This window comes from Massilia frigida (assembly GCF_011682175.1).
GTDB lineage: Bacteria > Pseudomonadota > Gammaproteobacteria > Burkholderiales > Burkholderiaceae_D > Telluria_A > Telluria_A frigida.
This window is the reverse complement of sequence record NZ_WHJG01000005.1, coordinates 229,790-286,834: the sequence shown is the minus strand read 5'-3', so window position 1 is coordinate 286,834 and position 57,045 is coordinate 229,790. Positions and strand designations below refer to the sequence as shown.

Below are 57,045 nucleotides of genomic sequence, written 5' to 3'. Positions count from 1 at the left end.
CAGCGTGCCACTGTGCTCGCTGAGCAGCCGGCCAAGCGCCTGACGGGTCGCGTCGTTCATCATCAGTTCCCGGGTTGGACTGTCATCGCGCCCGCTCTGGCGGCGTCGATCAGGCAGGTCTCATCCTTATCCTTCCCGAACAACACCGTCATGCAGCCGCCGGTGACGATGCCATGGCAACTGACCCTGCCGCTCATGCACGCCGCCGGCTTGCCGTTAATAAGGACCGTTTTCTCGCCCTCGACAATCGTATCCCTCGCGCCGTTGTGCTGGACCTTGTCGCCAATGCGCGCCGCAGGCAGATTCCCCACAATGACATTGGCGCTGCCCTCCAGAATTGCGCCGCTTCCGCGCGGATGCGCGACATCATCCGTTTGCCTGGCCGATGGTTTTCCCATTGCTGACGCCTCCTTGAATCGAAAACGATTAACTACCGCCGCTACCCTTGCCGCTGCCATTGATCACAGCCGCCGCGCCGCTGGCCACCGATCCCACCACGCCCACGATGGCGCCAAGGTCGCCGTTCTTGACCGCTTTCGCTGTCTGGGCGAGATTCTTGAGTTCCTTGAATACGGCCAGCGGGCTCATTTCCCCGTTCATCAATTTTTCCAGACCGGTGTCGATGCCGGCCATGCCAGGGCCACCGCAATCGACCAGCGAGGATCCCGTCGCCGCCGCCGCGTCAGGAAGCGCGTCCTTCTTTGCCTCCGGCGCAGCTGGCGGCGCTTTGGCGGCGCCGCAATTGAGCTGCACCAGGCCGCCATCGGCATTGATCTGCGCGCTGCCCTGCAAATGAATCTGGGTGCCTTGCAAAAAAATGCTGCCATCGCTGCGCAAGACGATCTTGGCCGCTCCGCACGCCAGTTCCAGATGCTCGCCGACCGAGGTAATGTGACTCTGGCCGATGGTCCTGGTTTCCGTTTTGCCGATGCTGACCTCCTGCGTGTCGCCCACCGTCACCTTGCGCGATTTGCCCACCGTCAGCAGGTCGGCCACGCCCACAGCGGTACTGCGCACCATCCCCACGATCAGCGAGGATGCAATGCCGATATTGGTCATGCGCGCCAGGCCGATATTCTCCAGATTGGCCATGCCGATATGTTCCTTCTTCAGGCGCGCCACCTTGATCGACCAGTTCTTGCCGATCTTGTCGGACCGGTTATTGAGCACTTCCTTGTCGCGGTTCTTCCCGATCGTGATGCGCTCGTTCTGCCCGACCGTCTCGGTGCGGTTCTGGCCAATGTGGATCGTTTCATTCTTGCCCACGTCCTCGTCGCGATGGTCGCCGATGCTGATCGTTTCGTTATGGTCGACCCGCTCGCTGCGGTTGTTATGCACGGTGATCGTTTCGTCATGGTCAACCGTTTCGCTACGGTCGTGATGGACCATGATGGTCTCATCGCGGTCGACAGTCTCGGTGCGGTCGCGCCCGATATGACTGGTCTCGTCGCGATCGATGGTCTTGCGCGGGTCATGGCCGACCCATTTATCTTCATCGTGCTCGACTTCCGTCAGCTGGTCCTTTTCGGCGTGCAGCCAGAGCTGCTCCGCGCCTTTCTTGTCCTCGAAACGCAGCGCATTCGCATTGTCATACCTCCCACCCGGCGTGGAACGCGTCAGGATGCCGGACTGGGTTTTGTTATCGGGCAGTGTCCAGGGCGGCATGGTATTCACGTTCGGAACCATGCCGGTGATGATCGGCCGATCCGGATTGCCATCCATGAACTGCACCAGCACTTCGGTTCCGACACGGGGAATGGTGGACATGCCGAAATTGGCGCCGGCCCAAGGCGTTGCAACGCGCAGCCATGTCGAGCTGTTCTCATCGTTGATTCCGGCGCGGTCCCAATGGAATTGCACGCGTACCCGCCCATATTCGTCGGTGTGAATTTCCTCACCGGCGGGACCGACCACCGTGGCGGTCTGGATACCGTGAATCCGGGTATCGGTGCTGTTATGCCCGCGCGGCGGCCGCCAGGGAATGATCTTGCGGATCGCCTTGAGCCGGTTGTCGTAATGCGACGGCGTGGCGGCCTGGCGATGGTAGTTATTGCTCGCGCTGTGACGCACTTCGGTGATCAGGAATTCGCGCGCCTGCGCATCGTCGCCGGATGCCGTGGCATCAAAGTGTCCGGATAGCCGGAACCAGCGGCCGGGCATGGCGTGGCGGTTATTGCCGCTGCCGTCGAACTGCTTTCCACCCGCTTCAAGGGCTTCGATCTGGCGCTGCGCCACCTCGCGCGCATTGCCGCTGTCCTTGAAGCCGTAAGCGCCCGCATATTCATAGGACTCGATATCGAGCACCTCCCCCTGCTGCTGCACCGTTGGCAGCGATGTCGTCGCCGGACGGCCGGTCTTGAAATCATAGGACGCCAGCGCCACGGTTCCCTGCGTGATCTGACGGCCCGGCGACCATTCGCCGATGCCATCTTCCTCGGCCGAGCCGCCATGCCGCTGAAATGCCACCTCGGGATCGCCATCGATCGCCGGGGCGCCGGTCGAATCATCCGAGAGCACCAGTTTGTGGCCATGTTCCGTATGCTCGAACCAGTAAAGGATGCCCGCCGATGCCCAGCGCCGCTCCAGGTAATTGCTGTCGCTTTCGCCGAACTGGCAGGCGTCGGTCATGACCGTATCCGCGCCGCTCACTTGCCAGTCCCAGTCGGCCACGTTGCTGTAATCGCTGAAAATGCTGGCGGTCTGCTGGTAAAGCGTGGTGTTGTGAAACAGGTAGTTATCCTTGCGCAGGTCCAGATAGTTGTACCAGGGCCCCAGCCGCGCCTCGTAATACGACACGCCACCGTCGACCGTCTTGAGGCTGAAGCCGAAAACCCGGCCGGTGAAGTAGCGCATGCTGCCATCCTTGCGCACCAGCTGCACGCACAGCATCTTTCCCTGCAAGCTTTTGAGCGGGATATTCGGCTCGTCCGACAGCAGCTCGACGATGTATTCAAACGGCCGGGACAGCGCTTCGGATGCGTCGAGCGAATTGACCAGCAACTGTGCGGCCGGACTATCGTCGTTGGGAAACGACAGCCGCAGGAGGCGGTCGTGCTGGCGATCGCTGATCAGGTCGCGCAAGCTGTGCGGCGCTTCGCTCATACCGGCATCCTCCCAGGGAGTCGATCACGGAACAGGCTGCGGCAGGTCACAAGAAAGACGGCTGGCATATCGGTCCCGGAAAATTGAACGATTGGCGAAAGCGGATGTCTGACTTTAAGCGTCGCCTCTGATCGCTCAGATGACGGTGCGCAACATTTTCGGGAGGAATATGGATGACGGCGGCCGTACGTTCGGGCAATCGTCAAAGAGGAGAGATTCGTCAGATAAATACGACAGAGGATGGGACGCGTGCAGAAATTGGAAGCGTGCGGGTCATGGCGAGGCTGATGTGCTCAGCCTCGCCATCCCGCACCAGCGCGCGCTGCGCCGGTGCGGTCGATGCCCTTAGTGTTTGCCGGCGTTCTGCCCGTTCGCATCGGCTACGACGGGCGGCTTGACACCTGCGGCCGGGCCGGTGTTTTGGCGCCTGCCATCGCGGTGGTGCGGGCAGCGCCGTGCGTGGCGCTGCCTTGCGAGCTGTGATCGTTCGCTTCGCCCGTTACCGGGGGCTGCTGCCTTTGGCGCCGCCCTTGGCAGTGGCCATGCCGGCGGCCGAATGCAGGTGCTGTTCGACCGTCGGCAGCATCTTGGCGGCCAGGGCTTTGACGTCTGGGTCCTTGGCCTTGGCTTCGAATTTTTTCAGGGCCGCGTGCACCGCCTTGTGGTCGCCCACGCCTGCCTGCGCCATGTACGCCTTGTCGAAGGCATCGCCGTTGAGCTTGCCCAGCTTGGCGGCCAGCGCCTTGTGTTTGCTGTCGACCTCGGTCGGAAGCGTTACACCCTTGGTCTGGGCCAGTTGCGTCACGTCGCCCAGCGCCTTGGTGTGGTCGTCGATCATTCGCTGCGCGAACGTTTTGACTTCCGCGTTCTGGCTGTTGGCCAGCGCCAGCTTGCCGGCCTCGATTTCAGCCATGTTCGCGCGTGCCATGTCGGCCACGATTTTCTGGTCGCCCTTGCTCAGGGCACTCGCCGCGGGCGTGTTCATGGTCGCCGCGCCCGCCTGGGCGTAGCTGCTGACCGGCATGGCGAAAGCGGTGGCAACAGCGGCCCCCAGTACACATTTGATCAAAGTCGATTTCAGCATGTGGATCTCCTCGTGTTTGAAATAATGCCATTAAACCAATAGCACTGTGGAGCCAGTCTAGCTGCGTAGGCATTTTCCGAGCGCCCTGTAGCCTTTACGCAAGCTTATTTTCTGGCTGGCGAGGAATCGCAGCGAGGGCGATATACGCGACGCTACCAAGGCGGCTCAACGAGGCGAGAGATCGACAACGGGAATGCAAGGAAGGTGCCGGCGCGGGCTACCGGCGGGCGCATACCAGCGCGGGCATACCGGCGCGGGCATACCGGCGCGGGCGTACCGGCCCCGGTACGCCGCCGCCCCAGGCGATGGCGTCAGATCCCAACCACGCTCTGAATGCAGGAATACAGCGTTTCCCATTTGAAGGGTTTGAAGATGTAGGCGTCGGCGCCACACTTTAAGCCTTTCATCACCTGGTCGTCGGACACTTCCGAGGTCACCATCACGACCGGCGCCTTGGACCAGCCTGCGTTGCGGCGGATGGCGGCCAGCAGATCGAAGCCATCCTTGCCGGGCAGGCCGGGCAGGACGATGTCGAGCAGCACCAGGTCGGGCGCCATGGATGTCTGCACCACCGCCAGCGCATCGTTCATGTCGCCGGTCGCGTGCACGGTAAAACCCTTTTCGCTCAACAGCACCACCAGCAATTCCGACAGTTCCTCGTCGTCTTCGACCACCAGGGCTGTCAGGGCATGTTTGCTCTCACCCAACTGCGCCTTGTTCCCGTAAGAATAAAAGCCCATGCTTTTCAGTTCGGTCGCACCGCGCCGGGCATGGGCCCAGGCTTCCACGCTTTCTTGCGGGGTCAGCTCGGTCACTTCGAGGGTCGGCAGGGATTCCGAAAACTCGATTCCGTCATCGTGCACCGCGACCTGCCGCTGCGCTACCGGCAGGCTTTGCTGCGCGCCGCCAAATACGCGCACCAGACCCAGTTTGGTCAGCGCGTCGAGTTCATTGACGAGCTTATCGATCGACATGCCGCCCAGCGCGAGATAATCGCGCACGCTGGAGCGCCCGTTAATCATCGATAACACGCGGGCCGGATCGCGGGCCAGATTCCTGCACCCGTTTTTCAGCTCCGCCATGCCCTTTGAAGTTTTGCTGTAGATCGTCGATGTATTCATGATTTCCTGTTCCTGCCTGAAGGGCTGTGTCTTTACGGTGCAGGCACCGGCAACGCCATGTGCCGCAGGGCGGCCACGTCGGCTCCGATGTCATCCAGATTCTCGATTGTCCAGTCGTTTTCGGCAAGCTGCGTTTTGATTTTTTCTTCGATGCGGCGCGCCGCCAGCCCCAGTTCGGCCGCTCCGAACGTGCCGGCCGCGCCGCCCAGCGAATGCAATAGCCGGTACAGTTCCTGCCCGTGCGCACGGTCGGCCATATCGCTTCGGCACAGCGCATACGCCGCATTGATTTGCTCGAAACGGGCCGGCAGGCGCGTACGAAATCCCTGTGCCAGCAGTGCCACCCTGGCTTGCAGATCGGTGGGCATGTTCATGCCATGGCCTCGTCCCACAACTGGCGCACCTGCAGCGCCAACTGCATCGGATCGAAGGGTTTGGCGATCACGCCCAGCGCGCCGAGCGAGCGGTAATACGCCACTTCGCTGGCCTGCACCTTGGCCGTCATGAAAATGACCGGCGTGCTGGCGGTATTGGGCAGCTTGCGCAATTCGGACAGCGTCATCGGGCCATCCATGCCGGGCATCATGACGTCAAGCAGGAGCAGGTCCGGCTTGCATTCGGCCGCTGCCAGCAGCGCTTCGCGGCCCGAACCGCAGGTGCGCAAAGTGAGTCCGCCGACCATGTCGAGCGCCATCTGCGCGACCGTCTGGATATCGGGATCGTCTTCCACGTACAGGATCAGGGAAAGTGCAGTCATAAATTAGGACGTCCTGAAAAAACACGGTTAGGCCGCGAGCGGCAGTTCAAAGAAGAATTCGGTGCGCACGCCGCATTCGCTGAGAAAATCGATGCGGCCGCGGTGCCTTTCAATGATCGCTTTCGAGATATTCAGGCCAAGGCCGGTGCCGCCTTTCGGGCGGCTGTCCGAGGCATCGGCCTGGGCGAATTTCTGGAAGATGCGGTCGCGGAACTGCTCGGGAATGCCGGCGCCGTGATCGGTCACCGACAGCCGCGCATATCCCGGCTGGCGCAGCAGGCGCACGTCGACCACGCCGCCGGGCGGCGCGAATTTGGCCGCATTCGAGAGCAGGTTGACGATCACCTGGATCAGCCGGTCGGAATCGGCGGCCACCATCAGGTCGCCATTGTCGGAGCGCAGGTCGAAGCTGACCTTGTACGGCGAGGCAAACGCGTGGGTGGCGGCGATGGCCTGTTCCACCAGCGGCAGCAAGGGCTGGACCACAGGCTCGAACCGCATATTGCCGGACTCGATTTTTTCGACATCGAGAATATCGTTAATCAGGCGCACCAGGCGGTCGCAATTCTTGCTGGCGATATCGAGCAGCACCTTGGCGCGCAGGGGAATCTCGCCGGCCGCACCGCCCGCCAGCAGCCCGAGCGAGCCTTTGATGGACGTCATCGGGGTTCTCAGTTCATGCGAGACCGTGGAAATGAAGTCATTCTTCATGCTCTCCATTTTCTTGCGTTCGCTGATATCCTGCGCGATGCCGACAAAGCCCGCCAGCGCGTTTTCATCATCCCAGATGGCGGAAATCGACAGCAGCACCGGCAGCCGGCTGCCATCCTTGCGGATATAGGTCCATTCGGATTCGTCGGGCAGACGCTCGCGCGCCTTGGCGATGAACAGGTCGGCGCCGGGCCGGATCGGGCGCCCCAGTTCGGCGCTGAGCGCGCGCACCCGCGCTTCCAGCTCCACCGGATCATGCAGCACCAGCAGCGCGGACTGGGTGCGCATTTCGGCTTCCGAATACCCGAGCATGCGCTGGGCGCCATCGTTGAACATGATCACCTGGCCGTGCACATTGACGTAAATGATGGCGTAGTTATTGCTGTTCAAAATCGCATGCTGGAGGCTGAGCGTTTCCGCCAGACGCCGGTTCAGGCGTTTCATTTCATCGGCATTGCGGCGCCGCGCCGAAATATCGCGTACCAGGCCGGTAAAGGCGCGGCGCCCGTTGATGTGCATTTCGCTCACCACCAGGTTGGCCGGAAAACGGGTGCCGTCGCCGCGCTGCCCGATCAGCTGGCGGTTGAGGCGCACCCCATCGCCGATGCCGTCGCGCACCAGCTCCTCCATATACGCGGTGACGCTGGCGCGGTAATGGCGTGCCACCAGAACGCTGAAGGGCGCGCCGATGATCTGGTCCGGCTGGTAAGCGAACAGGCGCTGCGCCTCGGGATTGAAGGTTTCGACCAGGCCGTCATCGTCGATGGTGATGATGGCGTCGCCCGCGTGTTCGACAATCGCCCGCAGGCGCGCTTCCTTGTCGCGGCTGACCCGGGTAGCCTGCTTGATCGTGTACACATTCAGTTCGAGTTCGGCCCATTGCGCCAGGTCGCACAAGGCGCCAATCTCGTCGTCGGAAAAGCTGCGCGGCACGCGGTCGATCAGGCACAGGGTGGCGATCAGGGCGCCGTTATCGGCGCGCAGGGGAATGCCGGCATAAAAGCGGATATGCGGAGGCCCCAGCACCAGCGGATTATCGGCAAAGCGCGGGTCGGCCGCCGCATCGGGAATGACGAACGGGAAATTGCGCAGGATCGCGTGCCCGCAAAAGGAGATATTGCGCGGCGTTTCAGGCGCGTCCAGGCCCAGGCGCGATTTGAACCACTGGCGTTCGCTGTCGACCAGGGTCACCAGCGCGATCGGACAGCCGAACAGGCGCTGGGCGGTGCGCGTGATACGGTCGAAGCGCTCTTCGGGCAGGGTATCGAGGATATTCAGGCCGCATAGTGCGGCCATGCGCGCGCTTTCGTCGGCGGGTACTGGGGCTTCAAGCACGGTAATGGCTTTCCAGGTTTGGCGCCGGCCGCCGGCCAATCAAGCCATAGCCGTTCATTTCACATCTGGCGCGGTCCCGCCGCTATCGTTGCACTCCGCGCAAATAGCTATCGGTAATGATCAAATATACCCGATTCTCCCCGTCCGTGGTGTCGCTTGAACGCTGCCGGGCGAGCCCCGCCACCCGCCCTGTTGTGTTTCCTTCAGGAAGTTATTTATAAGGGAATACTGATGGATTTACTATAATATCGGCATTGCTTGCCCCCGCCGGGCGATTCAAAAACGACTAACCAAGGAACGACCCATGAACATCACCTCCAAAGCATTGCTTCTTGCTTCGTGCCTGTTTGGTGCGGTATTGCTGCAAGGCTGCGGCGGCACCAGGATCAAGGCGTCGGCGACCAGCAATCCGCCGCCGTCCGAAGCGTTTTCGGCCTTTGGCCGGATCGAGGTGCGGCCGGTGGTGTTCGGGTCCGACGTCAAGGTCGATCGCGATGGCCTGGACAAGATCGAAGCGAACCTCCAGAAGGATTTGTCGGCATCGCTGCTGGAATGGAACACGCGCCCGGCCAATGGCCGCAGCCTGGTCATCCAGCCCGTCATCGAGCAGATGAACTTCAAGCGCGGCGCCACGCGCGTGCTGCTGGGGCCACTGGCCGGCAGTTCCGGCGTGCTGCTGCGCCTGAAAATCACCGACGGCAAGGGCCGCAGGGTGGCCAATCCCGAGTTCTTCCAGCGCGCCAACGCCATGTCGGCCGGCTTTACCCTAGGCGTGCACGATAACCTGATGCTGACCCACGTGGCCAGCCTGGCCAGCCGCTATATCATCAACAATTACAGCCGTGCCGAAGGTGGCGCGACCGGTGCCGACCTCAAGTCCGTCCACCCGTAGCAGCGCGTTCCCAGGCAGTACGGGCGGCCCCGCGCGGGCCGCTTTTCTTTGGGCGGCGCGCAAACAGTTTATTTGATCCAGTCGGCATGGGATGGCGCGGCGCGGGTGGACACTACTCCCATGGCGGAGTAGCAAAATGGCAATGCACCAGCCTGCAACGCTGGGTAAGCCGGTTCGATTCCGGCATCCGCCTCATGATTTCCAGCACGATCCGGCGAAAAGGAAACTGTTGATGAACCCATCCAGGCCCCACCATCCCCTCCCGCTGGCGGCATTGCTTGCCGGCCTTGGGCTCTCCGTCCCGGCGCACGCCGCCCCGGCGCCCGCCACCTACCACTACTACGTTGCGAGCAACGGTTCGGATGCCAATCCGGGCACCGCCACCGAGCCCTTCGAAACCATCCAGCGCGCCTCGCGGGTGGCCCTGCCCGGCACCATCGTGCACGTGGCGCCGGGCACCTACGCGGGCGGCTTTCGCACCATGATGAGCGGCACGCCCGAGCGCCGCATTGCCTACGTCTCGACCGTGCGCGGCGGCGCGCGCCTGGTGCCGCCGCGCGGCTCGACCACCAAGATGGCGTGGGAAAACCGTGGCGACTTCGTCGATATCGTCGGCTTCCAGGTGGACGGGCGCAACGGCCATGGCGGCGTGCGCTGGACCTACGGCATCTACAACGCCGGCTCTGGCGCGCTGATCCGCCACAACCACGTGCACCACGTGGGCCAGGACGTGCCGTGCACCAGCGCCAGCGCGGCCGGCATCAGCATCGACAGCTACTACAAGGGCCGGCTCGGCACGGTGAGCGGCAATACCGTGCACGACATCGGCCCGACCGATTGCCGCTTCGTCCAGGGCATCAACATGAGCACCAGCGGCAGCGTCACCAACAATGTGCTGTTTGCCATCGGCGGCGCGGCGATCCAGATGTGGCACGACGCCACCAATGTGGTGGTGAGCCACAACACGATCGCCCGCTCGATGACGGGGATCCTGGTCGGCGGCGGCGACCCCTACTACATCAAGGGGCCGAACGATTTCACCAACGTGCATAACAACATCGTCTACGACAACAAATACGGCATTTCGGAACAGGGAGCGACCGGCCTGCACAACAGCTATCGCAACAACCTGGTGTACCTGAATGCTGTCGCCGACTGGCAATTGAACAATGGCTTGCTGCATAGCGGCACGGTGGCGCAAGCGCCTCAGTTCCTGCGCTACGGCAAGGGCGGCCTGCCCGATTTCCGCCTGCGCCCCAGTTCGCCCGGGATCGGCAAGGGCAGCGCCGCATCCTCGGCGCCGGACGACATCGCCGGCAAGGCGCGCGCCACGGCCAGCGGCATCGATATCGGGGCTTACCAGCGTTAGACATCCCGCAGCAAACGAGCGTGGGGCTTGGGGATGGGCCGGAGGATGATTCCTCCGGCTTTTTTGTTTTCTGGGGCAGCAATGGCGATGTAGAGATACTACATCGACTGGTACCGCGACGAGGAAGATCGCACGCTGCTAAGCAAAATTGATACATTCGCCATGTCTCAGTTTACATTTTATGTAGTTGTGCTACATTTCCACTCCGGAGACACATAAGGGCCCAGCCCGCCGCCTCCGTCCGGCGCCCACCTGGCGCCGCACCACCGTCCTCGTTTCAACCGGCCGCACCCCATGCATGGAGACAGATGGGACCAGCGTGCTTCTGCCCACCCTGTTGTGCATTCCACTAGCAAAAACCATAAGGAAGCAACATGACATCACTTCGCAAATCGCCCCTACTGCGCTCGCTGATCGCCGCCGGCATCCTGTGCGGCGCCGCTGCCGGCCAGGCTGGCGCGGCCGGCTTCAATGCCCCGGATACCTCGGTCCAGATGTTCCGCTGGAAATGGAACGACATCGCCCGGGAATGCACCAACTGGCTCGGCCCGCAGGGCTACGGCGCGGTCCAGGTATCGCCGCCGCAGGCATCGGCCAGCCTGGGCACCTGGTGGGACATCTACCAGCCGGTCAACCTCACTTCGCTGGGCAGCAACATGGGGAGCGAAGCCGAATTCCAGTCGATGATCAACACTTGCCACGCCGCCAAAGTGCGGGTGTACGCGGATGTGGTGGTCAACCACATGGCGGCCGGCGCCGGCAGCGCCACCAATGGTTCGGCCTGGAACTCGGCCACGCTCAGCTACCCCAACTTCAGCGGCCAGGATTTTCATCCCGCCTGCGACATCCAGGGCGGCGACTACGGCTCGCCGGGCAACCGCAACAGCGTGACCAACTGCCGCCTGAGCGGCCTGCCCGACCTCAAGTCCGAGAGCAGCTACGTGCAGGGCCAGGTGCGCACCTTCTTCAACAAGCTGGTGGCGATGGGCGTGGACGGCTTGCGCATCGACGCGGCCAAGCACATGGCGCCGGGCGACATCGGCGCGATTCTGGCGGGCACCAACCGCAGCACCACCTCGGGCGAAGCGCTGTGGCTCACCCAGGAGGTGATCCCGGACAGCAACGTGGTGCGTTCGGGCTACTTCGGCAATGGCACCCTGAACGAATTCCAGTACGCGTACGCGCTCAAAGCCGTGTTCCGCAATGAAAACGGCGCCAATCTGGCGCAAATCCGCAGCATCATGGGCACGCCCGGCAACTGGGGCGGGACCTGGGGCTTCGTGCCGGGCGACAAGGCGACCGTGTTCGTCAACAACTGGGACACCGAACGCAACGGCACTTCGCTGGTGGCCAGCAACTACGTGGCGGGGCAGGTCAACGATACCCAGGGCAGCAAGCGCTACGACCTGGCCAATATCTTCATGCTGGCGTGGCCGTACGGACACGCGCAAGTGCATTCCGGCTTTCGCTTCAACAGCTACGACCAGGGTCCGCCGGCGGCCAGCCCCTTCGATGCGAATGGCAATCCGCTGATCAATCAAGCCTGGGATTTCATCCACCGCTGGGCGGACATTGCGAATATGGTGGCCTTCCGCGCAGCCACGGCCGGCCAGGGTATCGATCACTTCGTCAACGGCACGCCGAACCAGATTGCATTTGCGCGCGGCAGCAAGGGCTTTGTCGCCATCAACAATGACGGGGCGGCGTGGAATGCATCCCTGCAAACGCTGCTGCCGGCCGGGACCTACTGCAATGTGGTGACGGGCAAGCTCAATGCCGCACAAACAGGGTGCAGTGGCGACAGCGCGACGGTGGGCAGCAATGGCATGGTCAGCGTGAACATTCCGGGCAATGGCGGCGCCAGCGTGCCGGCGCTGGCCTTGCACGTGAATCAGAAAGTCAGCGGCGGCGGTGGCGGGAGCACGCCGCCAGCCTGCGCTACCGTGGCGGTGACCTTCCGCGTGGCCAATGCGAATACGGTGCCGGGACAGAACGTGCATGTGACGGGCAACCGCAACGAGCTCGGCAACTGGAGCGCGACCAATGGCAACCAGCTGGCGATCGAGGGCAGCGGGGCCAACGCGGCGTGGTCGCGCACGGTGCAGTTACCGCCATCGAGCGCGATCGAGTACAAGTTCCTCAAGCACGGCGCGGTGGCGGATGTGTGGGAACGCAACCAGGCGAGCGCCAGCGGCAATCGCCAGGCCACCAGTCCGGCGTGCGGGGCGGCGGCACTGGTGCTCGATGCGGGCAATTTCGCGTTTTAATTGCTGGCGAAATGGGTGGAAGGCGAACACCTCGTCGCCCCCGCCGAGTGCCGCCTTGGCGCGGGGGCGACGATAGGGACAGAGCATCAATCCGTACGGCAACAGCGCGTAGGGAAACAGTTGTCTTCTGTAGAATCGCCTCACTCCCCTACCCGCCGATGCGCTCCATGACGACTACCCACTGGTTTATCCTGATCGGCTGCCTGATGCTGGCACGGGGCCTGATGGCGACCAGTATTTCGCGCTTGCCGTTCACCTCGGCCATCGTCTACCTGGGCGTCGGCCTCGGCCTTGGCCCCATGGTGCTGGGCATCTTTTCCTTCAGTCCGGTCGAGCAATCGCACCTGCTCGAAACCCTCACCGAAATCGCCGTGCTCGTGTCCCTGTTTTCGGCCGGCGTGAAGATGCCGGTGCCGATCTCGCGCCAGCGCTGGATGCCGGCCATCCGCCTGGCCTGGGTCTCGATGAGCCTGAGCGTGGGCTTGATCGCCGCCTTCTGCTACTTCGCGCTGGGCTTGCCGCTGGGCGCGGGCGTGCTGCTCGGCGCCATCCTCGCCCCCACCGACCCGGTGCTGGCCACCGACGTCCAGGTGCGCCATCCCGACGACCGCGACCAGCTGCGCTTCACCCTCACCTGCGAAGCGGGCATGAACGATGGCTCGGCCTTTCCCTTCGTGATGCTGGGCCTCGGCTTGCTCGGCGCCCACGAACTGGGCGACCTGGGCTGGCGCTGGGTGCTGGTCGACGTGCTCTGGGCCACCTTGGCCGCGATCGCCATCGGCACCCTGGGCGGCGCGGCGCTGGGCCGGCTCGGGTGGATGCTTCGCGGCAAAGATCCCAAGCACGAGGTGCTCGACGACCTCGTCGGCCTGGGCTTGATCGCGGTCGTCTACGGCTTGAGCGTGATATTCGTGGCCTGGGGCTTCCTGGCCGTGTTTTTCGCCGGCGTGGCCCTGCGCCAGACCGAACTGGTGTTGTCCGGCGCCCACAAGGACCGCCAGGGCTTGCTGGTGCCCGAGCACAGCAAGGACGAGGCGGGCGCCACCGCACCGCCAGCCGATATGCCGCTCACCGTCAGCGCCGAATCGCTGGTGTTCAAGGAGCATCTGGAAAGGCTGTCGGAACTGACCCTGGTCTTGCTGCTCGGCGGCATGGTGTCGATGCATGACTGGAACTGGCGCAGCGTCGGCACAGCCCTGTTCCTGTTCGTGGTGGCAAGGCCGCTGAGCGTGATGATCGGCCTGCTCGGCTCGGACAGTTCGATGCGCATCCGCGGCATCACCGCCTGGTTCGGGGTGCGCGGCATCGGCTCGCTGTACTACCTGATGTACGCCCTCAACCACGGCTTGCCGGTCTCGCTGTCGCACCAGCTGATCCAGATTACGGTGGTGGTCATCATGCTCTCCATCGTGGTGCACGGCACCAGCGTCAAGCCCCTGCTCGAACGCTTCTGGCGCAGAAAACAGACATAAACAGCCGCGCTGCGGAGCGCATGAGCCAAGCCAAACCGGGCCTGCGGGCCAGGCCTAGAATCGATCTCCTCCCCAGTGTTTTTCCACGAGGCGGTGACGGCCATGGCTACCTTTTCCAGTGCATCGCGCGCGGCGCTGACAGCCGCGCTGACCCTTTCCTGCGGCGCCGCGCTGGCGCAGCCGCGCTTGCCGGCGGACGACCTGGCACGCTTCGGCGTGGCCGACAGCAGCTGGCTGTCGGAACCGCCGCGCTACTACGCGGGCGCGGCCACGCGCATCCCCGCTCCCGGCTTCGCCAGCGCCATGGGCCTGAGCACCAGCGCCTGGTGGGGCATGGCTAACAGCAACACCACCAATTACTCGGTGGGCGGCATCGTGCTCATGTTCGGGCAGGATGCGCCGCCCGCCGCGCCGGTGGAGATCGCGCGCCTGCTGGCGCAGCGCGCACTGGCCGCCACGCCGGCGGCCACCTCGAGCTGCATGGTGCCCTGGCTGCAGTGCGCCGCCTTCGGCAGCCTGGAAACGCGCATACGGGCGCAAAACGCCTTCCTGAACGGCGGGCGCGCCAGCGACGACGCCATGGAGGGCCGGCGCACCTTCGTCCATGCGCTCAGCGCCGGCCTGCGCTTCGACTTCCCCTACACGCGCACGGCCGAACACGGACCCTGGTTCCTGCAACTGCGGGCCACGCGCCGCTCGTCCGCGTTCAAAAGCTCGCTGCCCAGGCCGCGGCGCGGGGGCGTCTCCCTGACCATCGGCACCGAGTTCTGATCTATACTTGCTGGCATTACTCCACAGGAAAGCGATCATGCGCAGGTTCTGGATTTTACTGACGCCGCTGCTCCTGGCCGGCTGCATCAAGAGCTCGGCCAGCTACTACATCGATGACGGCAGCAACGACCACGTCATTAGCGTGCGCGCGGAGCAGGAGTACTTCTGGAAAAAAGAAATCACCCTGACCCTGGTCGCCGCGCACATGCCGGAATGCCAACGTGTGTTTCCCATGTCCAGCGTGCCGCTCCACGACGTGTCGGTCGAGCTGTTCTCGAACGGCGACGATGTGTACACGCTGCGCTCCGGCACGGAAGTGATGCAGGTCGACACGCTCAGCTGCGCCTTGCTGGCCGAACCGGCCCCCAAGGCATTGGGACAGCCGGTCGGCACCTTTTTCCTCGATGAAAAAAACATGACGTTTGAAAAGGCTGCGGCCCCGCACGCGCCAGCGCCAGGCACCGCAGGTGCCGGCGGTGGCGCATGAGGCGCTGACGCCCGACCGGGCGCCCTCAGTGCCGGCCCAGCACCTTGTGCAGGGTGGCAATGGTGGCGGGCCGGCCGACGCGCTCCAGGGCCGCTTCCAGCAGCATGGGTTCGCCCGGCCGCAGCGCCGTCCACTGCGTGAAATATTCGTGCACCGTGCGCCAGGGCGGAAACCCCTGCGGCACGCCGCGCCAGGCGCTGCCACTTTCCAGAAAATATAACACCGCGCAAAACACATCGTACAGATCGTGCTTGCGCGGACGTGTCCTGCGGCGCGCGGCTTCCAGCATGCCGCGCACCGCCTCAAACTCCTCGCGCGAAACGTCGCTTGCGAACTCGGGTCGTGCCATCGTCGTTAACCTCAAATCTTGTTTGAGGGTCTGATCTGGAACAGGTTCCCTAAATTTATTCCTTGACTTCGATCAGTAAGCCCCGCTTAAGCTTTTCGACTTGCTCGTTGGAACCATTCACGGAGGCCAGCTTGCCCAGCATGCGCGCGAGCTGGGTGCCGTTGCGGCGGCAATGGGCGTCGGCCATGCCGTCCACCAGGGACCGCAGCGCGCTGGCGAGTCGGCCGATGCGCTGCGCGTCATCCGGCGTGGCATCGACCAGCGCCAGCAGGAAGGTGGCGCCCCATTGCAGGCGCGTGGCGGGGCCGGCGGCCTGTTCCCAGGCTTGCTGGTACCAGTCGAGCATGGCGGGCAGGTCGCCACGTTGTTTGGCGATGGCGGCCAGGTTATGCATGAAGTAAAACGGTGCGTGCGAGCCGGGCAGCGCGGCGCGCAGGACCGCGTCGGCGTCGTCAAGCAGGCCGGCGTCGGAGAACGCGCCGGCCGCGCTATTGATCACATGGTGGCGCAGCGCCGGTTCTTGCGCGGCCGCCAGCGCACTGGCAACCCGTTCGCGCAGTAGTGCGTCCAGGCCGGCAACAGGGCTGCCGAGGCGCGCCATGCGCACCCGCACGCGCAGGGCCGCCAACTGGTCGGCCGGGTCCAGCGCGTCGGACGACTCCAGCCGCCGCAGCGCATCGGACCATGCCGTGCTCAAGACCATGCGCTGTTCCGACTGCGGCGCCGTCAGTGCGCGCACCAAGTCGACCGCGTAGTTCGTCACCAGATCGGGCTGCGCCAGCACCGCACGCGGGTCGGCCAGCGTGCGCAGCAGCATGTCCAGCCCATCTTGCGGCACCGGCGACGCGCCGGCATGCAGCGCGTGCCAGGCCAGGCGCAATGCCGCTTCGGGTTCGTCGCAGGCATCGCACAAGGCGGCCAGCGTGGCGGCCGGGTCGCGCCCGGCCAGCAGCTGGCCTTCATCGGTATCCCAGGAATAGAAAGCGAGCAGCTGCCATTCGTCGGCGGACAGGGCGCGCTGGCCCGACAAGGCATCACGCAGCGCTTGCGCCGCCGTGAACGGCGCCGTCAGCGCCAGCTGCAACAGTTGAAGAAAGCGCGGCCCCGCCAGTTCGCACGGCAGGCGCGTGATCTCGGCGCCATCCGGGCGGTACAGCACCAGGGTCGGATAGCTGCGCAGGTGCAGGCGCTCGGCGGCACGCTGGGCGCCGGCGGCGTCGCCATCGATGTGCAGCACCACGAACGCGGGCGCCAGCGCGGCAAAGCCGGGCTGCGACAGCACTGCCGCCTTGAGCCGGTTGCAGGGCGGACACCACACGGCGCCCCAGTACAGGAACAGCGGCTGGCCGGCGGTGCGGGCCTGGGCAAACGCGGCGTCCGGATCATGATGCCAGCCGATGCCGGTGGTTGTCTGCGCGTTGGCATCGTTGGCCATATTCCTGTCCCGAGAATGTTGAAAGTGGCCAAAGTATATCCAAAACAGGGGCATGCCGGCGGGCCTGCCCGGTGCTACACTCGACGCCTTTCCCGCCTCCGAGTTTCGCCATGCAAGCACGCATCAGGATCGCCGTCATCGCGCTGGGCGCCACCGTGCTGGCGCTGGGCAGCGCCGTGGGCATCCTGGCGGCGCGCTTCGACCCGAACGCCTACAAGAGCGCCATCGTCGAGCGGGTACGCGAGAAAACGCACCGCACCCTGGCCATCGGCGGCGACATCCGGCTGGCCGTGTATCCGCGCCTCGGCGTGCATCTTGGCAAGGCCAGCTTGTCGGAACTGGGCGGCAAGGGCGAATTCGCCGCGCTCGACAGCGTGCGCCTGTCGTTCGCGCTGGTGCCGCTGCTGCTGCGCCAGGAAGTGGTGATCGACCGCATCGAACTGCGCGGCATGCGCGCCACCCTGGTGCGCCAGGCCGACGGCAGCATGAACATCGACGACCTGACCGCCGCGCGCGTCAAGACCGGCGCCGACGAGCGTGCCGGCGCGGCCGGGAACGCCGGCGCCGGACCGGCCCGCATCCGCTTCGCGGTCGACAGCATTCGCGTCGACAACGCCCATCTGCGCTTCGACGACCGCAAGGCCGGCCGCGTCTTCGACATTGCCCGCCTGAACATCGATTCCGGTCCGATCGCGCACGGCGTGCCGAGCCGGGTCGCGCTGTCGGCCAATATCGGCGTCGACAAGCCCGCGCTCAACACCGTGCTGATTTTCGAGAGCGGCTTTTCGCTCGACCGCGACGCGCGCCGGGTGGCGATGACGGAACTCGACGCCAATCTCGACCTGTCGAGCCGGGCCGGCATCGATTCGCGCGCAAAATTGAAAGGCAGCATACAGATCGACTTCGGCAAGGAAATGATCGAAGCCGCGCTCAAAGGCAAGATCGACGACAGCGCGGTCAGCGGCAAGGGTGCATTGCGCGACGGCATGCTGCAACTCGACATCGATATCGACCGCCTCGACGTGGCGCGCTATCTTCCGCGCGCGCTGCCCGCCGTGCCCGCCGCACCGGTGGACGCCGGCCCGGCGCCGGACCAGCCCATCGACCTGTCGGCCCTGGCCCGGCTGCGCGCCAGCGGCACCTTGCAGGTGGGCGAACTGACGGCGGGCGGCCTGCGCGCCGCAAATGTGCACGCGGTGCTGCTGGCCGATGCCGGCAAGACCAGCATCAAGCCGCTCTCCGCCACGCTATACGGCGGCAACGGCAACGGCGCGCTGAGCCTCGATTTCACGGGCGACGCCAGCAATCCGCGCATGACGCTGGTGCAAGACCTGCGCGGCATCTCGCTCGGCCCCCTGCTGTTTGACGCCACCGGCAAGACGCCGCTCACCGGACGCGGCGACGTCCAGCTCGACCTGGCAACGCGCGGCGCCAGCAGCATGACCCTGCGCGAGGCACTGGGCGGCACGGCGGCGCTGCGGCTGCGCGACGGCGTCATCGGTGGCATCGACCTGGGCCGGCTGGTGCGCGAAGCAAAGGCCGCCGCGGGCGTGGGCAGCGGCGCCGACTCGACCGGTTTCAGCGAACTGAACGCGACCTTCCGCATCGATGGCGGCCTTGCCCACAATAAGGATTTGTCGGCAAGCACGCCGCTGTTGCGCATCGGCGGCGAAGGCCAGGTCGACCTCGCGCACGAGACCATCGACTACCGCTTGCGTTGCACCGTGGTGCCAAGCCTCGCCGGCCAGGATGGCCCCGCTGTCGGCACCTTGAACGGGCTGACGATACCGGTGGCGCTGGGCGGCCCGCTGGCGCAAATGACCTGGCAAGTCGACGTGGCGGCACTGGGCACCGAAGCGGCGCAAAAGATGCGCGCTACCTTGCCGGCTGGCGGCAAGGAAAAACTGAAAGACCGCGTCAAGGACGTGCTCGGTGGACTGTTTCCGCGCTAACAGGCTATTCGTGGCAAGCGCACGACAGTGCCGCATTTTGTTGAGCAAACCGGCACCATGGGGCTGGGCTTTGGGCTAGCGTCAAACATAGCAAGCCCTGGCATACTCATCGGGAGGATCTATGTTCAACAGCACAGTCCTTGAAGTGGCGGTTGGCCTGACTTTTTGCTACGCGACGGTAGCATTGATTGTCAGCACAGTACAGGAAGCACTGGCGTCGGCGCTGAAACTGCGCGCACGCGGGCTGCTCGAAGGCATCAAGAGCATGCTCAACGATCCGGATTTCACCGCCCTGGCGCGCACCCTGTACGCCCATGCGCTGGTCAATCCGCACGGCAACCCGGCGCTTCCCGGGCAGGAGGACATCGGGACCAAGCCCTCGTACATCAAGCCCGAGCATTTCGCGATCGCCCTGATCGATGCCATCCAGTCGATTCCGGGCGACTACGACCAGCTCGGGCGCGACATCGACGCCCTGACCGATCCGCAGATCAAGCGTGCGCTGCAAGGCATTTACCAGCGCGCCGGGGGCGACATGGCGCGCTTCCAGGCAGCGGTGGAAGGCTGGTTCGACAGTGCGATGGACAGGGTGTCCGGCCTCTACAAGCGGCGCTCGATGGTGGTCAGCGTGCTGCTGTCGCTGCTGCTGGCGGCGCTGTTCAACATCGACAGCATCCACCTGTTCCGGACCCTGTGGGAGCACCCCTCGCTGGCGGCCCACATCGGCGCGGCGCCGGCCACCCTGAACCCGCAAGTGATGCAGATGCTGTGGACCTTGCCGGTTGGCTGGGAACAGTTTCCTCCGGCCTGGAACAGCGCGTTCGCGCTCAGTGTCGCGGGCTGGGTGTTGACCGCCTCCACCGCGCTGTTCGGCGCCCCGTTCTGGTTCGACCTGATGAAGCGCACGGTCCAGGTGCGCGGCACGGGCCCCAAGCCCTGAGGCCTGCGCCCGCCGTCAGCGAGCGCGGTCGGGACGGTGGGCTTCGACCAGGACGGTCGAGATGGAAACATGCGGAATGCGTTCGGGCCATACGTCGTTCGGCCCGAACCAGCGCGCTTCGACGATTTCGCTCGGGTCCACCCGGATCTCGCCATCGAGATAATCGGCGGTGAAGGCAATCATCAGGGAGTGAGGAAACGGCCACGACTGGCTGGAAAAATATTGCAGGTTGTGGACCCGCAAGCCGACTTCCTCGAACACTTCGCGGTGCACCGCTTCTTCCACCGATTCGCCCGCTTCCAGGAAGCCCGCCAGCGGCGTGAAGCGCTTGCTGGGCGAGGCGGCGTGCAGCGCCAGCAAGACATGGTCGCCCTTGCGGATCAACACCATCATCGCCGGCGAAATGCGCGGATACGCCATCATGCCGCAGGCGCTGCACACATAGCAGCGCTCGCCCGCTTTCAGCTGCATCGGCTGGGCGCAGGCGCCGCAGAAGCGGTGCGTGCGTGCCCACTCGGCAATCTGGCTGGCGCGCCCGGCCACGCTGAGCAAGTCCTCGTCGAAACCGCCAAACAGGGAACGCAGGCTGCGCCAGGTGTAACCGGGCAGGGCCAGCTCCTCGCTGGCGTGCCACAGGGTCTGGCAATAGCGCCCGCCCAGGATGCCGACCGGATGCGGCGTGCCCGCGATATCCAGGCGGGCAAGCTCGTCCGCGGAGGGCATGCCCAGGTCGGCTTCGCGCAGCAGCAGGCGGCCGCCGTGGAAGACAAACGTCACCGGATCGGAGTGGGATTGCGCCGTGATCAGCGGCGTAAACGTTGAGGGCATCTGAAGCATGCGGCCAGCCTTTTGTGTTGTGGACTGCAGGCAGCATACCGCATTTTTCAAGCATGGATTGCCCGGCCAGGACGCTGCAAGCGGCACCCGATGCGATCTGGATCAAACTGGCGCGAACCGCATCGAACGCAGGCGACGCCGCCCGGTCATACCCACAGTGCCCGCGCGGGCATGGCCGGACTGCGCAGGCGGCGGCAACGACGCTCACCTCAATGACATGATCCCATGACGACATCCTCCTGGTTAGCCCGGCACGACAAGGCCAAGGTGGTCATTTTCCGCGCGCTTCAGCTCGGGGACATGCTGTGCGCGGTGCCGGCCCTGCGCGCCTTGCGCGCGGCCATGCCGGGCTCGCGCATCAGCCTGGTCGGCCTGCCCTGGGCGGACCAGTTCGCCCGCCGCTTCAGCGCCTATATCGACGAGTTCATTCCCTTCCCCGGCCACCATGCGTTTCCCGAACAGGCCGCCAGGCTCGACCAGCTGCATGACTTCTATGCCGGCATGCGCGCGCGCCGCTTCGACCTGGCGCTGCAAATGCACGGCAACGGCCAGTACAGCAATGCGGTGGTGCGGGCATTCGGCGCGCGCGCGCTGGGCGGGTTCGGAGCCGCGCCGGGCGGCGGCGATGAATGCCTGATTCCGTTTCCCGACACCGGGGCGGAACCGCTGCGGCTGCTGGAACTGGCGACGGGCCTTGGCGCGCCGGCGCGTGGTCCCCAGCTGGAGTTTCCCATCACCGCTGCGGACGAGCACGAGCTGGAAGCGAGCGGCGTGGCGCGCGGACTGGCGCCGGGCAGCTATGTGTGCATTCATCCGGGCGCGCGCTGCGCCGACAAGTGCTGGCCGGCGGCGCAGTTTGCGGCAGTGGCGGACCAGCTGGCGATCCGGCCGAGGCTGAAAACGGTACTAACCGGCTCGCCCGCCGAGGTGCCGCTGACGGCCACCGTGGCGCGCCTGATGCGGCGTGCACCGGTCGATGCGGCCGGGCCCTTGTCGATCGGCGCGATGGCGGCGCTGATGAGCCGCGCGCGCCTGCTGATCTGCAACGATACGGGCGTGTCGCACATCGCGGCCGGGCTCAGGCTGCGCAGCGTGGTTATTTTCAGCAAGGCGGATATCCGGCGCTGGGCGCCGCTCGACCAGCAGTTGCATCGCTGTCTGTGGGACCCCTTCGGGGAGCAGGCGAAGACCGTGCTTGATCAGGCAAGGGCATTGGCGATGCGGCGGTGAGCATCGTTCCGGACACTATCGACGTCATTGCGGCTACGCCGCTTGTACCGCCCCTGCCTGCTCGTTCCCACTACTTCCTCGTTCCCACTACTTCCTCGTTCCCCCTGCCTCCTCGTTCCCCCTGCCTCGTCGTTCCCCCTGCCTCGTCGTTCCCCCTGCCTCGTCGTTCCCCCTGCCTCGTCGGGCAGCCCCTGCCTCGTAGCTCCTGCTGGCTCGCCGTTCGCTAGCTCGTCGTTCCCGCGCAGGCGGGAACGCATGCGTTCCCCCCAATTTCGTACCGTAACTGGCGGCTCGACAAACTTGGGTTGCCGTGGGGGCGCCTAGCCCTGCGCGGGAAGTCGTTTCTGCCAGTGGCAGGAACGACGGGGGGGGGGAGGGGTGGGGTGAAGGCGGAGGTAGCGAACAGCGGCGTTAGTTGCGGATATGCGAATCTTGAATCCGGCGGCCAACGCTGCTTGAGTCCACGCCACGCGCACCCGCGCCGCATCCCTCTCGCAGCAGCCCCAGCGCCAACGCATTGACTTCATCCTGCCTTACGTCATCGACAAAACTCGCATCATGCGCGCAGCGCGTCCGGATGTTTTCCTCGCCGCAAACCGGACAGTGCACGCGCAGCGATACCGCCGCGCGATGGCCATGCTGCCGCAGCGGCCCGGATTCGATCAGGTTGGTCAGCCAGTAAATCCCCACGGCAGGCGTGCCGATCGCCAGCGCTAGGTGCAGCGGGCCGGTATCGTTCGATACCACCAGCGCGCTGCCCGCCAGAATCCCGCACAGGGCTCCCAGCGATGCCTTGCCACTCAGATCGATCGCCGGGTGGCGCATCGCCCCGATAAGCTCCCTCACCAGCGGCGCTTCCTCCGCCGTCCCGTTGACCGCCACCCGCGCTCCTGCCCGCACCAGCACATCGGCCAGCGCCGCGAAACGCCGGGCCGGCCAGCGCCGGCGCGCATCGCTCGCCCCCGGTTGCAGCAACACCAGCGGGCGGTCGCGCGCGGGCGGCAGCAGGCGCGCCGCCTGGGCCAGGTCGTCCCCGGTGACATCGAGCTCGCGCCGCATCGGCCACGCCGCCGCACCGGCCAGCGCCGCCACTTCCAGCAATTGCAGGCGCCGGTTGACCAAGCCTTCATGGCGCACATTGCGGTCGAGCGGCTCGGCGTCGCTGGCGCACATGCCCACCGCCAGGCGCGCACCGAGGCGCCGGATGAACGGGTTGGCGTGGCGTCCGCCGCCAAACAGCTGGATGGCAAGATCGATCCCGCTCAGGCGCAGGTTTTCCACAAACGCTTCGACAGCGAACGGATCGGCATCGTCCGGCCCGCCCACGCCCATGCCGGGATACGGCGGCATGATCGCGACGGCATCGACCGGCCCCGGCCGCCCTTGCAGAAACGCCGCATGCCACGCCAGGCCGATGTACAACAACTGCGCGTCCGGATAACTGTGCCTGAGCGCGTGCAAGGCCGGCAGGCAGAACAGAAAATCGCCCAGCGCGTTCGGACGCAGCACGACGATGTTGCGCACCCGGGCCAGCCGCGCGTGCTGCCCGCCCTTCACAGCAACACCCTGGGCGCATCGACCCGGCGCGAGAGCACGGTGGTCGGCAATTCCATATGGTAGGCGCCGGACGGCACGATGCCGCAGCCGCCCGAGCGTGCCATCACGCGCAATTGTGCCAGCACATCCTCGCCGCAATGCTCCGGCGGCAGCTCGGTCCAGAAATCGAAGCCGCCGGCGGCGCGCAGTTTGGCCGTATCGAACAGCACGCAGCCGCCGATCCAGGCAACCCGGTACGGCCGCGTTGCCTCGCGCCCGATGCCCAGTTGCGCCTGCACGTGGAACAGATTGGCCGCGCTGTGCAAGTGGTGCCTTTCCCAGGCGCGGCTGCCGGGCGCGACCAGTTCCGGTTCGACCTGCCCATCCCAGAACTCGATGGCTTGCTGGTGCGGCCGGCAGTCATGCCGGTGACTGAGGCCGTGCAGGGCGCTGCCGACAAAGCCGCAGCGCTGCTGGCGCAGGGTGTGCGCCAGGCGCTCGATCAGGTCGCTTTCGATGATGACGTCATCGTCGAGAAACAGGCACCACGGCGCCGCGGCCTGCGCCAGCAAAAAGGCGCGCTGTTCGGCCATGCCGCGCCTTGGCAGATGGCGCCGCAGGTCCACCGGCAGACCGCGTGCGGCCAGGTAGCGCAGCACGGCGCGCACCTCGGCGCTGGCGGCGGCGCCATCGCCATCGGACTGGTCGGACACCACGATGCGCAGATTGCGCGCCGTTTGCGATGCCAGCGCCGTCAGCGTCACGGCCAGCGCCGCCGCCCGATTGCAGGTCGGTATCAGCACATCGATGCGCTCGTCGCTCATGGCGCGGCCCCGCCGCAGTCGCGGCCCGGCGCTGCCCCGTACAGCCAGGGATTGAGCGCGGGGTCGTTGTACATCTTGAACTGGCGGTAGACCTTGAAGTAGGCTTGCCCGCTGGCGACTTCGGCCAGCAGGCGGTCGAGGCAGCAGGCCAGGTCGTGCCGCTGCTGCACCAGGCGCTGCAGCCTGGCCAGGCAGGTGTTCACGTGCTCCGCGCCGGCCTCGGTGCGCCCGGCCTGCACGCGCATGTGGAACACCTTGAGCGCGAGGATGGACAGGCGGTCGACCATGGCGCCCGCCGTCTCGCTGCTCAGGCGCGCGCCGGGCCGGGGCGGCGCGCCGGCCAGCTGCGCGAGCAGGGCTTCGTCGAGCGCTTCGACGGCATCGTTGCGCAACTGGTTGTGGCGGTCGATCAGGCGCTTGCTGGCGGCAATGGCGGCGCTGCCGGCATCGGTGCGGCGGGCGCGGTCTTCTTCATCCCACAGCAGGCGGTTGTGACGGTGATTGGCCTCGACCCAGCGCCAGACCACGTGGTCGGCCGGGGCCGGCAAGCGGGCATCGTCCAGCTGCGCGTCGTGCCACCGCAACAACGATACGGCATTGAACTCCTTGAGCATGGCCACTCTCCTCGGGGGTACATCCGGATGCCAGCGCAACCGGGTACAGCTTGGAGCGCGAAAGCGGGCGCGAAGTTCCCGTGGCCGTTCAATCGTCGTCGGGTCCCTTGAATGCCTGGCTGAGCTCGGCCGGGGTCTGGAACTCCGCGTCGGGCAGCGCGTCGAGCGAGGCGCACACCTTCTCGTCGGCACCGGGCTTTTTGGCGTTGGCGATCAGGGCGGCCTTGTTGGCCGGATAGTCCACGCCCTTGAGGAATGTTTGAATCTGGATCGGGTTTGCATGCGCCATGCTCGTCTCCTGTGTCAATCAGGGTTGGACAGCATGGCGCGGCGCAGGTTCACGCCGGATCGCGGTATCAGCCGGCCGCCTGCGCGATCGCATGGCGCGACAGCGAGCGTTCCAGTTCGGCCATGCCGGCCGGCAGGTCGAGGCTGGCGCCGCCGGCCTGCATGCTGGAACCGAAGGCGTGCAGCGTGCGGAACAGGTTGTGCGCGCGGCTCTGCTCGCCCATCTGGCCGATGCGCAGGATGTTCAGGCCGAACGCGCCCGAAATTTCCACCTTGTGCACGCGCGACATGTGCGCCCGCACCACGTCGGACGAAACATGATCGGGCGTGACGATGCCGATCACCGAATTGAGCCGGTGCTGCTTGGGCACCAGCAATTCCAGCCCCAGCGCTTCGATGCCGGCCTGCAGCGCTTCCGAGCATTGCTGGTGGCGCGCGAAGCGGCGCGGCAGGGTTTCGGCGCAGACCAGGCGCAGCGCTTCGTGCAGGGCCAAAATGCCCGATACCGGCGCCGTGTAGTGATACGACTTCTGGTTCCAGAACTGGTCGGCCAGCTGGGCATCCAGGCACCAGTGATAGGGCTGGTGGCTGCGCGTGGCAATCTTCCTGGCCCAGGCATGTTCCGAGAATGCCAGCAGCGACACGCCCGGAATCGAGGACAAGCCTTTCTGCCCGCCCGTGATCACCGCGTCGACCTGCCAGGCATCCATGTCGAGCGCCATCGTGCTCAGGGTGCAGACGGCGTCGACGATCACCAGGCAGCCGTGCGCGTGCGCCATGCGGGCGATGCCGGCCAGGCTGTGGTTGCACACCGTGTTCGAGGTTTCGCCCTGCACCAGGGTAATGGCGGCATAGTTGCCCTTGGCTAGTTCGCGCTGCACCAGCTCGACGCTCGCGCTTTCATTGTTGTCGATGTGCAGCAGGGTCGGCTCGCCGCGCACGCGGCTGACCATCTCGGCCATGCGCTTGCTGAAATAGCCGTTGCAGATGCATAAAACCCGGTCGCCCGGATGGACCAGGTTGGCGATCGCCATTTCCATCGCCGCCGAACCAGGCCCGCCGACCCCCATCACGTGCGAGGAACTGGTCTGGAACACGTAGCGCCCCATCTCCTTCACCTGCGCGATCACCTGGTTCATGGTATCGCCGAGGTGGTTGATGACGATCGAATTGGCGGCCGCCACGGCGGGCGGAATCGGCACCGGGCCCGCGCCCATCATCAACAAGGGTTCGTCCGGCAGGATGTGTTCTAGCGGAACTATCTCGGGAACGCGGATTGCCTCAACCATTCAATGACTCCTCAAATTATGTGTACCGGATGTCAATCATAGCCTGCAATTGATTAACTAGTTTCCAAATGGCCATTTCCAGCCGATGTGCTCCGGCAGCGGGAGGCGGACTGGCATTTTTCTATCTGCGATCTGATCCAAATCAATAAGTCGTCGAATATGCGTAAATACAACCTTTTGCCTTGCCATTTGGCATAGCGCGCCCCCGGCCGCCATTCCCATGCCGCATATTCAGGCGCACTCAGCTTAATAAACAGGCACATGATTATGACGATGCCATGACAAATATGGTCTTTTTGCCATAACAATTAATGTTCAATTAATCATCAGGGGGTTTTCTCGTCAATGCAACGACGCCGGCGCGGCGGCCCCGGTGCGCGCGTAAATAGTGATCGAATTTTCAACATCTCAATTGGTGCAACAACAACACCCCAGAAATAGAAGAAAAAACCAAACCCGTTTAAATTCAATCACTTAAGACATTTTCTTATGCGCCGTACATTGCTATTAGTAATGCCTGCTCAATATTGATTGACACTCCGATGCCAAATCGTTTTTAATCGCCCCGACGAAATAACAATATTTCGCAGAAGTGCCCATCCGGCATTAACTACGCGTTCCCGGCAGGCGCACAAAAGCCTGCCGTTTCATTTATCCGTCCTGCGAGTGGTGAAGACGATGTCCCTAATTCGATTTGTTGATGTGGTGTCCCGATCCTGGCAATTGGCGTTACCGGTCCCTTGCACGGCATCGGGCAGCGCCGGGCGCGCGGAGCTGTGCCGGTGAGCGCCGCCCTGCCGACCTTCGCCGACCTGGCCGCGCGTGTCGCCGGCGGCGCGCTGAACCGGCCGCGCATCGCCATCATCGGCGCCGGCAGCAGTGGCCTGGCCTGCGCCGCCGAGATGCTGCAGCGCGGCCTGGACCCGGTTTTGTTCGAGGCGCGCTCGCAGCCGGGCGGACTGTGGGGCAAGGACCCGCTGTCGGCGATTTACCCGGACCTGGTCCAGAACGCGGCCGCGCAACTGCCGCTGTCGCGCCCCGAGACGGGCAGCTGGGCCGCCTACACCGAACAATGCCTCGACACGGTCAAGCGCCAGGGCCTGGCCTCGCGCATCTTCACCTCGACCAAGGTGCTGTGCGTGACGCCATCGCTCTATGCGGGCGGGGCCGACCTGTTGATCGCCAGCGCCGACCAGGCCGCCGCGCCCCTGCTGCGCCACTTCGAGCAAGTGGTGTACGCGGGCGGGCTGTATCACACGCCGCAATTGCCCGAGATCGCCGGGGCGGCCGACTTTGCGGGCCGCATCATCCACTCGTCCGACGTGCGCGACATCAGCCGCTTCGCCGGCCAGCGCGTACTGATCGTCGGTTTGGGCAATACCGCCATGGAGTGCGCGGCCAGGCTGTTTCCGGTGGCGCAGCAACTGGTGCTGTCGGGCCGCAGTCCGACCTGGCTGGTGCCGCGCATGATTCACGGCAACCCGATCGATGTGGCCACGCGCGCGCTCAAGGATGCGTACCGCCACAGCTACCAGGCCAGGCTGTGGGAAGCTTGCCGCTCGCACGGGGCGGTCGGCCATGCGGTCGACCCGTCCAGCCACGAAATCGATGTGGGGCGCCAGCGCATCACCGTCAGCGACGCCATGCTCGGTCCGGTACGCAGCGGCATGGTCCCGCTGCGCCCGGCGCTGGCGCAGGTAACCGAGCGCAATGTCCATTTCGTCGATGGCAGCAGTTGCGAGGCCGACATCATCGTCTGCTGCACCGGCTACCAGAGCCAGGCTATCCTGGCCGAAGGCAGCGAAGTGCCGCAGCAGCTGGTCGGCAACGTGCTGCATACGCGCTACCCCGGCCTGTGGTTCACCGGCGCGCCGGCGCTGTGGGGCAGCCCGGCCCCGATCGCCAAGAAGCAGGGCCGCCTGATCGCCCACGCGATCGCCACCGGCTGGAACCGCGACGACCTGTGCCAGGCGGTGCGTCCGCACGCCAATTACGACAAGGCCGCCACGCGCCTGCCGTTCGGCTTCGAGGTAGCCGACTTCAGCGGTTACGCGCACATGGTCGACCAGGCCAGCGCCAGCCCGGCCCCGGGCGACGCGCACGCGCCGCTGGCCGGCAACCCGGTCAACTACGCCGGGTAGGACAGCGCCCCGCCGGACAGCGCCGCGCCGGACAGCACCGCGCCGGAGAGTGCTGCGCCGGAGAGCGCCCCGCCGGAGAGCGCTGCGCCGCACAGCGCTGCGCATCCTCCGCAGATGCGCGGCGCGGCGCGGCGCCGCCGGGCCAGGATACTTCCTCCGCCGGCAGCGTGCGCCAATGTGAAATCGGCCCATGTTTTTGCGTCGGTGAAGTTACAATTCCGCCTTGTCAAATGATCGCCCGCACGGTCATGCAAGCTGGCTTCCCCGCGCGCTCACCCCGGGTAGCCATATTCCCGGAAGAATCCTATGCCTGCACAGTATGTCAACACGCTTCGATACTGGTTCGATGTCGAAGCGCTCATGTATCCGGATATTCCCAAACCGGGCAAGCGGCCCGCCTTCTTCAGGCGCTACGACGAGAAGTTACCGTGGCTGCCCGCGCCCCGGGGCACGCTGGCGGACGACGCGCCGCATGGCCAGCACAAGTATTTCGTCTGGTTCGGCCTGGTCGAGAAAGGCGTGCTGGAGGCCGAACTGGTGGAGATGTTCCCGCTCGACGCGGCCGAAGAAAAATTCAGCGGCAACCACCTCCATCCGGCCAGGGGCAACACCTTCCTGTGCGCCATCGAAATTGCCTCGGATGGCCGGCCCAGCGTCGACACGCTGCAACTGGCCGCGTTCGCCGTTGCCTTCGCGGAAAAGAAAAACCGGACCCGGATCGGCTATGGCGCGACCCTGTTCGGCCTGAAGAACAAGCTGCACGAACTGGCCATGGGCAACCACGGCATTGCCGACGCCGACTGGTTCGACCAGGTCACCGACTTCCTCATTAGCGAGCTGGACTGGAAACCGCGCACCCTGCTCGCGCGCGCCCAACTGTGCGCGCACGAGGTGGCGCTGGTCGACCGCCGCGGCAAGAAGTTTCCGCGCGAGCCGGAGCTGGACCCGGTCAACTCCTTCTACCTCGACGACCTCGAGCGCATGTTGCAGGACGCCGAACACGGCCCCGGCTCGGCCCAGATCCAGGCTTACCTCGACGGTCACGAACGTGGCGATACCCAACGCGACGGCGCCCGACGTAGCGACGCCCGACGCGACATCACCCGTCCCGGCGCGGTCAAGGCCGCACTCGATCCGCGCCGTTTCCCGGTGGGACGCTGGCCGACCGAGTTCCCGCTGTTCCTGATGCAGCAGGTGGCCGTCAACATCGGCCTGGAAACCTTGGCCGACGGCGGCATCTTCTCGGTCAACGGCCCGCCCGGCACCGGCAAGACCACCCTGCTGATGGACATCATCGCCGCCCGCGTGGTCGAGCGCGCCAGGATCCTGGTGCAATTCGCCAATCCCGAAACCGCGTTCGCGCGCGCGCCGCACCAGGTCGAGTATCCGGCCAACAGCAGCGGTGTCGCCTACAAGGGCGCCTGCTTCCACCTCGATGAACGCCTGCTCGACACCGGCATCGTGGTCGCCAGCGAGAACAACAAGGCGGTCGAGAACATCACGCTCGACCTGCCCAGCATCAAGAAAGTGGCGCCGCAAGCGCTGCTGGTGGACGGCCAGCCATTCGACTATTTCGCCGCCAGCGCCGAAGCGATCCTCAATGAAGAAAAGAAAAAAGCGCCGGGCGAGGGGGAAGAAGGCGAGGCCAATGCGCCCGGGGACGATGCCGGCGACGAGCATGGCAAGATCCGCTGCTGGGGCTTGATTTCGGTCCCGCTCGGCAAAAAGGCGAACCGCAGCCTGGTGGCCAACCGCCTTGGCGCCTTCAAGGACTCTGGCCTGGCGAAACAGCTTGCCGGCGCCGGCGCCTCGCTCAACTGGGAAGCGGCGCGCACCCGCTTCAACGCGGCCGTGGCCGAGGTGGAAGCGATCCAGGCTGCGATCCTGGACTACGACGGCACGCTGCCGCAATGGAAGGCGGCGCGCGAGCTGTGTGCGGCTGCCGACGCCGCCGCAGCAGCGGCGCGCCGGCACAACGAGGAGGCCAAGGCGGCACTGGCCGCGCTCGATGCAGGCGGCGTCGGCAATGCGTCGGCCATCGCCACCAATCTGCGCGAACGCGAACTGCACGCTACCGAATGGCCCGCCTGGCGCCAGTTACTGGCACGCTTTTTCCGCAAGGCGGCATTCGCCGCATGCCAGGCGCGCCAGCAAGCATTGTCGGACGAGTACGACAGCCTGCGCGGCGAGCGCGCGCGCCTGACAGTGGCGCGCCTGGAAGCGCAAACCAGGGCCGGCACCTGCACCGGAAACTGGCAGGCGGCACAGGCCGATGCCGCCACGCGCGCCGCCGCGCTGCGCGGCGTGCGCCAGCGTCTCGACGCGCTCGACGCCACGCTGGGCGAGGCCGCCTTCGACCCGGCCGCGTTTGCCGCGCTCCCGGTCGAGCAGCAGCAGAAGTCTCTGCCGCGCAGCAACGCCAGGTATCACGCGGCGCGCGCCACCGTGTTCGTCGCCGCCATGCAACTGCACAAGGCTTTCCTCAAGCATGCCGGCAAGCCATTCGAAACCAACTTCCGCCTGGCGCTGGCCATGCTGGCGCAGGAAGGCTACATCCAGCCGCACTTGCCGGCCATGGCGCGCCACTTGTGGGCCACCTTTTTCCTCGCCGTGCCGGTGGTGTCGAGCACATTCGCATCGGTATCGCGCTGCTTCGCCGACCTGGGCGAAGGAGACATCGGACTGCTGCTGGTGGACGAAGCTGGCCAGGCGGTGCCCTCGCACGCGCTGGGCGCCATCTGGCGCTCGAAGCGCGCCCTGATCGTGGGCGACCCGCTGCAGGTCGAGCCGGTGATCACGATGGACAAGAAGCTCGACTACGGCATCCTGAGCTACCACCAGGCGCCGGCCGAGCACCAGCTGACCGCCTACTCGGCCCAGCACCTGGCCGACCGCGGCAACCGCTTCGGCGCGAATGTGGTGCAGTACGACGGCAGCGACCTGTGGGTCGGCGCACCGCTGCGGGTGCACCGGCGCTGCGCCGATCCGATGTTTTCGCTGTCGAACCAGATTGCCTACAACGCCAAGATGGTCTACGGCCCGGCGCGTGCCGAGGAAGAACAGGCGAGCGTGCTGCGGCCGCTGCTCGGTCCCTCGCGCTGGCACGACATCGCCGTGGGCGAGTTCGAGGAGCACTACAACGCACGCGAAGGCGCGCTGGCGGCCGACATCGTGGTGCGCTACGCCAGCAATGGCTGGGTCGGCAAGGCGCATGGCTTGCCGGACCTGTTCCTGATCTCGCCATTCAAATCGGTGGCACAGGAGCTGACCGGCCTGCTGCGGGCACGCGCCGGCGAATGGGCGGGCGACGCCGACGACGAAGCCATCGCCAAGTGGCTGCACGGGCACGTGGGCACGGTGCATACCTTCCAGGGCAAAGAGTGCGAAACGGTGGTGTTCGTCCTGGGTGGAAAGACCGACGGCGCGCGCAACTGGGCCGCCGGCCGGCCCAACATCATCAACGTCGCCGCGACCAGGGCCAAGCGGCGGCTGTACGTGATCGGCAACCGCCAGCAATGGTCGCGTACGCTGTTCGGCCGCCAACTGGCCGACGCCGTGCCCCTGCTCCCCCAACCGGGGTCTGACCTCTGACTAGCATCATTGTGTCTTTCCGAGCCTTAGCCTGACCTCCGATGTAACACATTTTTATTCCCACAAGCGCGACATGCCCGTCAGGCCGCTAATGCCGCGTCTTTTTGTTTCTCATCAGACCTTTGTTTCTAATCAGAGGTCAGACCCCGGTTGTAGGAATGCCGGTCGTCCGGATTCGCAATCGCTGGTTACCAATCTCCGAACCGGATGCGGATTGATCAGGGTGTCGTTTTCGATAACACTGGGCGCTTCTTCATTCACTACGCGCCGAACCCATGAACACACTCCTGATCATCGACATGCAGAACGCATGGCTGGACAATCCCGCCCAACCGTGTTTCGACACCGCCGGCGTGGTCGGACGCATCAATCACGCCGCCCGTCACATCCGGGCGCAGGGCGGCAAGGTGATCTTCGTGCAGCATGCGGATGCGCACGCCCGCATCGGCTCGGCGCCCTGGCAAGTGATCGCGGCGCTGGAAAAGGAGGCCACCGACGGCACGGTGGACAAGCTGGCCGGCGACTCCTTCGCCGCGACCGACCTGGCGGCGCAGCTGGCGGCCAGCGCCACCTCCACCGTGTACGTCTGCGGTTTCGCCACGGAATTTTGCGTCGACACCGCCGTGCGCGCGGCGGCCTCGCGCGGATTGCGCGTGGTGGCCTTGTCGGATGCGCACACCACCGCCGACCGTCCGCACCTCGCCGCGCCGGCCATCATCGCGCACCATAACTGGGTGTGGTCAGGGTTGCCGGTGCCCGCCGACGCCGCGCTGACCGTGTGCACCACGGCCCAGGCTTTCCCCGCCTGACCGCCACGTCACAGGTGCGGCAGCCACAGGATCATCGCCGCCGCGGCCACCCCGGCGGCCGTGGCCGCGCTCAGCCCCAGCATGGCGACGGCCATCGCGCCGCGCGCCGCCACGTGCCCGCTCGCCTGTGCGCGCGCATACAGCTCCAGCACTGCGAGCGGCAGCAGGTACTGGGCAAACGACAGGAAGCTCAGGAACGGCCCCTGGAAGGTCACAGGATCGAATCCGGCCGGCCCGTGGTTGGCGACGATCCAGGCCATCAGGCCGATCCGGAAAAACCACACGCCGCTGACCGCCAGGAACAGGCGCAGCGCCCAGCGCCGGTGCAGGGCGACGCGGCCGGCGCGCGCATGGTGCACGGCCAGGGCCGCGCACAGCACGATCAGCACGGCGTTGCCGCTGATGCCCACGTGCTGCACCAGGCCGCCCACCGCGCCGCGCCACCAGACAATGTACAGGCCGACGACGCTGGACGCCAGCGCCAGCAGCACATACACGCGCCCGTTCCAGCGATGAAACGTGGGCGCCAGGCGGCGCAGCGGCGTCAATAGCTGGAGCGCGCCGCCGATAGTAATGACGACCGCCGCCAGCACGTGCAGGCCGATGGCGGCATTGCCGGCCGTGTCGCCGGCCACATACCCGCGTGGCATGACCTTGTTCCACTGCGCCAGGTCGCCGTGCGCCAGCGCACCGCCGTAGAACACCGCCACATACCAGGCGAACAACAGTTGTCCCAGCACGGCCACGCCGAACCACAAGCGCGCCGACCACGCCAGCGCGGCATCGACCCTGCCGTGCCACGCGGCCGGGCCCGCCGTGCTTCCTGGTGCCGCGCGCGGCCTGCCCCCAGCAGTTTGCAAGTTCATGTGACTTCCTTTCGTGTGATATCGCCTGTGTCCACAGTAGAAGGAAGCGGGCCGCCTGGCGAGGGCGCGCGCCGATCGGCGCGACCGGCGGCGGTTTTCCGGGCTTGAACGACGGTCGGCGAACGGTTATTGTGGCGGGATGATGAACGCGCCGCCACCTTCCCTGCCCTCGCGCCATCCGGCGCTGCCGACCGTGCGCCAGTCGCTGGTGGTGACGCTGGTCACGCTGCAGCTGACGTGGGTGCTGGCCACGCTGTCGTCGGGACCGTTTTTGTCGGTGCTGCTGCGCATCGGTTTCATCGCCATCGCCCTGCTGTTCACCTACACGGCGACCGGCGCGCTGCGCCAGCGCCAGCTGCCATCGGCCCTGGCGCGGCTGCTGGCGGTGGCGCTGATGGCGCCGCTGGCCACGCTGGCCATTTTCCGGCTGACGGAACACAGGCCCGCCAAGCGCGAGCTGGTGTATGGCTACATCATGCTGGCCGTGGTCGCGCTGGTGGTCGGGATGCTGGTGACGCTGGTGGCGCTGCGCCTGGAACGCAAGGCGCGCGAGCGTGCCGCGCGCCTGCAGGCCGAACGCGAGCACCATACGCTGGAGCGCGAGCTGCTCGACACCCGCTTGCGCCTGCTGCAAGCCCAGATCGAGCCGCATTTCCTGTTCAATACGCTGGCCAATATCGCGGCGCTGGTCGAGGCCAAGTCCGACAATGCGGGGCCGGTGCTGCGCCATCTGATCGCCTACCTGAAGGCGGCCATGCCGCGCCTGAACGATGCCGATGCCACCCTCGACACCGAACTGCAACTGGTGCGCGCCTATCTGGAACTGATGCATATGCGCATGCCCGACCGCCTGCAATTCAAAGTCGAGACGGCGCCGGCGCTGAACGGCTTGCCATTCCCGGCGATGGCCTTGCTGACGCTGGTGGAAAACGCAGTGCGGCATGGCATCGATCCGAGCCTCGACGGCGGCTGCATCGAGGTCGGCGGCAAGCTCGATGCAGCCAGCGGCCGCGTCAGCCTGTGGGTCAGCGACACCGGCATGGGCATGTCGGAGCTCAGCCAGCCGGGCACCGGACTGACCAATGTGCGCACGCGCCTGCAAGCGTTTTACGGCACTGGCGCGAAGCTGGATTTACACGAACAGGCGCCGCACGGCTTGCACGTCGAACTGACCTTTCTCCCACGGAGCGCCGCATGAAGCACCCGACCGCCCTGATCGCCGACGACGAACCGCTGCTGCGCGAGCACTTGCGCGCGCAACTGGCGCGCCTGTGGCCGGAGCTGGAGATCGTGGCCGAGGCGCGCAACGGCAGCGAGGCGGTCGAACTGTTCGACGAGCATCAGCCGGCGATCGTGTTTTTGGACGTGCACATGCCGGGCCTGAACGGCATCGAGGCGGCACGGGCGCTGGCGCGGCGGGCGCAGATCGTGTTCATCACCGCCTACGAGCAGTATGCGGTGCAGGCGTTCGAGCAGGGCGCCATCGATTACCTGGTCAAGCCGGTCGACGCGGCACGCCTGGCCGACACGGTGCAACGTTTGCAGGAACGGCTTGGGCGCGCGCCGGATGCCGGTGCGGCCTTCGACGCGGTGCTCGAACGCATGGCCAGCGAACTGCGCCAGCGCAGCGCGACGCGCAACTGGTTGCAGTGGATCAAGGCGTCGGTCGGCAGCCGGGTGCGCCTGATTCCGGTGGAGCAGGTAGCCTTCATGCGCGCGGAGGGCAAGTACACCTCGGTGGTGTGGGACGATGGCGAGGCGCTGATTCGCAAGAGCATCCGCGAACTGGGCGATGAACTCGATCCGGAGCGCTTCGTGCAGATTCACCGCTCGGTAATCGTCAATCTGCATTATGTGAGCGAAGTGGTGCGCGGGATAAACGAGACGGCCGACCTGCACCTGCGCGATCGCGCGGAGGTGCTGCCGGTCAGCCGGAGTTACCTGCATCATTTTCGGCAGATGTAGCTGTCGTACCAGCAACGGTCAGGCCGGCTGGCAGAACCGGATGCGGTTGCCGAAAGGATCGGCCACTTGCATCACCCGGCCCCACGCCAGGTCGTCGACGCCCGGACACGCATAGGCATAGTTTTTCGCGGTCAGTTCCTGATGCAGCGCGTCGATGTCATCGAGATGGACAAAGATGGTCGAGCCAGGCGTGGCATCGCCATGGTGTTCGCTCAGGTGGATGACCAGGTCGCCACGCTTGACCTCCATGTACAAGGGCATGCCCTCCTCGAAGCGGTGTTCCCACTGGCAAGCGAAGCCGAGGAAATCCAGATAAAACTCGCTGGCTTTTTGCTCCGAAAAAATGCGCAGGATGGGAATGGCCGGGGAAAGATTCACGCTGCGCTCCTGATAGGTTCTGTCGCCCTCAGCGTGCGTCATCGGCGTGTCGTTGTCAACGCATCAGCGCTTCGATGTCGCCGATCGCCTTGGGCACGCCGGCACTGAACACGTCCCGCCCCGATGGCGTCACCGCCACGTCATCCTCGATCCGGATGCCGATATGCCAGAACTGCTCCGGCACGCCCGGCGCCGGCCGGATGTACAGGCCCGGTTCGACGGTGAGCGTCATGCCCGGTTGCAGGATGCGCCAGGCATCGCCGCCCGGTTCACGGTAGCTGCCGACGTCATGCACGTCCATGCCGAGCCAGTGGCTGGTTTTGCACATGAAGAACTGGCGCCAGGCGCCGCTGCCGATAACGTCGTCGAGCGAGCCGACGCGGTCGGCATCGAGCAAGCCCGTGTCGAGCATGCCCTGGGACAGGATGCGCACCGCAGCCTCGTGCGGCGCCAGGACGCTCGCTCCGGGCTTCACCGCGGCGAGCGCGGCCAGCTGGGCGTCGAGCACGATCTCGTAGATCCGCCTTTGCGCGGGCGAAAAACGGCCATTGACGGGAAAGGTGCGCGTGATGTCCGACGCGTAACTGTCGAGCTCGCAGCCGGCATCGATCAGCAGCAGCTCGCCATCGCGCAGTCGGGTGCGGCCGGGGTTGTGGTGCAGGATGCAGGCATTCGCGCCCGCCGCCACGATGGATGGATACGCCGGCGCGGCCGCGCCCTGGCGGTGGAATTCATACAGCAGCTCGGCCTCGACCTGGTATTCGGCAAGCCCGGCACGCGCTGCGCGCATGGCCCGCAGATGGGCGTCGGCCGCCACGGCGGCGGAGCGCCGCATGAGGTCGAGCTCCCCGCCATCCTTGAACAGCCGCATTTCATCGATCAGCATGTGGACGTCGTGGATGAGCGCCGGCGCCCGCATGCCGGAGCGCCCAGCGCCGCGTACGGCGCGCAGCGATCCGTTGAGGCGCTCGTCGAAGGCTGCGTTGCGGCCCATGCCGGCGTACAGGGCTGGCGCGTCGGCCAGCAGGCCGGGCAGGTGCTGGTCGAGCGCCGCGATGGAAAACGCCTGGTCGACACCGAAATGCGCGCAGGCGCCGTCCGGGCCATGCCGGAATCCGTGCCAGATTTCATGTGCGGCATCCTTGTCGCGGCAAAAGAGGATGCTGCGCGATTGCACCCCGGCCACCAGCACGAGCACGGCGTCCGGCTCGGTCACGCCGGACAGGTAATGAACATAGCTGTCGTGCCGGAACGGATACTCGACATCGTTGTTGCGCATGACTTCGGGCGCCGTGGGAATGATGGCGACACCGCCGCCGTGTTTCTGCATGTGCGCGATCAGGCGCGCGCGCCGGGTGTGATAGGGATGCATCATGCGCCTTTCAGGGAAGGGAAAAAGCGCCATTGCAGGTTGACCCCGAGCGTGGCGCTGGCGATGAGCGCAAAGCCGGCCAGCTGCAGCGCGCCGATCGCATGGCCGTAGACGAGGAAGTCGACCACCACCGCCGCCGCCGGATAGAGAAAGGTGAGCACGGCGATGACGGCCGTGTTCATGCGTGGCGTGGCGCCGTACACCATCACGTAGGCAAGCGCGGTGGGAATCAATCCGAGGCCGGCCAGCCAGCCCCACTGCGCCGCATCGATGCCGCTGGCGGGCATGCTGAAGAACCCGGCCGTGAGCACGGTACCGGTAAGGCAGTGGGTCAATGCCGTCAGATGAGGTGGCATGCCGCGCATGGCGCGCGTGCTCAGGGTGACGCCGGCGTAGGCAACGGCCGCGCCGAGCGTGCAGGCGATGCCGATCAGATAGCTGGCACTGAGCGCCATGCCGGTACGCAATCCGCATGCCAGCACGAGGCCGGCGAAGCCCAGCGCGACCCAGCCGATATTGTTGGCGCTGACGCGTTCCTTGAGCAGGAGCGAACCGAAGATCAGGACCAGGAACGGTTGCACGTGGTACACGATGGTGGTCACGGAAATGCCGACGCGGGCGATCGCTTCAAAGAACATCACCCAGTTTACGCACATCAGGATGCCGCTGCCGAGCGCCAGCATCAGGTTGTTGAACGAGACATTGCTGCGCTTGAGCATGGCTTTGTACGCGCAGTACGCCAGCAAGATGGCGGCGCCGAAAGCGCAGCGGAAAAACACGGTCATCACGGGCGCCAGCGCGGCTTCGTGGAAGAAGATACCGAGCGTGCCAAGCATGAGCATGGCGGCGGCGAACGATAGGGCGGGATTGGACATGATCTGCTCCGGTGAGTGGTTTCGGGCTATCATCGGGTAGCGCCACACATCAAACAAGCTGATTTATTTGATGAAATTCATTCGATAATCGAAACCATGACACCAGACCTGAACCTGAACCAGCTGCGCACCTTTGTCGCGGCGGCCGACCACATGAGCTTTGTCGGCGCAGCCGATGCGGTGCACCGTTCGCAGGCGGCGGTGAGCATGCAAATCATGAAGCTCGAAGAGACGGTCGGGCAGGCGCTGTTCGCGCGCCACACGCGCCGCATCGAATTGACGGCGGCGGGCGAACGGCTGCTGCCGTATGCGCGCCAGATGCTCGCGCTCGAGGCACAGGCGCTGGCCGCGCTGCGCACGCAGGAGGTGGTCGGGCGCGTGGTGCTCGGCGCGCCCGACGACTACGTGGCATCCCTGCTGCCGCCGGTGCTGGAGCGCTTCACCAAGCTGTTCGCCAATGTCGAGATCGAGCTGGTCTGCCTGCAAAGCACGCTGCTCAAGCCCCTGCTGCAAAAGGGGCAGATCGACCTGGCGTTCGTGACCCGCGACGACGGCCTGGAAGGCAGCCTGATCCGGCGTGAAGCGATGGTCTGGGTCGGCTCGCAGCGGCACGCGGTGTGGAAAAAAACGCCGCTGCCGGTGGCGCTGTTCGACAAGGGCTGCGTGGCGCGCGCGCACACCCTGGCCGCGCTGGACAAGTGCGGCAGGCCGTACGGCGCGACCTACAGCAGCCCGAGCCTGCTGGGCATCGTGGCGATGGTCGATGCGGGACTGGCGGTGGCGGCCCTGGCCGAATGCAGCATCCCGCCGCACCTGGTGCGGCTGGGCGAAGCGGAGGGCTTGCCGCCGGTCGAGCCGCTCGACGTCGTGCTGATCAGAGGACGCAACAGCAGTTCGCCGGCGGTGGAGTGCCTGGCGGGCGAAATCATGGCGGCATTGCGGCCTGTGCGCGCAGCGGCCTGACGCTGCGCCCGCCCAAGGGGCATCGGCAGACGCGAAAAAGCCAGCCTGGCGAGGCTGGCTTTGATTCCCGTGGGGGCGTAGACCTGACCGATTCGCCTGATCAGGCCGCCTGGCAAGCGATGACTAGCGACGCAGCGAGGGAACGCGGTACAGCAAGACCGCCGTGCCGAGGAGCGCAAGAAAAAAACCAATCATGCCGGCGGTGGTCAGCGCGCTGCCCATGCCTTCGCCGGGATCGCGCTGATCGAATTCAGTCTTGAAGACAGCGTCGGCTGGCTTGTTCGTGGCAAAAGCGATTTGAACAGGCGAGCTGGCCAGTGCCTCGGCTTGCTCGACCGTGTCGAACCAGTGCGAGTCCTTTTTATAGGTAGCTCCAGCGTCTGAATAACTGAAGTTCACCTGATAGGTGACTTTGCCCTTCTTGGTTTTCTTGGTAATGCCTTCCGGCGTCGCCAGGACGTAGACAGGCGATTTGGCGATGGCAGCGTTGGTATTGATTTTTTCAATGTTAAACCATGCTACGGCGCCGAACGCGATCGCAAACACAAGCAGAAAAGTGATAAAAGGCTTCTTCATGATGACTCACGGATAGTATGTAGTTAAAAACGCAACAAGTATCCCATGCCCAATGTAAATATGCTTCTAAAACATTGCACCATCGGGATTTTTGTTACATTATTGCAACATATTTTGCTGCCCCTGTCTGTCTCGTTTGATGAGGCAGCCAATCATCCTTCCGCCACATGCGTGTGCCGTCCCCTGCCGGAGGCGAGCCCATTTTACCTGTCCCGCAAACCACGAATTTACGATGATCACGATCAATGAAAGCCTGTTGCAGGCGACAAATGGCCATGCGCATCCGCTGCGCACCCTCGCATGGTCCGGCTCTCCCATCGTGGATGCCTGTCCGGTCCAGGGAGCGTACGGCCACGTGCTGGTCCTGACCACCGACGGCGCTCTGCACGGGGTCGATCTCGATAGCGGAGCCAGTGTCGAACTGTGCCGGGTGGAACTTCCCGCGCCGCCGCAGGACGCTGACCGCCTGGCGCCCAGCCTGCGGCTGCACGCGTCGTCCGACGGCGTCCATGCCGCGATCGTGGTCGACCGGGGCCAGCATGGCGTGGTGGTGGAGACGCAGTCCGGCGCCATCACCATGCGCCTGGACGGCGGCGACTATCACGCCGAACAAGTGCCCTTCAGCGCGTGTTTTGTCCGTCATGAAGGGCGCAATGTTCTCGTCCACCGCAGCGCCTGGAACCGCCTCGACGCTGCCGATGCGGCGACCGGCAAGTCGCTTACCGAGCGCCACATCGCAGCGTATGAGCCGGGCAAGGATTGCCCGGAGCATTACCACGACTACTTCCACGGACAGGTCCGGCCCAGCCCGGACGGCAGCCGCCTGTTCGATGATGGCTGGGTCTGGCAGCCGGTCTCGATCCCGCTGGCCTGGTCCGTCACCGACTGGCTAGCTTCGAATCCGTGGGAAAGCGAAGACGGCGCCTCGGTCGTGCGTGTGGCCATGCGTGACGACTGGAATACGCCTGCCTGCTGGGTCAGCGAACGCCAGGTCGCGCTGTGGGGCACGGCCGACTGGGACGAGGAGGAATGCGAGGAATCGGGTAAAGGGCCGGGCGTGCGCATCCTGGATGCGACGGTGCAGGCAGCGCCGCCTCCCGAGGCGCGCTGGCCCATGGCCATCGACGCAACGATCGGCGTTCTCGACCTGTTCAGTGACGGCAAGCGCCTGTACGTCGCTGCCGACACAGGGACGAGCGTCTGGGACCTGGCGACGCGCGCGCAGATCAGCGGCCTGCCTGGTTTTACCCCGCGTTTCCATGATGCGGCGCGCGCAACCCTGGTCGCCATCGGGCCGCACACGATCGTCGAGTTTCCGCTGGCGTGGCTGGCTCAGGCGTAGTGGTGTTCCAGCCCGGAGGCCAGGGCGGAACACCCGCGCCCGGCATGCACCTCAGGCCGTGGCCGGGTCGAAGTAGCGGCGAGACAAGCCGCTGCGGCCAGGAAAGAACTTGAAGTAGGGCCGTGCCTGGTCGATGGTAAGCGCTACCGATGGGTGACTCATCAAGCGCTCGACATAGGCCGCCAGGTGGCCATGCTGGGGCGGCAGCGGCACGTAAGCCATGGCATAGAACAAGGCTGGCGCCGCGGCGCAGTCGGCCATGCTGAATGCATCACCGGCGACCCAGGTCCGCCCTTCGAGGTGGCGGCCGATAAAGGCGTAGGCCGACGACAGGCTTTCCCGCGCCTTGGCCACAGCGGGTGCGTCGCGCTCGCCTTCTGGCCGCAGCAGGTCGGCTGTCAGTGCCTGCATCGGCGTCATCACATACAGGTCGAACAGGCGGTCCCACAAACGCACGTCGAGCGCGGCGTCCGGCGCATCCGGGATGAGCGTACGGCCCGGACTGGCATGGTGACGCTGGAGATACTCGATGATGATGCTCGTTTCGGGCACCGGACGCGGCCCGTCCATCAAGAGTGGCATCTTGCCTGTAGGCCAAAGCGCCAGGTGCGCGGCCCGCTCCTCGGGGTCGCCCAGGTTGAGCAGTCGCTTGTCCACCTCGATACCGAGCATATCAATCGCGATCAATACCTTGTGGCAGCAGGACGACAGAGGATGATAGTGAAGCGTGAGCATATTCATGCGTTTGCCTGTGCTTTCCAAAAGTGGAAAGTATGTGCCTGATGCCGCGCCGAGTCAAAAATCCGCTGTTGGGGTCAGCAATGGCGAGGCATCGCCTGGAGCAGTCATGCCGCGGTCGTCGGGTAGCTGCTTGCACGGGCTGGTGCCAGCGATCCCTTCCAGGACGTCAGCTTGCGTGCAAGGCCTCCCAAGAAGTAGCCGTTGAAGACGCCGAACATGAAGCACACCACCGTCGAAAACAGCGCATGGTGGCTGGCCTGCGGCTGGACAACGAGCGTCACGGCCGTGGCGTACTTGGTGCAGAAAATCGCGAGCATCATCGCCAGCGGCACCCAGCTGCCGTGGACGCGCACGCTGCCGGGCGCGGCGCCAGCGCTCACACCTGCGCTGCTGAACTTCCACACCAGCAGCAGCATCATCGCCGCGCCGCTGGCCCAGGCGGACAGCGGAAGGAAGGCGGTACCGAACTTTGCCACGATGTCCTGCAAGGAAAGGGCCAGCATGATGACGGGGATGATGAACAGCTTCCCGACCGCCATCTCGCGGTCGCGCATCGCGACGACGCCGCGATACACCAGCAAGGCGAGGATGGCCCACACGTAGAAAGGGGTGTGGGTCAGGATCTGAATCAGCATGGCAGGCTCCGCAAGGTCGTTAAGTTGATGCCACTTTGCCCGCGACACGCCTACGGAAGGAACATATGCGACGAATCACCGCATACTGGCGCGAAATGCAGCCTGACCGCGCCAGATGCAGAGGCCCCGAACGCCAGTGCAAAGCGCTCGGCTTAGAACGGTTATGCCCAACTAAAAAGTGTTGGTACAAAGCAGCGCATGAGTGAGACTAACAATCGGATCCGCAACTCGACCACGTTGACGGGGTGCGCAAAGGACTGGCCGCTGCCCTCGAGTCCGTATACCATGGGGTCACCCCGTACCTGACGGTGCGGCCGATGTAGACGCCTCCCCATGTCGCGCATCGCACTCGTGCTCGCGTTGTCATCGAGAGGTCATTCTGTATCGGTACTGTCAGTGGTTTCCCGTATTCTTTCCGCATACTCCAATGATCGATAAAGATTTGGCTGCCGCCAGTAGAAAATCTCCGCTGCAAGGCATGGCATCTTCCGCACTCGCATCCATGGCGATCTCGGCATTGCTGCTCTATCTCGGCGTGGTGGCAAACACATCGGCACAGGAAAGCATCCGGCCCGCATACACGGCCGATTTTGTGGCGCAGATGCTCGATTATGTCTCCCGCGACTATGCGCTCGCCGTATTGAACGGAAAAATTATCGACGAAGATGAATACGTCGAACAACTCGTCGTCAGCGGTTCCGCGCTGGAAGTCAGTGAGCAGGTAAAAGCGATCAGCTCACAGCCTGCCATTCGCAGGGATATTGCCAGGCTCATCGAGCTGATCAAGGAAAAAGCGCAGCCCGATGCCATCAAGAAGCAGGCATTGAAAGCGCGTGATGCCATCTACGTAGCAGCCGGAACGGCGACAGCACCCGGCAATTGGCCCAGCCTGACCCATGGAAAACAACTATTCACGGCGCACTGCGCCTCCTGTCACGGCGCAATGGGCAATGGGCGAGGCGTCGCAGCGCAGGCACTGGCTTCGACGCCAATGAATTTTCTCGATTCGGCACGCATGGCGTCCATGTCGCCGTTGTCCGTCTTTACCTCCGCCAAATTGGGAGTTCAAAACACCGCAATGCCAAGCTTTTCTTCCCTGGCAGAGGACGAATTGTGGGCCGTGTCGTTTTATGTACTTTCGCTCAGACCACGCATGGAATTACCCGCCGCAGCCAAGCTTGACCGGACGGCTGCGGATCTGTGGCTGAAGGCAGCTGCCACGCTTCCTGATGAGGAATTGATGCAAACACTACCGGGGTCTTCCAGTGAGCGCCTGAAGTCGCTGGCGCTGCTCAGATCCCATTCCGAAGAGCGCAAGTGAGCCGAATTGGTCGACATGACGACCGCCGCTGCGCCACCAATGAAACGATCACCTGCCCGGCACTTTGTCGTGCGCAGGAACGGAGTCGTCGTCCGGGCATGACCAACGCTGTTCCACCAACCTGGGATATGGAGAAAATAAATGCTACATAATAGAAAGCATGGTGTGTTGAAGTCCTGCGTCGCGCTCCTCGTTCTGTTTTCGTCATCGCTTGCATTCGCAGCCACCGTCGTACGCGGGCCTTACCTTCAAAGCGCAAGCAGCGATAGCATCACTGTGCGCTGGCGTACCGATACCGCTACCGATAGCCGTGTCCACTATGGCACCAGTTCCGGCAGCCTGACGTCTCCCGCATCCAACGCCGCATCCACCACTGAACACGTCGTCAAATTGACCGGCCTCGACCCGAACACGACATATTTCTACAACGTCGGCTCCAGCAGCGCCGTGCAGGCAGGCGACTCCACGTATTTTTTCAAAACCTCGCCGACGGCCGGCACCGCGGTGCCCACCCGTATCTGGGTGATCGGCGATGCAGGCACAGGTTCAGCCGGCCAGGCAGCCGTCTACAACGCCTACCGCAATTACACCGGAAGCAGGTACACGGACTTCTGGATGATGCTCGGCGATAACGCCTACAACAGCGGTACCGATGCCGAATATCAAACCAAGATGTTCAACGTGTACCCGGAGATGATGCGCCAGTCGCCGCTGTGGGCCACGATCGGCAACCACGACGGCGTCAGCGCCGATTCCGCGACGCAGAGCGGGCCCTACTATGACATCCACACCTTTCCGAAAAACGCCGAGGCCGGCGGTGTCGCTTCGGGTACCGAGGCCTATTACTCGTTCAACTATGGCAACATCCACGTCATCGTGCTCGACTCGAACGAGACCAGCCGCTCCACCACAGGCGCGATGATGAACTGGCTGAAAGCCGATCTGGCGAATGTCACCGCGACCTGGTTGATCGCCATCTGGCACCATCCGCCCTACACCAAGGGTTCGCACAATTCGGATACCGAGACCAACATGATCGAGATGCGCCAGAATTTCCTGCCTATCCTGGAAAACTATGGCGTCGACCTTGTTCTTGCGGGACACAGCCATTCGTATGAACGCTCGAAATTCATCGACGGCCACTACGGCCTCTCGAGCAGCTACAACAGCTCGTTTGAAATCAACGGCGGCAGCGGCCGCGTCGATGCTACGGGCGCCTATACAAAAACCGCCAGCCTGCCGCATTCCGGCGCAGTCTATTCCGTGGTCGGCGCATCCGGCCAGGTCAGTGGCGGCCTGTTGAATCATCCCGCCATGTTTTTATCGCTTAACGAATTGGGCTCGATGGTCATTGATGTTTCCAGCCAAACCCTGGACATCAAGTATCTCAACAACAACGGCACCATGCGTGATTATTTCACCATCAGCAAAAGCACCACGCCGCCAGCCATTCCGGCAGCGCCTGGCGGCTTGACGGCAACGGCCGCTTCATCGTCCGCCATTAACGTGACCTGGACCGACAATGCCAATAACGAAACCGGCTTTGATATCGAGCGTTCCACCGACAATGTCAACTGGGCAGCGCTGGCCCCGGTCGGCAGCAACATCCAGTCGTACGGCAACACCGGGCTGGCCGCCAGCACAAGCTACTCTTACCGGGTACGCGCCAAAAACAGTGCCGGCAACTCGGCCTATTCGAATGTGGCCAACGCGACGACGCTCGCTGCCGGCAGCACGACGGTGACGCTCGATCTGCGCGACGGATTGAACGGTTACACCGGCACCCAGGATACCTATGTCGCCAGTGGTGCGACCGGCTCCAGCTTCGGCACCTCTGCCGCCGTGCGCGCTGATGGGTCGGACAGCACCAATGGCGAACTGGTCTCCCTGCTCAAGTGGAGCGTGACCGGCATCCCGAGCACCGCCACTGTCAAGTCGGTTCGTGTGAAGCTACAAACCTTCAACCCGAGCGCTGGCACATACCGGCTCTACGCTCGAACTAGTGCCTGGACCGAAAGCACGGCCACCTGGGCCAACGCCAATGTCGCCGGCAGTCAGGGTACCGAGATCGGCAACTTTGTACCAAGTGTCAATGGACTTCAAACCATCACCCTCAATTCGGCCGGCATCAGCGTGGTGCAGGGCTGGTTGAACGGTACGGTCGCCAATAACGGCCTGACCGTCCGCTCCCCAAGCAGCGACGGCGTCGACTTCCGCGCCAGCGAATATGGCACTGTCTCCCAGCGCCCGACTTTAAGCATTACGTATCAGAACTAATCGGTAACGATTCGCTCGAATGTGGCGGGAGAAAGGTCTCCCGCCCATTTTATTTGTTGAGGATCCCATCATGCAGCTCAATCGGGTGTTATTCGCTCTGCTTTTTTTCACCGGGCAGGCGCTGGCCCATGGCTCCTTGCACAGCCAGATACAAGATCTCAGTGCGACGATGCGGCGGGAAGGAAAAAGTGCACCCTTGCTTGTCAAACGTGGACGGCTTCACATGGAACACGGGAATAACAAGTCCGCAACCGAGGATTTCTCGTCTGCCCTGAAGCTCAATCCTGAGGAGCGATCCGCCTACTATTACTTGGCCGAGCAGGCCTTCAATCAGAAAAGATTTACCGAGGCACGGCGGTACGCGGAAAAATTTCTGGCGATGTTGAAAGGTGAGCCAGGCGCAATCGTGCGAGGCCAAAGTCTATACGGACAGATTCTGCTCGCGCAGGGACAGTATCGTGGCGCCGGGGCGTCGTTCCGCATCGCAGTGGACCAGGCAGCCGAACCCTCGCCTGAGCATTACCTGCACCTTGCCGATGCGCAGAGCAAAGCCGGCGCCACTGCGGAAGCGCACGCTAGTCTGGATGAAGGCATGCAAAAACTCGGGAGGTTGAACGTGCTGCAAAACAAGTCCATTAGCCTGGACATCGAATCAAAAGCATGGGACGACGCCCTGAAACGCCTGGATGCCATGATCATGCAAGGCCAAGGTCTACCTGAGCTGTACCTTCGCAAGGCAAAAATACTGCTCGCTGCCGAGCGCCAATCTACGGCGCAAGAGGCGGTGCAAGTGGGGTTGGCGTCCATCGACCAGATCCCTGCCGCCCGACGTGAGACCCCGGCAATGAAGCAGTTGCGAGCCGAATTGCTTGCACTGCAATCCGAGCACTGAATTGCTTCGCATTTGCCCCGCGCAGATCTTGGGCGGACGGCATGGGATCGGCTTGGCGCCACAAAATATAGTGCTGGTAAAAGAAAAAGCCCTGTAAGTCAGTGACTTACAGGGCTTTGTTTACAGTATCAGCAGACTAGGCGTCAGAACGGAATATCGTCATCCATGTCAGAGAAGTTCGGGGCCGGCTTCGGGGCCGGACGTGCCGCAGGCGCAGGTGGCGCCTGGCGCTGTGGCGCCGGACGGCTCTGCTGCGGCTGCGAATCGTATCCGCCGCCATCATCCATGCCGCCGCCGGCGTCGCCGCCCATGCCCTGGCGTCCGCCCAGCATCTGCATCTGTTCGGCGACGATTTCGGTCGCGTACTTCTCGACGCCATCCTTGTCGGTGTATTTACGGGTCTGCAGACGGCCTTCAACGTAGACCGAGGAACCCTTTTTCAGGTACTGGCCGACGATTTCAGCGAGGCGGCCGAAAAACGAGATGCGGTGCCATTCGGTCAGCTCTTTTTGCTCACCGGTGTTGCGGTCCTTCGACTTGTACGAGGTCGCGACGGCAATGTTGGCGATAGCGTCACCGCTGGGCATGTAGCGGATTTCCGGATCGCGCCCCAAGTTGCCGACGATGATGACTTTATTGACTGATGCCATGTATTACTCCTGTTGAACTGCTGCGGCGTCCCGCAACCCGATGATTTTTCTAGACGAGGATTATACTCCGGCGGGCATCTCCACCGCATCCAAAGTGCGTCCTTCATGCTTCCCTACTGCGTCCTGTCCGCATCCATGGTGCCCTATATTATGCGCCCATCATACGCATGCACACACAAAAATACTGGTATTATATACAGTGAAAATAAGCAAAAACCCTGAGCAACGTCAATACGCTTTTCGCGCAACTGCGGACGCGGCAATCGTCCCCCGCAGACGTCGCTTCTGAAACACGGCTATAGTATGAGCTGACCCGTTTAAGGCACACAACACATGGAACAGATCCGCATTCGCGGCGCACGTACGCACAACCTGAAGAACATCAATCTCGACCTGCCACGCAACAAGCTGATCGTGATCACCGGCCTGTCCGGCTCCGGCAAATCGTCGCTGGCGTTCGACACCTTGTATGCCGAAGGGCAGCGCCGCTATGTCGAATCGCTGTCGGCCTACGCGCGCCAGTTCCTGCAGTTGATGGAAAAGCCCGATGTCGATCTGATCGAAGGCCTGTCCCCGGCCATCTCGATCGAACAGAAGGCCACCTCGCACAATCCGCGTTCCACGGTCGGCACGGTCACCGAGATCCACGATTACCTGCGCCTCCTGTACGCGCGCGTCGGCACGCCCTACTGCATCAACCACCCGGACCACGCGCTGGCCGCGCAGACGGTGTCGCAGATGGTCGACGCGGTGCTGGCCATGCCGGAAGATACCAAGCTGATGATCCTGGCGCCCGTTGTCGCCAACCGCAAGGGCGAACACGGCGACCTGTTCGCGTCGATGCAGGCGCAGGGCTTCGTGCGCTTTCGCATCCAGAGCGGCACCCACGACGCCAAGATCTACGAGATCGACGATCTGCCCAAGCTGAAGAAAACCGAAAAGCACAGCATCGACGTGGTCATCGACCGGGTCAAGGTCAATGCGGAGATCAAGCAGCGCGTGGCCGAAAGCTTCGAGACCGCGCTGCGCCTGGCCGACGGGCGCGCCGTGGTGCTCGAGATGGATCGGGCCGCGGAAGGCGGCGGGGCGGAACACGTCTACTCCAACAAGTTCGCCTGCAACACCTGCGGCTACTCGCTGCAGGAACTCGAACCGCGCCTGTTCTCGTTCAATAATCCGATGGGCGCCTGCCCTGAATGCGATGGCTTGGGCCACATCGAATTTTTCGACCCGCGCCGCATCGTGGCCTTCCCCAACCTGTCGCTCGCCTCGGGCGCGGTGAAGGGCTGGGACCGGCGCAACCAGTTCTACTTCCAGATGCTGTCGAACCTGGCGGCGCACTACGAGTTCGATATCGACATGCCGTTCGAGCAGCTCGACCTGGCCTCGCAGCAGGCCGTGTTGTACGGCTCCGGCAAGACCTCGATCCCGTTCACCTATGTGAACGAGCGCGGTCGCACCGTGATTCGCGAGCATACCTTCGAAGGCGTGGTCACCAACCTGCAGCGGCGCTACCGCGAAACCGATTCGATGGCTGTCAAGGAGGAGCTGGCGAAGTTCATCAACGAGAAGCAGTGCCCGTCGTGCGAAGGCGCGCGCCTGCGCGTGGAAGCGCGCTTCGTCAAGGTCGGCACCGGCAAGCAGCAGCGCGCCATCTACGAGGTCGCGCGCAAACCGCTGCGCGAATGCCTGGAGTTCTTCGAGAAGCTGACCCTCAAGGGCGCCAAGAAAGAGATCGCCGACCGCGTGGTCAAGGAAATCGTCTCGCGCCTGAAGTTCCTCAATAATGTGGGACTGGACTACCTGTCGCTCGACCGCAGCGCCGATACGCTCTCGGGCGGCGAGGCGCAGCGCATCCGCCTGGCCTCGCAGATCGGTTCGGGCCTGACCGGCGTGATGTACGTGCTCGATGAACCGTCGATCGGCCTGCACCAGCGCGACAACGACCGCCTGATCGAAACCCTCAAGCACCTGCGCGACATCGGCAACAGCGTGCTGGTGGTCGAGCATGATGAAGACGCGATCCGCACCGCCGACTACATCGTCGACATGGGTCCGGGCGCCGGCGTGCATGGCGGCGAGATCATCGCCGAAGGCACGCTCAAGGACATCCTCAAGAACAAAAAATCGCTGACCGCGCGCTACCTGAATGGCTCGCTGAAAATCGCGGTGCCCAAGAAGCGCCACGTGGCCGACGCCAACAAGCAAGTGGTGATCACCGGCGCCACCGGCAACAACCTGAAAAAGGTCACCCTCAAGCTGCCGGTCGGCCTGATGACCTGCGTGACGGGCGTTTCCGGTTCCGGCAAATCGTCGCTGGTGAACGACACGCTGTACCCGGCCCTGTCGCGCCACCTGTATGGCTCGCAAACCGAACCGGCACCGCACGACTCCATCAGCGGCCTGGAACACTTCGACAAGGTCATCTCGGTCGACCAGGCGCCGATCGGGCGCACGCCGCGCTCGAACCCGGCCACCTACACCGGCTTGTTCACGCCGATCCGCGACCTGTTCTCGGGCGTGCCGGCGGCCAAGGAGCGCGGCTACAGCGCCGGGCGCTTCTCGTTCAACGTCAAGGGCGGGCGCTGCGAAGCGTGCCAGGGCGATGGCGTGATCAAGGTCGAGATGCACTTCCTGCCGGACGTGTACGTGCCGTGCGACGTCTGCCACGGCAAGCGCTATAACCGCGAAACGCTGGAAGTGCAGTACAAGGGCAAGAACATCACCGAAGTGCTGGGCATGACGGTGGAAGAGGCGCACGAATTCTTCAAGCCGGTGCCGCTGATCGCACGCAAGCTGCAAACCCTGCTCGACGTGGGCCTGGGCTATATCCGCCTCGGCCAGAGCGCAACCACCCTGTCCGGCGGTGAAGCGCAGCGCGTCAAACTGTCGCTTGAACTGTCCAAGCGCGACACCGGGCGCACGCTCTACATCCTGGACGAGCCGACCACCGGCCTGCACTTCCACGATATCGACCTGCTGCTCAAGGTGATCCACCGCCTGCGCGACCAGGGCAACACGCTGGTCATCATCGAACACAATCTCGATGTGGTCAAGACCGCCGACTGGATCGTCGACCTGGGTCCGGAAGGCGGCGCGGGCGGCGGCAGGATCGTCGCCAGCGGCACGCCGGAAGACGTGGCGGCCAATCCGGAGAGCGTCACCGGCAAATACCTGGTGCCGCTGCTGGCGTAAGGAACCGCGATGCGCGTTCTCATCATGGGCAATTCAGGGTCCGGCAAGTCGTGGCGCGCGCGCCAGCTGGCCGGGCTGCACCAGCTGCGCCACCTCGATCTCGACACCATCTACTGGGTGCCGGGAGCGGTGGCGGTGGCGCGGCCGGCCTATGAAGTGCTGGCCGACCTGTACGCCTTCGTGCGCGGCCATGCCGACTGGGTGGTGGAAGGCTGCTACGGCGACTTGATCGAGGCGGCGCTGCCGTTCTGCACCCAGCTGGTGTTCATCAATCCGGGCAAGGATGCCTGCATGGCCAACAACGCGCAGCGGCCGTGGGAGCCGCACAAGTATGCGTCAAAAGAAGAACAGGACAACATGCTGCCCTTCCTGATGGAGTGGGTGGGCAAGTACGATGCGCGCGACGACAACTGCTCGTATGCTTTTCACCGCCGCGTGTACGACGGCTTCCAGGGCGCCAAGCGCGAAGATGCGCCGTCATCGGACGACGCCTCCTGACAAGGCGCAAGCCGCTGTAGCGCTGCCGGGTCCGCTCAGGACACCGGCCGTTCACGCCGGGCCGCAAGCCTAAGCGGGCGCCGGCTCGACGCCGAACACCGCCGCCAGGCTGGGCGCGTCCAGGCTGCGTTGGCACCACTGTTCCAGTTCCGCCTGCGTGGCTTGGCCGATGCATTGCGTTGCCGTCTGCGGCAGGTCGCCGAAGCGCGCCGGACTTGCCGTACAGGCTGAGCTAGCCGGTTACTGCGCGGCGGCGCTCCAGCCGCCGCCCAGTGCGCGGTACAAGGCCACCATATTGTTCACCTGGTTCTGGCGCAGGGTCACCGCGTTGAGCTCGGTCTGGTACAGATTGCGCTGCGCGTCGAGCACCTCCAGATACGATGCATAACCGGCCTGGTAGCGGTCTTTCGCAAAATCCAGGGTGCGCGCGAGGATGTCGCGGCGCTTTTGCGCATGCGCCATCTGCGTTTGCAGGCGCACGACGCCAGCGAGGGCATTTTCCACTTCACTGAACGCTGTCAGGACCACGGCGCGGTAGGCAAACGCCGCCTGGTCGCGCTGCGCCGTTGCCGCGCCCACCTGCGCGTTCAAGCGCCCGGCGGAGAACACGGGCGCCAGCACGCTGCCGCCCAAACTCCACAAGGTGACCGGATCGTAATCGCGCCCGTTGGTGAGCAGGCTGCCGAATTTGGCGCTGATGGTCACGTGCGGCAAAAAATCGGCGCGCCGCACCGACAAGTTGGCGTCGCTCGCCGCCAGCAGCAACTGGCCCTGCGCCACGTCGGGCCGGCGCGCCAGCAGGTCCGATGGAATCGAGGCCGGCGCCGGCAGCACCGGCAAGTCCTGGAAGCGGCGTTCGCGCAGCACCGCGCCCGGCAGCTCGCCCGTCAGCACGCGCAAGCTGTTTTCCTGGCGGCGCACGGCCAGCTCCAGTTCGGGAATGGCTTGCAGCACCGTTTCATTTTCGGCCTGCGCCTGCGTCAGTTGCAGCTGCGAGGTGTAGCCCACGCGCGCCTGGTCCGACGCGAGGCGCAGCGCTTGCGCGCGCGAGGCGGCAGTCGCCCTGGTGATTTGCAGTTGGGCGTCCAGCGCCAGCAAACCCACGTAGGCCTGCGCCGTGCTGGCGACCACCGACAGTGCCACGCCATCGCGTTCGGCCTGGCTGGCCTGGTACTGCAGCGAGGCCGCGCGCGACTGGTCGCGCAGGCGGCCGAACAGATCGAGCTCCCAGCTGGCCTGCAATTCCGGCTGCAGCGAGCGCGAATGGACCATGGCGGCGCCGGCCGGAGCGCGCGCGGAAGCGCCGCCCAGCACGGCGTTCACGGCCGGCAGGGACGCCGACTCGGCCACGGTTACGAGCGCGCGCGCCTGGTCGACCCGGGCCACGGCGGCCAGCACATTGGTGTTGTGCGCGAGGGCCGCTTCCACCAGCTTGGTCAGGGTCGGGTCGCCGAAAGCGCGCCACCATTGCGCATCCACGGTGGCCTGCCCGGCCGGGCTATCGCGCCAGGCATCGGGTACCGTCACTGTCGACAGCGGCGGCGCGGGACGCAAGGCTGGCATGCAGGCACTCAGGCCGCAGGCGGCTCCCGCAACCAGGAACAAACGGCGCCTCACGGCTGCTGCTCCGCCGCGCCGACCGTGTCAACCTTGACGATCACCGACATGCCGGGCCGCAGGCGCCGTGCCAGCTCCTGCCTGGGATCGATGGCGATGCGCACCGGCAGGCGCTGGACCACCTTGGTGAAATTGCCGCTGGCGTTATCGGCGCGCAGCACGGAAAATTCCGAGCCGGTGGCCGGCGCGATCTGTTCGACATGGCCGCTCAAGGCGGCGCCATTGAACGCATCCACCGTGAACGTGGCGCGCTGGCCGATGCGCATTTTCCAGGTCTGGTTTTCCTTGAAATTCGCCACGATCCACATGGTGTCGGGGACCAAAAACAGCAGTTGCGAGCCGGCCGTGACGTACTGGCCCAAACGTACCGACGCTTCGCTCACCTGGCCGTCGCGCGGGGCCTTGACGACGGTATTGGACAAGTCGATTTGCGCCAGCGCCAGCTGCGCTTCGGCCGTCTTGACCTGCGCCTCCAGGCCGCCGCGCGAGACCGTGGTGGCCTTGACAGTTTCTTCGGCGATGGCGATATCGGCCTTGGCCTTGAGGACATTGGCACCGGCCAGCTGGGTCGTCATGCGCACCCGGTCGCGCTCATTGAGCGACACCGATCCCTTGGCTGCCAGTTCCTCGACCCGTCCCAGTTCGGCCGCGGCCCGATTGCGCTCAGCCCGCACCGCCACCAGCGTGGCACGCGCGGCACCGCCACGGGCGCGGTTCTGGGCCTGGGTCTGCGTGAAGTTCTCCAGCGCGGCGATGGCGCCGTCGCGCTGGGCCTCGGCCTGTTCCACGCGCGCCTTGTAGATGCGGTCGTCGATGCGCAGCAGCGGCTGGCCGGCTTTGACGAACTGGAAGTCCTTGACCAGCACGTTGGCCACATAGCCATTGACCTGCGGCGCGAGCACCGTGATCTGGCCGCGCACGTAGCTGTTGTCGGTCTGGACCAGGGTGCTGTTAAAAGGCCCAAGGCGCCACGCCCACATGATCAGCACGATGCCGGCCAGGGCGACGACGGCCATCAGCACCACGGTCCACAGCTTGGGCTTGATGTACTTGGGAGGAGGCGCTTCGGTAACTACCGGCGCCACCGGCACCGCGGCCGGAGGGATGGCAGCGGTGCTGTTGCTGGAGTCGCCCGGCAGCGGCGGGTTGGCCTCGTCGGCGGTGGGTTCGCTGCGCGCAGGAGGAAGTGGATTGGTCATGGTTTATCTGGCGGGGGCGCCCGCGGGCGCCTGGTTGAGTAAGGCTGCGGCTTCGCGTTTCTGCCGGCGCGCGAGGCGCACGGAGATGAACAGCGACCAGCCGAGGAACAGGATGGCGATCACGCCGCTCAGGGCGAAGACATCGTTGAACGCGAGGACATTCGCTTCGCGCCGGCTGATCAGGGCCAGTTGCGCCACGCCCTGGGCGGCGCGCAGGGCCGGGTCGGTGTTCACTCCCTGGTAGATCTGCTGCTGCAGGCGCAGGCGCTGGGCGACGACCGGGTCGGCGGGATTGAGCTGGGCATTGACCTGGGTCGAGTGCACATGCTCGCGGTGCAGCTGGTAAGTACTGAGCGCGGCGGCGCCGGTAAAGCCGCCCAGGCTTTGCGTCATGGCCAGCATGACGACGAAGGTGACCACGTGGTCGGCGCCGAATTTGAGCGCCTGCATGATGCCGATCATGATCATCGGCCCCATGAACATGCCCGCGCCCAGCGCCACCAGGAACTGGCTGACGAAAAAGTCGTGCGGGCGGTCAAGGCTGGTGCGGCCGTAATCGAGCCAGGCGGCCACGCCGAACAGCAAAATCGAGAACAGGATTTGCGGGATCACGGTCTTCGGGCTGAAGGTGACGGAACTGGCGACCATGCCGCAGATGGTCCCGGCCAGAATGACGGCGAACAGCGGCTGCATCTGGTCCGGTCCCATGCCGAGGGTGCGCAGCAGGCCGACCGCGCCATAGGTCTGCTCGGAAGTCAGGAAGCGGATCAAAAAGGCGCCGATCATGAAGCGGATGGTGGGCCCCATCATCAGCCAGCGCGTCTGGATCAGCGGATTGGCGCGGTGGTGCTCGATGAACAGCGCGATCGTCATCAGCAGCACGGCGGCGATCAGGAGGTACGCCAGCCAGGGCGTGTCGAACCACCAGCGCGTGAAACCCTGCGCCAGCACGGCGACGATCATCGCCACCGCCGGAGCGATTAACGCGAAGGTGACGAAATCGAGCGGCTCGATCACCTTGATGTGGATCCCGGGCGGCAGCTTGAGCACCACCACGGCGGCCAGCGAACAGAGCGCCAGGCCGGCCTCGAACAGGTACAGATTGTGCCACTGGCCCATGTCGAGCAAGGCCGGCGACATCAGCCAGGCCAGCGGCGTGGCGATCTGCGCGATGCCGACCCCGAGCACCAGCATCTTGCCGGTGTATTTCTTGGGCGCGGCCTGCAGCATGTAGAGCATGGCCAGGGTGCTGGTGGTGGCGCCGGCCAGGCCGCTGACGGCGCGTACCAGGATCGCCATCTCGAAGCCGCCCACCAGCAGGTGCAGCAAGGTGACGAAGGCGTACAGCGACAGGCCGATCTCGGCGAACAGGCGCAGGCCGAACTGCTGGCGGAACTTGAACACCATCAGGTTCGAGGTGACGTTGACCATGATGTAGGCGGCCGGCAGCCAGGCCGCTTCGGCGGGCGTGAGGCCCAGGGTGCCCTGGATGGCCGGCAGGTTGGCCGAGACCAGCGCGTTGCCCAGGCCGCCGGTAATGCCGACCAGCAGCGCCACGCAGGCGTAGGCAAAGCGGATGTGGGGCGGATGCCAGGGCATCGACGCCGAACCCGGCATGCTGGGTTTTTCGTGTTCTTCCCAGGCGGGAGTCGGTTTCAGGTACTGGGGCGGTGCTGCCATGCGGGCGGACTCCGGGCGACGGGCCGGCGATGTCGGGCGCCTCGGCTCCGGGATTGATAATGGGAAAATTATAAAAGAAATAGCCGGCCGCCGTAGCGCGCCGGCCCATCAAGCGTGCGCCGCTGGGCGCAGCCGAGCACTTCAGACGAGGCTGCGCGGCGCCACCACCAGCGTCGCGCCGGCCATCGGGCTGGCCTCCAGCGCGGCGCGGATCTCATCGTCGCCCCAGCTTGCACGCTCGGCGCCATCGAAGACGATCGTGGCGGCACAATTGCGGCCGGACTCCTTGGCGCCGTACAGGGCCTTGTCGGCCACCGCCAGTGCGGTGCTCCATTCATGCCGTTCGAGAGCGATGCCGTCGAGCGGGTAGGCGACGTAGCCGAGCGAGACCGTCACCGGCTGCGGCTCGGCCCCGCCAGTCGTTACCCTGGCCACGTTCAGGCGCAGCCTTTCGGCGATGTTGACCAGTTCTGCGCGCGAGCTGTTGGTCACGACCAGCAGGAATTCCTCGCCGCCCCAGCGTAGCACATAATCGGAATCGCGCGCCGCCTCGCGCAAGGCCCGGCCCACCGCGCACAGCACGTCGTCGCCGACGGCGTGGCCGAAGCGGTCGTTGACGGCCTTGAAAAAATCGATGTCGACCAGGATGAAGCCGAGGATGGCGTCGGCCGAGCCGTCCGTGCGCGCGCGTATCAGTTCCGCAAACAGGTGCAGCACGTGCTCCTGCATGAAACGGCGGTTATGCAGTCCGGTCAGCGCATCGGTCACGCTGGCCGCGGCCAGGATCTGGATATTCTTCG

50 protein-coding genes and 1 tRNA gene (2 of these 51 only partly in view) are annotated in these 57,045 nt (G+C 64.8%); 22 read left to right on the top strand and 29 right to left on the bottom strand.

Features of this window, described 5'->3' with window-relative positions; translation table 11 throughout:
- From F2P44_RS07885 to F2P44_RS07850, 8 genes are all read right to left on the bottom strand, one after another.
- Positions 1 to 60 carry the start of a DUF4123 domain-containing protein gene (locus F2P44_RS07885; protein ID WP_167086146.1) on the bottom strand. The gene continues 291 nt to the left of window position 1, outside the view, so only the first 60 of its 351 coding nucleotides appear in the window; the start codon lies at positions 58 to 60; the stop codon falls past the left edge of the window.
- 2 nt (positions 61 to 62) lie between these two features.
- Positions 63 to 398: a PAAR domain-containing protein gene (locus tag F2P44_RS07880; protein WP_167086145.1), complete on the bottom strand. Its 336-nt coding sequence runs from the start codon at positions 396 to 398 to the stop codon at positions 63 to 65.
- 28 nt (positions 399 to 426) lie between these two features.
- A complete protein-coding gene (locus F2P44_RS07875; protein ID WP_167086144.1) occupies positions 427 to 3,102 on the bottom strand; it encodes a type VI secretion system Vgr family protein in 2,676 nt (891 codons plus the stop codon).
- Positions 3,103 to 3,601: 499 nt separating this feature from the next.
- Positions 3,602 to 4,186 (bottom strand): DUF4142 domain-containing protein, encoded by a 585-nt coding sequence (locus F2P44_RS07870; RefSeq protein WP_167086143.1) that lies wholly within the window; start codon positions 4,184 to 4,186, stop codon positions 3,602 to 3,604.
- Between the two features lie 311 nt (positions 4,187 to 4,497).
- Positions 4,498 to 5,307 (bottom strand): response regulator, encoded by an 810-nt coding sequence (locus tag F2P44_RS07865; RefSeq protein ID WP_167086142.1) that lies wholly within the window; start codon positions 5,305 to 5,307, stop codon positions 4,498 to 4,500.
- Positions 5,308 to 5,339: 32 nt separating this feature from the next.
- Positions 5,340 to 5,681 (bottom strand): Hpt domain-containing protein, encoded by a 342-nt coding sequence (locus tag F2P44_RS07860; protein WP_167086141.1) that lies wholly within the window; start codon positions 5,679 to 5,681, stop codon positions 5,340 to 5,342.
- Positions 5,678 to 6,064: a response regulator gene (locus F2P44_RS07855; protein ID WP_167086140.1), complete on the bottom strand. Its 387-nt coding sequence runs from the start codon at positions 6,062 to 6,064 to the stop codon at positions 5,678 to 5,680. Before F2P44_RS07855 ends, F2P44_RS07860 begins: the two co-directional genes overlap by 4 nt.
- Positions 6,065 to 6,091: 27 nt before the next feature.
- On the bottom strand, positions 6,092 to 8,110 hold the full coding sequence (locus tag F2P44_RS07850) for a PAS domain S-box protein (protein WP_167086139.1): 2,019 nt from the start codon (positions 8,108 to 8,110) through the stop codon (positions 6,092 to 6,094).
- A gap of 304 nt (positions 8,111 to 8,414) precedes the next feature.
- Here F2P44_RS07850 and F2P44_RS07845 point away from each other — a divergent pair, with 304 nt between their 5' ends.
- The 7 genes from F2P44_RS07845 to F2P44_RS07815 all read left to right on the top strand — a co-directional run bounded on the left by F2P44_RS07845 (position 8,415) and on the right by F2P44_RS07815 (position 15,368).
- Complete coding sequence (locus tag F2P44_RS07845) at positions 8,415 to 9,002, top strand: hypothetical protein (RefSeq protein ID WP_167086138.1); 588 nt, start codon at positions 8,415 to 8,417, stop codon at positions 9,000 to 9,002.
- A 122-nt stretch (positions 9,003 to 9,124) separates the two neighbouring features.
- Positions 9,125 to 9,195, top strand: a tRNA-Cys gene (locus tag F2P44_RS07840).
- 39 nt (positions 9,196 to 9,234) lie between these two features.
- Positions 9,235 to 10,371 (top strand): DUF1565 domain-containing protein, encoded by a 1,137-nt coding sequence (locus F2P44_RS07835; protein WP_167086137.1) that lies wholly within the window; start codon positions 9,235 to 9,237, stop codon positions 10,369 to 10,371.
- A gap of 374 nt (positions 10,372 to 10,745) precedes the next feature.
- Positions 10,746 to 12,638 (top strand): carbohydrate-binding module family 20 domain-containing protein, encoded by a 1,893-nt coding sequence (locus F2P44_RS07830; RefSeq protein ID WP_167086136.1) that lies wholly within the window; start codon positions 10,746 to 10,748, stop codon positions 12,636 to 12,638.
- Positions 12,639 to 12,805: 167 nt separating this feature from the next.
- Positions 12,806 to 14,110 carry a cation:proton antiporter gene (locus F2P44_RS07825; protein WP_167086135.1) on the top strand — a complete coding sequence of 435 codons (1,305 nt, stop codon included), beginning with the start codon at positions 12,806 to 12,808 and terminating at the stop codon, positions 14,108 to 14,110.
- Positions 14,111 to 14,212: 102 nt separating this feature from the next.
- On the top strand, positions 14,213 to 14,881 hold the full coding sequence (locus tag F2P44_RS07820) for a hypothetical protein (protein ID WP_167086134.1): 669 nt from the start codon (positions 14,213 to 14,215) through the stop codon (positions 14,879 to 14,881).
- Positions 14,882 to 14,918: 37 nt separating this feature from the next.
- A complete protein-coding gene (locus F2P44_RS07815) occupies positions 14,919 to 15,368 on the top strand; it encodes a hypothetical protein (RefSeq protein WP_167086133.1) in 450 nt (149 codons plus the stop codon).
- 25 nt (positions 15,369 to 15,393) lie between these two features.
- Here F2P44_RS07815 and F2P44_RS07810 read toward each other — a convergent pair whose 3' ends face one another.
- Both F2P44_RS07810 and F2P44_RS07805 read right to left on the bottom strand, forming a co-directional pair.
- The gene (locus F2P44_RS07810; protein ID WP_167086132.1) at positions 15,394 to 15,717 is read right to left on the bottom strand and encodes a transposase; all 324 of its coding nucleotides are present in this window, start codon (positions 15,715 to 15,717) and stop codon (positions 15,394 to 15,396) included.
- A gap of 55 nt (positions 15,718 to 15,772) precedes the next feature.
- Entirely contained in the window at positions 15,773 to 17,152 is a 1,380-nt protein-coding gene (locus F2P44_RS07805; RefSeq protein ID WP_167086131.1) for a thioredoxin family protein, read from the bottom strand.
- Between the two features lie 110 nt (positions 17,153 to 17,262).
- On the opposite strand from F2P44_RS07805, the gene F2P44_RS07800 reads away from it, so the two are divergent.
- Together F2P44_RS07800 and F2P44_RS07795 are read left to right on the top strand one after the other, a co-directional pair.
- A complete protein-coding gene (locus F2P44_RS07800) occupies positions 17,263 to 19,104 on the top strand; it encodes an AsmA family protein (protein ID WP_167086130.1) in 1,842 nt (613 codons plus the stop codon).
- A gap of 121 nt (positions 19,105 to 19,225) precedes the next feature.
- On the top strand, positions 19,226 to 20,044 hold the full coding sequence (locus F2P44_RS07795; RefSeq protein WP_167086129.1) for a hypothetical protein: 819 nt from the start codon (positions 19,226 to 19,228) through the stop codon (positions 20,042 to 20,044).
- Between the two features lie 15 nt (positions 20,045 to 20,059).
- Here F2P44_RS07795 and nudC read toward each other — a convergent pair whose 3' ends face one another.
- The gene (gene nudC / locus F2P44_RS07790; RefSeq protein WP_167086128.1) at positions 20,060 to 20,881 is read right to left on the bottom strand and encodes an NAD(+) diphosphatase; all 822 of its coding nucleotides are present in this window, start codon (positions 20,879 to 20,881) and stop codon (positions 20,060 to 20,062) included.
- Positions 20,882 to 21,106: 225 nt separating this feature from the next.
- Here nudC and F2P44_RS07785 point away from each other — a divergent pair, with 225 nt between their 5' ends.
- Complete coding sequence (locus F2P44_RS07785) at positions 21,107 to 22,111, top strand: glycosyltransferase family 9 protein (RefSeq protein ID WP_167086127.1); 1,005 nt, start codon at positions 21,107 to 21,109, stop codon at positions 22,109 to 22,111.
- A gap of 411 nt (positions 22,112 to 22,522) precedes the next feature.
- On the opposite strand, the gene F2P44_RS07780 is transcribed toward F2P44_RS07785, so the two are convergent.
- The 5 genes from F2P44_RS07780 to F2P44_RS07760 form a co-directional block, all read right to left on the bottom strand.
- The gene (locus F2P44_RS07780) at positions 22,523 to 23,668 is read right to left on the bottom strand and encodes a glycosyltransferase family 9 protein (RefSeq protein ID WP_370662647.1); all 1,146 of its coding nucleotides are present in this window, start codon (positions 23,666 to 23,668) and stop codon (positions 22,523 to 22,525) included.
- Complete coding sequence (locus F2P44_RS35400) at positions 23,665 to 24,471, bottom strand: glycosyltransferase family 2 protein (RefSeq protein WP_167086126.1); 807 nt, start codon at positions 24,469 to 24,471, stop codon at positions 23,665 to 23,667. The genes F2P44_RS07780 and F2P44_RS35400 overlap by 4 nt, the downstream gene beginning before the upstream one ends.
- On the bottom strand, positions 24,468 to 25,085 hold the full coding sequence (locus F2P44_RS35395; protein ID WP_167086125.1) for a DUF4254 domain-containing protein: 618 nt from the start codon (positions 25,083 to 25,085) through the stop codon (positions 24,468 to 24,470). Before F2P44_RS35395 ends, F2P44_RS35400 begins: the two co-directional genes overlap by 4 nt.
- Before the next feature lie 88 nt (positions 25,086 to 25,173).
- A complete protein-coding gene (locus F2P44_RS07765; RefSeq protein WP_167086124.1) occupies positions 25,174 to 25,374 on the bottom strand; it encodes a DUF2795 domain-containing protein in 201 nt (66 codons plus the stop codon).
- 67 nt (positions 25,375 to 25,441) lie between these two features.
- Complete coding sequence (locus tag F2P44_RS07760) at positions 25,442 to 26,662, bottom strand: pyridoxal-phosphate-dependent aminotransferase family protein (protein WP_167086123.1); 1,221 nt, start codon at positions 26,660 to 26,662, stop codon at positions 25,442 to 25,444.
- A gap of 782 nt (positions 26,663 to 27,444) precedes the next feature.
- Between F2P44_RS07760 and F2P44_RS07755 the strand changes: the two genes are divergently transcribed.
- A complete protein-coding gene (locus F2P44_RS07755) occupies positions 27,445 to 28,803 on the top strand; it encodes a flavin-containing monooxygenase (protein ID WP_167086122.1) in 1,359 nt (452 codons plus the stop codon).
- Here the strand turns inward: F2P44_RS07755 and F2P44_RS34885 are convergent.
- Positions 28,791 to 29,033 carry a hypothetical protein gene (locus F2P44_RS34885; protein ID WP_187363263.1) on the bottom strand — a complete coding sequence of 81 codons (243 nt, stop codon included), beginning with the start codon at positions 29,031 to 29,033 and terminating at the stop codon, positions 28,791 to 28,793. The genes F2P44_RS07755 and F2P44_RS34885 overlap by 13 nt on opposite strands.
- Before the next feature lie 76 nt (positions 29,034 to 29,109).
- Between F2P44_RS34885 and F2P44_RS07745 the strand changes: the two genes are divergently transcribed.
- Complete coding sequence (locus F2P44_RS07745; RefSeq protein WP_167086121.1) at positions 29,110 to 32,394, top strand: DEAD/DEAH box helicase; 3,285 nt, start codon at positions 29,110 to 29,112, stop codon at positions 32,392 to 32,394.
- A 275-nt stretch (positions 32,395 to 32,669) separates the two neighbouring features.
- Positions 32,670 to 33,203: an isochorismatase family protein gene (locus F2P44_RS07740; RefSeq protein ID WP_167086120.1), complete on the top strand. Its 534-nt coding sequence runs from the start codon at positions 32,670 to 32,672 to the stop codon at positions 33,201 to 33,203.
- Between the two features lie 8 nt (positions 33,204 to 33,211).
- On the opposite strand, the gene F2P44_RS07735 is transcribed toward F2P44_RS07740, so the two are convergent.
- Complete coding sequence (locus F2P44_RS07735) at positions 33,212 to 34,069, bottom strand: DUF2306 domain-containing protein (protein WP_167086119.1); 858 nt, start codon at positions 34,067 to 34,069, stop codon at positions 33,212 to 33,214.
- Between the two features lie 142 nt (positions 34,070 to 34,211).
- Here F2P44_RS07735 and F2P44_RS07730 point away from each other — a divergent pair, with 142 nt between their 5' ends.
- Positions 34,212 to 35,267, top strand: a complete 1,056-nt coding sequence (locus tag F2P44_RS07730; RefSeq protein ID WP_167086118.1) for a sensor histidine kinase — start codon at positions 34,212 to 34,214, stop codon at positions 35,265 to 35,267.
- Positions 35,264 to 36,034 carry a LytR/AlgR family response regulator transcription factor gene (locus F2P44_RS07725; protein WP_167086117.1) on the top strand — a complete coding sequence of 257 codons (771 nt, stop codon included), beginning with the start codon at positions 35,264 to 35,266 and terminating at the stop codon, positions 36,032 to 36,034. Before F2P44_RS07730 ends, F2P44_RS07725 begins: the two co-directional genes overlap by 4 nt.
- 18 nt (positions 36,035 to 36,052) lie before the next feature.
- Here F2P44_RS07725 and F2P44_RS07720 read toward each other — a convergent pair whose 3' ends face one another.
- From F2P44_RS07720 to F2P44_RS07710, 3 genes are read right to left on the bottom strand one after another with little or no spacing between them, the layout of a single operon-like run.
- Complete coding sequence (locus F2P44_RS07720; protein WP_167086116.1) at positions 36,053 to 36,412, bottom strand: glyoxalase superfamily protein; 360 nt, start codon at positions 36,410 to 36,412, stop codon at positions 36,053 to 36,055.
- Between the two features lie 55 nt (positions 36,413 to 36,467).
- A complete protein-coding gene (locus F2P44_RS07715) occupies positions 36,468 to 37,784 on the bottom strand; it encodes an aminopeptidase P N-terminal domain-containing protein (RefSeq protein ID WP_167086167.1) in 1,317 nt (438 codons plus the stop codon).
- Positions 37,784 to 38,659, bottom strand: a complete 876-nt coding sequence (locus tag F2P44_RS07710; RefSeq protein ID WP_167086115.1) for a DMT family transporter — start codon at positions 38,657 to 38,659, stop codon at positions 37,784 to 37,786. The genes F2P44_RS07715 and F2P44_RS07710 overlap by 1 nt, the downstream gene beginning before the upstream one ends.
- Positions 38,660 to 38,755: 96 nt before the next feature.
- Here F2P44_RS07710 and F2P44_RS07705 point away from each other — a divergent pair, with 96 nt between their 5' ends.
- Entirely contained in the window at positions 38,756 to 39,622 is an 867-nt protein-coding gene (locus F2P44_RS07705) for a LysR family transcriptional regulator (protein ID WP_167086114.1), read from the top strand.
- A 123-nt stretch (positions 39,623 to 39,745) separates the two neighbouring features.
- Here the strand turns inward: F2P44_RS07705 and F2P44_RS07700 are convergent, their stop codons facing one another.
- The gene (locus tag F2P44_RS07700) at positions 39,746 to 40,198 is read right to left on the bottom strand and encodes a DUF3592 domain-containing protein (protein WP_167086113.1); all 453 of its coding nucleotides are present in this window, start codon (positions 40,196 to 40,198) and stop codon (positions 39,746 to 39,748) included.
- Between the two features lie 232 nt (positions 40,199 to 40,430).
- Here F2P44_RS07700 and F2P44_RS07695 point away from each other — a divergent pair, with 232 nt between their 5' ends.
- Positions 40,431 to 41,540 carry a hypothetical protein gene (locus F2P44_RS07695; protein WP_167086112.1) on the top strand — a complete coding sequence of 370 codons (1,110 nt, stop codon included), beginning with the start codon at positions 40,431 to 40,433 and terminating at the stop codon, positions 41,538 to 41,540.
- A gap of 51 nt (positions 41,541 to 41,591) precedes the next feature.
- Here the strand turns inward: F2P44_RS07695 and F2P44_RS07690 are convergent, their stop codons facing one another.
- On the bottom strand, positions 41,592 to 42,281 hold the full coding sequence (locus F2P44_RS07690; protein WP_167086111.1) for a glutathione S-transferase family protein: 690 nt from the start codon (positions 42,279 to 42,281) through the stop codon (positions 41,592 to 41,594).
- Between the two features lie 104 nt (positions 42,282 to 42,385).
- Positions 42,386 to 42,916: a DUF6622 family protein gene (locus tag F2P44_RS07685; protein WP_167086110.1), complete on the bottom strand. Its 531-nt coding sequence runs from the start codon at positions 42,914 to 42,916 to the stop codon at positions 42,386 to 42,388.
- 427 nt (positions 42,917 to 43,343) lie between these two features.
- Between F2P44_RS07685 and F2P44_RS07680 the strand changes: the two genes are divergently transcribed.
- From F2P44_RS07680 to F2P44_RS07670, 3 genes are all read left to right on the top strand, one after another.
- Positions 43,344 to 44,237 carry a c-type cytochrome gene (locus F2P44_RS07680; protein WP_167086109.1) on the top strand — a complete coding sequence of 298 codons (894 nt, stop codon included), beginning with the start codon at positions 43,344 to 43,346 and terminating at the stop codon, positions 44,235 to 44,237.
- 141 nt (positions 44,238 to 44,378) lie between these two features.
- Entirely contained in the window at positions 44,379 to 46,514 is a 2,136-nt protein-coding gene (locus F2P44_RS07675) for a DNRLRE domain-containing protein (RefSeq protein ID WP_167086108.1), read from the top strand.
- 70 nt (positions 46,515 to 46,584) lie between these two features.
- Complete coding sequence (locus F2P44_RS07670; RefSeq protein WP_167086107.1) at positions 46,585 to 47,406, top strand: tetratricopeptide repeat protein; 822 nt, start codon at positions 46,585 to 46,587, stop codon at positions 47,404 to 47,406.
- A gap of 143 nt (positions 47,407 to 47,549) precedes the next feature.
- Here the strand turns inward: F2P44_RS07670 and ssb are convergent, their stop codons facing one another.
- The gene (ssb, locus tag F2P44_RS07665) at positions 47,550 to 48,056 is read right to left on the bottom strand and encodes a single-stranded DNA-binding protein (protein WP_054265190.1); all 507 of its coding nucleotides are present in this window, start codon (positions 48,054 to 48,056) and stop codon (positions 47,550 to 47,552) included.
- A gap of 333 nt (positions 48,057 to 48,389) precedes the next feature.
- Between ssb and uvrA the strand changes: the two genes are divergently transcribed.
- The gene (gene uvrA / locus F2P44_RS07660; protein WP_167086106.1) at positions 48,390 to 51,251 is read left to right on the top strand and encodes an excinuclease ABC subunit UvrA; all 2,862 of its coding nucleotides are present in this window, start codon (positions 48,390 to 48,392) and stop codon (positions 51,249 to 51,251) included.
- 9 nt (positions 51,252 to 51,260) lie between these two features.
- The gene (locus F2P44_RS07655) at positions 51,261 to 51,749 is read left to right on the top strand and encodes a P-loop NTPase family protein (RefSeq protein ID WP_167086105.1); all 489 of its coding nucleotides are present in this window, start codon (positions 51,261 to 51,263) and stop codon (positions 51,747 to 51,749) included.
- Positions 51,750 to 51,989: 240 nt separating this feature from the next.
- Here F2P44_RS07655 and F2P44_RS07650 read toward each other — a convergent pair whose 3' ends face one another.
- The 4 genes from F2P44_RS07650 to F2P44_RS07635 form a co-directional block, all read right to left on the bottom strand.
- Positions 51,990 to 53,366, bottom strand: a complete 1,377-nt coding sequence (locus tag F2P44_RS07650) for an efflux transporter outer membrane subunit (RefSeq protein ID WP_370662646.1) — start codon at positions 53,364 to 53,366, stop codon at positions 51,990 to 51,992.
- Positions 53,363 to 54,565: an HlyD family secretion protein gene (locus tag F2P44_RS07645; RefSeq protein ID WP_167086104.1), complete on the bottom strand. Its 1,203-nt coding sequence runs from the start codon at positions 54,563 to 54,565 to the stop codon at positions 53,363 to 53,365. Before F2P44_RS07645 ends, F2P44_RS07650 begins: the two co-directional genes overlap by 4 nt.
- 3 nt (positions 54,566 to 54,568) lie before the next feature.
- A complete protein-coding gene (locus F2P44_RS07640; protein WP_167086103.1) occupies positions 54,569 to 56,245 on the bottom strand; it encodes an MFS transporter in 1,677 nt (558 codons plus the stop codon).
- Between the two features lie 141 nt (positions 56,246 to 56,386).
- Positions 56,387 to 57,045: the 3' portion of a ligand-binding sensor domain-containing diguanylate cyclase gene (locus F2P44_RS07635; RefSeq protein WP_167086102.1), read on the bottom strand. Its footprint extends 2,347 nt past the window's final position; only the last 659 of its 3,006 coding nucleotides appear in the window; its start codon lies beyond the right edge, outside the window — the gene reads right to left on this strand; its stop codon occupies positions 56,387 to 56,389.

Coding starts and splice junctions, on each gene's coding strand:
- F2P44_RS07880 (WP_167086145.1), bottom strand. CDS start 398: ATGGGAAAACCATCGGCCAGGCAAACGGATGATGTCGCGCATCCGCGC.
- F2P44_RS07875 (WP_167086144.1), bottom strand. CDS start 3,102: ATGAGCGAAGCGCCGCACAGCTTGCGCGACCTGATCAGCGATCGCCAG.
- F2P44_RS07870 (WP_167086143.1), bottom strand. CDS start 4,186: ATGCTGAAATCGACTTTGATCAAATGTGTACTGGGGGCCGCTGTTGCC.
- F2P44_RS07865 (WP_167086142.1), bottom strand. CDS start 5,307: ATGAATACATCGACGATCTACAGCAAAACTTCAAAGGGCATGGCGGAG.
- F2P44_RS07860 (WP_167086141.1), bottom strand. CDS start 5,681: ATGAACATGCCCACCGATCTGCAAGCCAGGGTGGCACTGCTGGCACAG.
- F2P44_RS07855 (WP_167086140.1), bottom strand. CDS start 6,064: ATGACTGCACTTTCCCTGATCCTGTACGTGGAAGACGATCCCGATATC.
- F2P44_RS07845 (WP_167086138.1), top strand. CDS start 8,415: ATGAACATCACCTCCAAAGCATTGCTTCTTGCTTCGTGCCTGTTTGGT.
- F2P44_RS07835 (WP_167086137.1), top strand. CDS start 9,235: ATGAACCCATCCAGGCCCCACCATCCCCTCCCGCTGGCGGCATTGCTT.
- F2P44_RS07830 (WP_167086136.1), top strand. CDS start 10,746: ATGACATCACTTCGCAAATCGCCCCTACTGCGCTCGCTGATCGCCGCC.
- F2P44_RS07825 (WP_167086135.1), top strand. CDS start 12,806: ATGACGACTACCCACTGGTTTATCCTGATCGGCTGCCTGATGCTGGCA.
- F2P44_RS07820 (WP_167086134.1), top strand. CDS start 14,213: ATGGCTACCTTTTCCAGTGCATCGCGCGCGGCGCTGACAGCCGCGCTG.
- F2P44_RS07815 (WP_167086133.1), top strand. CDS start 14,919: ATGCGCAGGTTCTGGATTTTACTGACGCCGCTGCTCCTGGCCGGCTGC.
- F2P44_RS07810 (WP_167086132.1), bottom strand. CDS start 15,717: ATGGCACGACCCGAGTTCGCAAGCGACGTTTCGCGCGAGGAGTTTGAG.
- F2P44_RS07805 (WP_167086131.1), bottom strand. CDS start 17,152: ATGGCCAACGATGCCAACGCGCAGACAACCACCGGCATCGGCTGGCAT.
- F2P44_RS07800 (WP_167086130.1), top strand. CDS start 17,263: ATGCAAGCACGCATCAGGATCGCCGTCATCGCGCTGGGCGCCACCGTG.
- F2P44_RS07795 (WP_167086129.1), top strand. CDS start 19,226: ATGTTCAACAGCACAGTCCTTGAAGTGGCGGTTGGCCTGACTTTTTGC.
- nudC (WP_167086128.1), bottom strand. CDS start 20,881: ATGCTTCAGATGCCCTCAACGTTTACGCCGCTGATCACGGCGCAATCC.
- F2P44_RS07785 (WP_167086127.1), top strand. CDS start 21,107: ATGACGACATCCTCCTGGTTAGCCCGGCACGACAAGGCCAAGGTGGTC.
- F2P44_RS35400 (WP_167086126.1), bottom strand. CDS start 24,471: ATGAGCGACGAGCGCATCGATGTGCTGATACCGACCTGCAATCGGGCG.
- F2P44_RS35395 (WP_167086125.1), bottom strand. CDS start 25,085: ATGCTCAAGGAGTTCAATGCCGTATCGTTGTTGCGGTGGCACGACGCG.
- F2P44_RS07765 (WP_167086124.1), bottom strand. CDS start 25,374: ATGGCGCATGCAAACCCGATCCAGATTCAAACATTCCTCAAGGGCGTG.
- F2P44_RS07760 (WP_167086123.1), bottom strand. CDS start 26,662: ATGGTTGAGGCAATCCGCGTTCCCGAGATAGTTCCGCTAGAACACATC.
- F2P44_RS07745 (WP_167086121.1), top strand. CDS start 29,110: ATGCCTGCACAGTATGTCAACACGCTTCGATACTGGTTCGATGTCGAA.
- F2P44_RS07740 (WP_167086120.1), top strand. CDS start 32,670: ATGAACACACTCCTGATCATCGACATGCAGAACGCATGGCTGGACAAT.
- F2P44_RS07735 (WP_167086119.1), bottom strand. CDS start 34,069: ATGAACTTGCAAACTGCTGGGGGCAGGCCGCGCGCGGCACCAGGAAGC.
- F2P44_RS07730 (WP_167086118.1), top strand. CDS start 34,212: ATGAACGCGCCGCCACCTTCCCTGCCCTCGCGCCATCCGGCGCTGCCG.
- F2P44_RS07725 (WP_167086117.1), top strand. CDS start 35,264: ATGAAGCACCCGACCGCCCTGATCGCCGACGACGAACCGCTGCTGCGC.
- F2P44_RS07715 (WP_167086167.1), bottom strand. CDS start 37,784: ATGCATCCCTATCACACCCGGCGCGCGCGCCTGATCGCGCACATGCAG.
- F2P44_RS07710 (WP_167086115.1), bottom strand. CDS start 38,659: ATGTCCAATCCCGCCCTATCGTTCGCCGCCGCCATGCTCATGCTTGGC.
- F2P44_RS07705 (WP_167086114.1), top strand. CDS start 38,756: ATGACACCAGACCTGAACCTGAACCAGCTGCGCACCTTTGTCGCGGCG.
- F2P44_RS07700 (WP_167086113.1), bottom strand. CDS start 40,198: ATGAAGAAGCCTTTTATCACTTTTCTGCTTGTGTTTGCGATCGCGTTC.
- F2P44_RS07695 (WP_167086112.1), top strand. CDS start 40,431: ATGATCACGATCAATGAAAGCCTGTTGCAGGCGACAAATGGCCATGCG.
- F2P44_RS07690 (WP_167086111.1), bottom strand. CDS start 42,281: ATGAATATGCTCACGCTTCACTATCATCCTCTGTCGTCCTGCTGCCAC.
- F2P44_RS07685 (WP_167086110.1), bottom strand. CDS start 42,916: ATGCTGATTCAGATCCTGACCCACACCCCTTTCTACGTGTGGGCCATC.
- F2P44_RS07680 (WP_167086109.1), top strand. CDS start 43,344: ATGATCGATAAAGATTTGGCTGCCGCCAGTAGAAAATCTCCGCTGCAA.
- F2P44_RS07675 (WP_167086108.1), top strand. CDS start 44,379: ATGCTACATAATAGAAAGCATGGTGTGTTGAAGTCCTGCGTCGCGCTC.
- F2P44_RS07670 (WP_167086107.1), top strand. CDS start 46,585: ATGCAGCTCAATCGGGTGTTATTCGCTCTGCTTTTTTTCACCGGGCAG.
- ssb (WP_054265190.1), bottom strand. CDS start 48,056: ATGGCATCAGTCAATAAAGTCATCATCGTCGGCAACTTGGGGCGCGAT.
- uvrA (WP_167086106.1), top strand. CDS start 48,390: ATGGAACAGATCCGCATTCGCGGCGCACGTACGCACAACCTGAAGAAC.
- F2P44_RS07655 (WP_167086105.1), top strand. CDS start 51,261: ATGCGCGTTCTCATCATGGGCAATTCAGGGTCCGGCAAGTCGTGGCGC.
- F2P44_RS07645 (WP_167086104.1), bottom strand. CDS start 54,565: ATGACCAATCCACTTCCTCCTGCGCGCAGCGAACCCACCGCCGACGAG.
- F2P44_RS07640 (WP_167086103.1), bottom strand. CDS start 56,245: ATGGCAGCACCGCCCCAGTACCTGAAACCGACTCCCGCCTGGGAAGAA.